Origin of the sequence: Paenibacillus terrae (assembly GCF_005217525.1) — a bacterium.
Taxonomy (GTDB): Bacteria; Bacillota; Bacilli; order Paenibacillales; family Paenibacillaceae; genus Paenibacillus; species Paenibacillus terrae_C.
Window position 1 is genome coordinate 284,400 of sequence record NZ_PNXQ01000012.1, and the last position, 57,671, is coordinate 342,070.

Consider the following 57,671-nt stretch of genomic DNA (forward strand, 5'->3'; position numbering starts at 1 on the left):
TGGATTGAAACTCTTTTCCTGTCTGCTTATTAATGATTCTGATATTGTTGCTCCCTGTATTGAAATGTGAAATTTAAACTCAGCTCGCTATACCCGCATCCGTAAGTGCGTTGCTTCTCACAGGGTGATGTACAGTAAAATAATTTAGACCTTTAATTTGGTGCGAACCCCAAGCGCACATGAAATCCCCGGAACATTCGCACCTCGCGCCAGACAAGGGATTCAATGATTTTGGGGTAAGATTTTTAACATTTATTGGTGAGTTGAAAAGACATTCGCGAAAAAGCGTTTACAAAGCCTTGCTGGGTAAGGCTTTGTAACGCATGCTGTCGCTCCTTATGTAGGAGCGTGGATTGAAATCAGCAATGGCTCTAATTTATCCCAATCAGCAAGAGCAAGTCGCTCCTTATGTAGGAGCGTGGATTGAAATTGCATATGATTGTGCCTTTTTCAATGCGTTTCCTTTCGTCGCTCCTTATGTAGGAGCGTGGATTGAAATTATCATTGAATGCAGATAACCCTCTACAGCATGTTCAGTCGCTCCTTATGTAGGAGCGTGGATTGAAATGTGCATTCTCGACAGTCATAAATTCCTTGGTACTGGTCAAGTCGCTCCTTATGTAGGAGCGTGAATTGAAAGAATGTATTTCTCATACCACACACATAGCACAGCTATCACGTTCCTCATTTTTCATTGAAATACACAAAAAGGTTTGCCCTAGTACTTGGCAAGCCTTCTTGTGCTGGTTGTAAAACGGAAATAGGTTCAATGAACCAACATTTTTATAGATGTGGAACTGTTCGGAACACCACTCTAAAAAGTGGAACACAAAAGAAGCCCGTTTTGAAAACAGACTCCTTAATCTATTCCCACGCTAACATGCACAAACCACGCTATTCTGTTTCTTCAAATTGCATTAGCACGGAAATGTCCTTGATCTCCAAAGCATGGGCGATCTTTTCAAGCATAAGCAAGTTTACTTCTTGTCTTCCATTTTTACAAAGCTGTGAGATTCTTGCTTGATTAACACCTGATTTTTCAGAAAGTTGCATTTGCGTCATATTTCGCTCTTTTAACACTTCTTTAAGCCTTATATTTAATTTTAGCAAGAAAAAGAAACCTCCTAAAAACTCATTGACATTATTCATTTATGCGAATAATATAATGCATATACAATATATTCGCTAATGCGAATATATTGCCGACCCAAAGGGATGTAACGAACATACCCTTAGCTTTGCTATTGCTATTTTACCAGAATTTCAATGGAGGATGATACCTGTGACTGAAAAACGGAAAGCGAATGTGCAAGCGATCAAGGATATTGTACGCATGAATCAGGTGTGGGAGCAGGAAAAGGGAGAGCAGGAAGCAGCAGAGCTACACTATTATCATATTGTAGATGCACTTCATCGGAAATGGCAAACCATCGGTGTCAATGTTTCGGACGCGATTGAGGTTTTTGAAAGAGGGTATAACGATGCATGGACACGGATTATTGAGCCAGCTCCTTGGAACCCTAATTTAACCACTAATGATTTAATTCACCTGCTCAAAATCAGTCCCGAAGCTGTGCAGATTCGTCATGCTATGCAAATCATACTGAATACCGTTGAAAGACGCAATGCGTTCATCCGTCGTATCATCAATGTGAATGAACAGGCAATCCAGCGTTTGCTCTACCTGATGAAAGACGAATACCTGCGTTATGAGCAACTCTCGAATGAAGCCTTTATGGCGATGTATGTTATGAATCCGGTCGAAGCCTTATCTGTATATTTTTTGGAATCCGTAGATGTGCATATGTACTGGGAATGGTGTGATGCTGGCGGTACAGGCGAACAGGCCATTCAGTATAAGCATGAGGACCCTCACATGACGTTGATTCAAGCGATTGAAAGAGTAGAAGAGGAAATGTATGCCGGTACATAACAAACCATAGACATAGTTGCTACGCTGACGACAAAATGGCTTGGGTGGGTAGTTGGCTAGTCTCCTGCAAAGGATGTGAGGGCTGTGGAGGTTAAAGATGCTTTGACATTAATGATGATGTTCGGTACGCTGCTGGTTGCGTTGATCGGATTAATTGTCACCATCGTAATCGCATTGAACCAACACAACAGAAAGTAGACGGCCCACTTATAGCGAATTTCAAACCCGTTTGTTACCATTCAATGAAATGGGTATAGACCAAACATCATAGAGGAGGACATATATATAAGATGGATATTCGACAAAAGAAAAAAGAGTTGATGCCAAAGAGTCCGTAGAAGAACTCATCCGCGATTTTGAGGAAAAGAAATCCAGTGGTTGGGGAGTGAGTTTTCCTGAAGTCAACGGTATATTGGATGATATCGCATTTCAGTCCGAAGAGCCCCAAAGCTATATAAAGGAATATGGTGAATCTATCGAAGAGTTGTTCCAGTTCGAACATACGAACTTGCTTCATGTAGCTAAACGCGCCAATGGCGAGACGTTTACCTATATCGGTTCCTTTACCGGATATTATTTTCAAGCGTTCGGGGCAGATTCCGTCTATTTATTTTACGACAGAGAATTGGGTAAAGCGGTCATTTGCTTCGAGTATTCCTAAGAGATATAGAAAAAGCTCCCCTGATGGGAGCTTTAAAATTTATTTCTTATTCATCTCCACATCATGCTTTTTGGCAAGTGTGTTGACCTGTTCGCCAAAATCTCGGAATAGCTTTCTACCCTCGCTGAGTTTGGAGTTACTTTCATTGACTAAGTTCAGATCCTGTTTATCCAACGCATCAACCATCATAATGAAGGCTTCCTTTTGAGTACTAGCGGCTTTGATGTAGGTTTCGTGGACGGCTCTTACCTCAGGAGTTTCCGTCTTTACAGCTTCTAACTTATCAACGAATTTGGTATATTCGGGGATAATACTGTCTTTTAAAGCATTATATAGTGTTAGATCATCTGTATACTTATCTCCGGTCACGGATTCATACTTATCAGTTACTGCTTTTTCATCTTGTGCCAAGGGAAGCATTCCATCATTCACATAGCTAATTAAATCTTTTTTAATAGGATCGGTTGAGCATGCTGCCAAAATAGAAAAACAACATAATACTAACATAAATACGCTTAACTTCTTCATCTGTATTCCCCTTTTTTATGTATGTTTATGGGTAATTCGATGTGACTTGTAGTCAAAAAGAACTATCCATATCTTTTATTATATCGTATAAATAAGAGAATGGTAGGGTTTTTATGGTAAAATAGTGTCGAAACTAAGTTGGTTGAGCTGCTCATTAAAAATAGGGTATCATATAGAAGCCGATTCGGTGCGAACCCCAAGCGCACATGAAAATCCCGGGTCCTTCGCACCTCGAAATTTGTCGAAAAGTGTTGGAATGGCTATTTAACCTTAAAAGTCAATAGTTTATTCAAGCTTATTTGGCATCAGTTTTTACGATAATGTGTGGAATTGATATCGTTAGGGTATGAATTACTGCATTTTCGCTGTCGCACTCTATATGAGTGCGTGGATTGAAATCACCAGACCTAAGTCCATGCCCCCAGCTCCGCTGGTCGCACTCTATATGAGTGCGTGGATTGAAATCTTGCGTTGGTATCCAGTTAACGACAAGTTAAGGTCGCACTCTATATGAGTGCGTGGATTGAAATCAAACTGAATACTGCAACTGGGTCAGGTGTTCTCACGTCGCACTCTATATGAGTGCGTGGATTGAAATTGTATGCACCATTGACCGTGATGGAGCCGACAGCAACCGTCGCACTCTATATGAGTGCGTGTGGATTGTCAACACTAAACTAGACAACTTTTTTATGGTGCCTCTGCTTGAACTCAGCCGGACTCAAGTACTCCAGAGAACCGTGAATCCGAATATGGTTGAACCAGTGCACATAGTCATGTAATTCTGTGGTTAGCTCAGCTAGACTTTCAAAATGACGTTTCTTCACAAACTCCGTTTTGAAAATTTTAAACGTGGCTTCCGCAACGGCGTTGTCATAGGGGCAGCCTTTCATGCTTAAGGAACGCTCAATCTGAAAAGCCTCCAGCGCATCGTCGATGAGCTTATTCTTGAATTCATTGCCTCGGTCCGTGTGGAAGAGCTGAATGTCATTCAGGTTGCCCTTAATCGAAGCCAAAGCACGGTAAACCAGCTTGGCATCCTTGTGTGCCCCCGCACTGTAACCGATAATTTCGCGGTTAAACAGATCCACAAAGAAGCATACGTAATTCCAATATGAACCTACTCTAACGTACGTCAGATCGCTTACGACGACAGATAACGCCTGCTCTTGCTCAAATTTCCGGTCCAATACATTCGCTTGCTTGGCTTCATGCATTTCGTGGGATGAGGCTTGTACTGAGCGATCGTATACGAGGAAACCAGCCCATATTCTTTCATGATTCGTCCTATTCTCCGCCTGGATACCGTAAAGCCTTGTTGGTGCAACTCTTTTTTTATCTTACGCGTACCATAGTTTTGTCGGCTGCTTTGAAAAATGTCCATAATCAGGGAGGGAAGCTCATCCTCCGATGTAACTTCCACTTTGTTTTCTTCATAATAATAGGTGCTTCTAGGGAGTTTTAGGACGTCGCACATTGCTGATACCGAGTATTTATGTTTATTCTGGCGAATGACATTTACTTTCGTCCCATGATCAGCGCGGCTTGCTTTAAAATGTCATTCTCCATGAGCAGTTGCTTGTTCTGTTTTCGAAGCTCGATCAGTTCTAATTCCTCTGGAGTTCGGTTGTCTTTCTCTTTGAAGGATCCAGATGTGGAACTCTGTTTCACCCATTTATCTAACGATGAAGGATTCAAATCATACTCTTGAATGATATCCTTTCGCGGTTTACCACTCTGATAGAGTTGAACCATTTGTGCTTTAAATTCAGCGCTAAAGGTACGTCTTTCTTTTTTAGTCATCGTCCATTTGCTCCTTCTAGGTTGGTCTGTAGTCTACTATATTAGACCACAATTTTTCTGTCTAGAAGAGTGTAACCGATCCAGTGGATTGAAATATTGTGGGGCACACCGAGCGCAGCGGATGCAGTAGGGTCGCACTCTATATGAGTGCGTGGATTGAAATCGTAAAAACAGGGCTTACAACCTCGACAGGGACCGCGTCGCACTCTATATGAGTGCGAGATTAAAGCATAGCGCTCACAATAACTTTTTACGTGTTTTACGAAAGGTGCATTATGTGCGCTCAAGATATGTATTCAAGTTTTTTAGCTTGAAACTCGAAGGCCCCCTTTTAATTAGGGTAGCCTTCTTCGTCGTGATTTTTAGGATAAAAAAGTAGACAAGGATTTCCAGTGCTCTGTCCACTGCCTCAGGCATAGTTCCAAAAGCGGTGACAAAATTATCACGGATTACAAATAAGAATATTTGAAGAAGTATCTTCCATTAGAACCAGAATTGCTTTATGATAGAGATAGACAGCATAGAAGTTTTCCAGATGTCTCTGGGGAATAGCGGAAATTTAGTAAAACATTCGAGAGGGGATTTCAGTATGAACAGGTTCAGAAAGGCAACTTCGGTGTTGCTAAGCACAGTGCTCCTGCTTTCTTTCGGGATGACTGCGAACGCGAGTCAAAGCACAGAGGGTAAAACGGAACAAGCGATTAAAGCGGAGTCCAATGTTCAGTTAACAACTGAAAAAGAAAGCGTCATTAAAGATTTAACACGGGCAGACAAGCCCGCAAGCATTACAGACTCGGTGTATGCCATTACGGAAAATATCAACTTGCAAACACCACAGAAATCTGTTTTGAAAAAGAAAGTTACCCCTTCGCTGAAAGCAAGTCCAAAGTCAGCATCAGCGAATGCCACAGCTACAGCGTCCTCCGCTACATATTCCGGTACGATTACGGAAGAGGGAGGTACACAGTTTTTATATCCGATCTACTTGCAGTCCGGCGAACTGTTGCAGGCTCAATTGGACGGACCGTTTTCAGCACAGCTTGACTATGACTTGTACTTATATGAGTTTGATATGACGACAGGTGATATTAATTCAAATCCAATAGACGTCTCCAACTACGGGACTTATGTTAACAATTATGAACAAGGAGCTGCGTCCCTTCCCGAAAACGTAGGAGCTCGCAATACAGCCGGTTCTGAAAAGGCTTATGCGATTGCAGTTCATGCCAAGAAGGGGTCAAGTATTAATGATCTTTTCTATCTGACTGTGGCTACAAGCTCCAAATATGATGCATATGAGCCGGATGAGAGCGCCTTTCATGCTTATAATTTTACAATTAGCAACGGAGGTTCTTCAATTAACTCACGCTCCATCCATTCCGGAATAGATAACGATTGGTATCAAATCACGATCCCTGCAGGTCGTAATTATGATGCTGTAAATGTAAGGCTGGATAGTACCTCGGAGAGCTACGGCTATAAAGCGGAAGTTTATGGGGTGCTCACTGGCAACCAAATGGTGCTTCTCCCGCAAACGAATCACAACGTTTCCATGAATACGGGAACCTACTATGTGCGAGTGTACACTACAAGTCAGTATTCAGCCGACCATTTGTATACACTAACCATGAAACCGGTACTCAAGGCTGGTAAAATTGAAATTACCGGCTATAACTCCAATGGCTATTATGACTATCCAACTTACTCATACGGTCGTCATTATCGTATTAATGGAGGCAGCAGCCTGATCGTGAATGGTGTCGTTAAAACGACGGATGGTCAACTGGTTCCCAATGCGCCTGTCACTGTTGCTTGGGTGGATCAGAACTGGAGCGAGGGCAGCGGTAACCGTACCAGAACGGCTTCTACGTATACGAACAATAACGGGGCATTCAGTGTGACACTATCCCTTCCACAATCTACAGGAAGAAATGTAGAATATTTGAGTGACATTGGTTCTACACACTATTATGATCTTACAGGGGTAGCGGCTCAGGTCGACGGCACCTCGATTAGTGCAACGGATATAATTTATCTTTTTGCTTACAGTATTAGAAATTAATCATTTTTTAACGTAGTAGAGTAATATATAAGAGTCGCTTTTTTTCGCAATGGCTTGCTGAGGCTTTCCATTTTCGAAAAAGGCGGCTCTTTATGTTTTTTTGCACAGTATCTTCCATTAGAACCAGAAGTGTTTTATGATAGAGCCATACAGCCTAGAAGTTACCCTGGTTTATCTGGGGAATAGCGGGAATTCCTTAAACCATTTGAGAGGGGATTTCAGTATGAAGAGGTTCAAAAAGGCTATTGCAGTTATGCTAAGCGCGATGCTCCTGTTTGCTTTTGGGTTGACTGCGAATGCGAGTCAAAGCACAGATGGGGTATCGGACCAAGCGATTAAGGCGGAGTCCGATGTTCAGCTAACAACTGCAAATGAAAGCGTCATTAAGCAGCTAACGCGGGCAGACAAGCCTGACAGTATTACTTCTTCGGTATATGCCATGAAGGAAGATCTCAACTTCAAGACACCAGAGACACCCTCATTGAAAAAAGAAACTGTTCCTTCGCTGAAAGCAAGCCCAGCGGCAGCCACAGCTTCTTCTGCTACGTATTCCGGTACGATTACGGAAGAAGGAGGTACACAATTTTTATATCCGATCTATTTGCAGCCTGGCGAATTGTTGCAGGCTCAGCTGGACGGACCATTTTCAGCACAGCTTGACTACGACTTGTACTTATACGAGTTTGATATGACGACAGGTGACATCAACCCCAATCCAATAGACGCTTCTACCTACGGTACTTATTTTAACAATTATGAACAGGGGGCTGCATCACTTCCCGAAAACGTAGGAGCGCGCAATGCTATCGGATCGGAAAAGGCTTATGCGATTGCAGTTCATGCGAAGAAGGGCTCTAGCATTAATGCTCCTTTCTATCTAACTGTCGATACAAGTTCCAGCTACGATGCATATGAGCCGGATGAGAGCGCTTTTCATGCTTATAACTTTACCTTTAGTACGGGTGGATCTTCCCTTAACTCACGTTCCATCCATTCAGGCATTGATAACGACTGGTATCAAATCACGATCCCTGCGAGCCGCAATTATGATGCATTAAATGTAAAGCTGGATAGTACCTCGGAAAGCTACGGTTACAAAGCGGAAGTTTATGGAGCTCTCAGCGGCAACCAGATGGTGCTTCTCCCGCAAACGAATCACAATGTTTCTTTAAATACTGGAACCTACTATGTACGAGTATACACAACCAATCAGTACTCAGCTGACCATTTGTATACACTAACACTTAAACCGGTGCTTCGGGCTGGAAAAATTGTAATTAACGGTTACGACTCTTCTAAAAATGGCCCTAATGATTACCCAACCTATTCTTACGGTCGTCATTACCGTGTTACTGGAACCAGTGATTTTACTGTGAAGGGTGTCGTTACTACAACTGATAATTATCCTGTTGCAAATGCGCCTGTTGATATGACATGGTTGAATCAGAACTGGACTGAAGGCAGCGGCAATCGCACTCGTACAGGCACAGCATATACGGATCAGAATGGGGCCTTTAGTGTTACCGTTTCCCTGCCTCATTCAACTGGAAGTATTGCGGAATACTTGTCCGGAGCAATCAGTTTTACACACTATTTTGATCTCTCAGGGGTAGCTGCTCAGGTTAGAGGAACTTCGATTATAGACACAGATATTGTATATCACTTCGCTTACAGTATTTATGGCGGTTAATTAACTGCTTTAATATTTGTTCATTTTTAGGACAAAGCATGTATTCATTCCATATGTGCTTTGTCCGATATATATAGAAACAGGGTCACATTACATTATACATACGACTTAGAGTGCCTGTTACCCAAGGACAGGAGGAAATCAAATGAATTTTGAGCCCCTTAGAATGCAACGAGCCGTTGTTAATACTAGTAGCTTGCGGATAAATGTGGAAGCTAAGCAAGCCCAATCCCCCCAGCTTTATGAAGGAAAACGCTCCGAATTGGTTATTCAAGACTCCGTAGAGATTAGCGAAACTGGTAGGCAACTGGCTGAAGGAGCTATTGTATCACAGTCTGCTAAGTATTTCGGTACAACCCAGATCAACGATGCATTAAACCGAGTTTTAGAAGGTCAGCCAGAAGAAGTGTCCAATGCGGTGTACAGTATGATTGAATCCAATTTTATCGTCAATGGAACAGTAACAGATGAGAGCCAGCGAACCGTGCTACTGGAGATGGGAGTTTCCCAATCCAAGTATATTGCAGAACACTATATGGAAGGTGACAAGGCCAAAGAGTTTTTGGAAACTATGAACCAAATAGCTGCTATTGCTTTGACACGATCCATTGATCCAGAGACTGGAGATATTAGTTACACGACTCCAATAGACCGTCCGATAGGTGCCCCTGAGGATTACGTCAAAATGTCGGAATTGATGAAGCAGGCTGACCCCCAAAAGTATACTGCATTCATCAATGACATTAAAGGTGGAGGGAATGGACTGAGTCAGTTGATAGATTTTGCACAAAAGGTTCCTCAAAACCCCAAATGGATTGAGAAATATAAGGAACGTACAGGAGAGATTGCGGAGTTGCTAAATAACACGCGAATAGAGAACCGGTTTGACAAGGCTGATACGACTTCAGCTTCCGCTTTTATGAACAGTATGCAAAATATTCTTAAGGAATCTTCCGCTATGCAGGACTCTTACAGTCAGAACTTGCGCGCCTTTTTTCGGAACTTGGGCGTTCACGTTAATTAAGGCTTCGAGGCTGACCCCGAGATGTGGAATAATGTGAAATACAAGCATTTATGAATTTTAAATGATGTCGTGCTGTTTACATTACGTTTAGAACGAAGTATAATAACTTCAAAACATACTCGTTACTTTGAGGAAGCACCTCAAACTTAGGCTTAACCGCCTTCGTTTGGGGTGCTTTTTCTATTTTAGCCGAAACGAGTTTGTACAACTCTTTGAAAATAAAATAAAGCAAGGGAGAAATGTATGTATCCAAAAAATAAGCGAAAGGTAAGGAAATATAGCAAGTGGGTATATGGATTTTTAGCTGTAATGATCATGTTAACCGCCCTCCCTATATTTCCAGAGAGGGTATCAGCTGCTACCCAAGAGATCATCGGTGGACCTTTTTGCCAAAATAATTTACCTGGCGGGGGTGACAGTTGGGGCTTATGGTCAGGAAATGGAATAGGAGCAACTGAAGTTTATAGCGGCATGGGCTCGGCAAGATATAAGTGTGAAGGTGTGGTACAGCCGACAGAACGTTTTGTTGATATTGGAAGATCTATTAAGACATCGGATTATAAGATTTTTGTTTATATCGAAGGGTCTTACCATACTGATATATATGTATCTAATGCAGCAGCGGGTAACAGTTGGCAGCCTAATGGAACGAATTTATATACATGGACCGATGCCACAAAATTTTATGCTAGTAGCTCTTACCAAGGCAAATGGGTAGATATCACAGACTCTATTACGTTAAAAGATATTCGGTATTTTAGAGCTACGGGTACTAACCAGCAGACAAGTAATGAAATATCCAGGTTTGGAGTCCGTGTCATTCCCAAATCAGACTTGATGCCTAAATCACCCCAGATTAATGCAGGGGCTGAGGGCCAAGCGAGTACGGGGTGGACCAAAGGACCTGTAACGGTTTGGATCAATGGAGACGTGGCACCTGAAGGGCTAAAATACTATGAATACAGCCTAAATGGTGGAGCATTTCAACAGTACACAGGACCCTTTACTGTATATGATCATGGTGTAAATACAATCTATGCCCGGACTGTAGACGTGAACAACCAGTACAGTGGTCTTTCTTCCGGGAATGTCAGGATAGACCAAATGCCGCCGACGCCACCGATCATAAGTGCAACGGGCAACAGTAATGACTATACCATTACATTGCAGCCAGGAGCGGACGATTATTCTGGGCTGGCCCATACACAATTTCGCGTGACGGGCGTTGTCAATCAAGGTTGGCAAGACTATGGTGGAGCATTCCATGTTAATCAAGATGGCAAAAGCACGGTTTATGCCCGCTCCATAGACAACGTGGGTAATGTGAGCCAAGAAGTAAGCAAGGAAGTCACTATTGATAAAAAGGGTCCGACTGCTCCTGCTATCCGAGCTAGCGAGGCGGGTCCAACGATCAATCATGTGAATATTGCCATTGATTCAGGAAGTGATCCTGTAAATGGAATCAAGATGACGCAGTATCGTTTGAGTTCAGCAGGGGAGTGGCAGACATACAATGGCGTTTTTACATTAAACGCGGAAGGGCTGTACGAACTATCAGCACGGACGATCAATAATCTGGACGTGTCTAGTTCAATCGTGACTCAATCGGTCATGATTGATCGAACTAGGCCAACGCCCCCGGAAGTTACGTTCTCCGAGGTGACGATGCCCACCCGATACACCAATAAGCCAGTACAATTTGCTATTTCGGGTGGAACGGATATTTCAGCAGTACATTACGAATATCAAATGGGCTCTGGCCATTATGTTCCTGGTTCATCGGGAGTATTAAATAATTCTGGCATCGTCAAAGTGACTGCTCAAGCTGTGGATGCAGCTGGAAATCGGAGTGATCCAGTGTCCGCAACATCTTACATTGATTTGGAACCCCCGACGATCCAGCTCACACCGGATTCGCGTGAATGGAAGGATACGAGCATTCAAGTGGGGATACGATATGCGGACCAACATTCGGGGATCGAACCAGCGACGATGCAGTATAAAATCACGAACAGCCCTGATGTACCCGAACATTGGGATACAGCTGCTGATACAGGAATTCAGATGAGCCTTTCAAATGAAGGTGAATGGTATGTTCATGCCAAGGTTAAAGATCAGGCGGGTAACATTTCTGAAACGGTCAGCAGAGCACTTCGCATTCAGAAGCAACCTCAGCCGGCTGAGCTTTCTGCGTCATCCGTACGAAATACAGAGGTCGATCTGCAATGGACTCTTCCATCGGGCCTTGATGATGGTTACGTCTATACCATCCGAAATTTAACGACGAATGAGATTTGGGATGTTACACATCCGACAAATTCTTTTACAAACAAAGGGCTACAGGGAGGGCGTCCATACGAATATGAAGTGCGTTCCAGTAATCACGTGGGAGGCAATGCTTATTCCAATCGAGTTCGTGTGCTAACGTTACCTGATGCCCCGGATCAGATCCGATTACGAACCATTTCTCGTACTTCAGCACAAATCATGGCTGATTTTACGCCAGTGCTTTCAGCTGACAACTATAAGATTACAGCAACGGATGTTAGTACGGGGGAAGTCATATTTAAGGATACTGTTACACAGGATGTGTATAATCCAATTACGGGAATGAAACCAGGTGAATTTTACGATGTTTCTGTATCAGCTATGAATGCCAGTGGGGAGGGTGCGGCCAAGCATGTGTCTTTTTTAAGCCTACCAGATAGCCCAAGCGGATTCCAAAATGTAACCGTGAAGGACGATGGAATCGACTTGAAATGGAATCGTGTAATCACGGCGACATACTATGCTCTGGAGCGGGACAAAGCATCTGTTTATAAGGATGTGTATACTGAATTCGCTGATTACGGACTTCAGGCAGGAACGGAGTATGATTATTCCATTTCCGCTGAAAATGCAACCGGCTTTGGAGATGATGCTCATTTGAGGGTCATCACATTACCTGATCGGGTAACTACGCTGGCGAGTGTGGAGAATGATGTATATTCTGTCAGTGTAGGTTGGGAAGATGTGCAGGGGGCTGACGGATACATCCTGAATGTTAATGATGAGCCAGATGTGCGGCTTTCCCGGGGAAGCCATGCCTATACTTTTGATGGATTGCCCGCAGGTAGGACTGCAAATATTCGAATCCGAGCCTACAATCGAAGTGGTATAGGCGGAGATACGACTATCAACGAGTTAACACTACCCACATCGGTTGTACGTCTTATAGCGGTAGAGGTTCGGGAACATGATGCCGCGATTGTTTGGGACCCAGTCGATGGGGCGACCAAATATAAAGTATCAATCAATAGCCAGGATTATTACAGCACGGAACCACGTGTAGTCGTATCCGGATTAGAGGGTGGAAAGAAATACGATTTTCAGGTGAGCAGCGGTAATGGTAGTGGGTTCAGCCAGCCCGTACGGGAAGAGCTGCTTACGCTTCCACCTCAAGTGCAAAACGTCAAAGTCACAGAACTAGGGAATGGACAGATTTTGCTGAACTGGGATGAAAGCGAAAATGCTTATCAATATGCTGTAATTCGGAAAGATACTGGTGAAATCGTGAATACCAAGGATACTAGTATCAAGCTTTCAGGTATCCAACCCGGTACGATGTACTCGTTCGGCATTCAAGCTGTCAATACAACGGGCGCAGGTGAGTGGACTCCATTTACGTATCGTGCGCTCCCAGGCCAAATACCAGATCATGAGCTGACATTTAAAGATGTAACAGATACCGATCTGGTAGTGACGTGGAAAGAAGCTCCTGGTGCGGATACCTACCATGTATACCAAAATGGGCTGCTTATCGGTCATACGGTAAACTCTAATTTTAAAGTAGATGGCTTGGATAGCTCTACGGTGTATCGTATTACGGTCAAACCGGTTAACACAAGCGGTGAAGGTAAACAGACAGAAGGCGAGGTAGAAACGTTACCGTCTCCAGAATTTGCGTTTTCGAAAACGGAGACGACGAATAGCGAGTTTATGATCCACTGGGAATCAGAACACAAAAATGATATTTTCGTGCTCACCAGTGAAGGGCAAGCAGAATTATATCGTGGTAAGGATCGAAGCTTTATTTGGAGTCAACTTAAAGAGAAACAATCGTATGCAGTTCAGCTATGGGCAGAAAACAGCCAAGGAAAGCGTACCATTGCAAAACAAGCGAACGGTAAAACAACGGGGAATACTGAAGCCTCAGCCTCAGGCGGTGGAGCAGGAGGTGGGGGGATCGTCAAGCCGATTCAGCCCTATGTAGAGGAGTTGACTGAAACAGCGATCGCTCAAGCACCTTCAGTCGAAACGAAGTCCAATCGTTTTAGTGACATTGAACGGGCATTTAATAAAGATAAGATTAATGCCCTTGCAGATTTGGGGGTAGTGAAGGGTATGACCCAAACCCTTTTTGAGCCGAGCAGACCTGTAACACGTATGGAGTTCACTTCGATGCTCGTCCGTTCCCTGAAATTACCGCTCGAAACGGATATGGCTTTAAGCTTCGAGGATATCAATCCATCAGCGTGGTATGTTGATTTATTGAAAACAGCGATTAAAGATCAGGTCGCTCGTGGATTTAGTAACAAGGTATTTGCTCCAGATCGCGTTATTAACCGAGAGCAGGCGGCTAAAATGGTGAACAACGTTATCAAAGCTACGCCACAACAAGAAAGCAACATCTACTCAGATGCCTCTCAAATTGTGGAATGGGCCAGAGAAGATGTACTGGGTCTAACCGAAATTAATTTAGTACAAGGATATCCAGATGGAAGCTTCCGTGCAAAACAGGAAATCACACGCGCCGAAGCGGCTGAAATGATTTATAACATGATTCAAAAAATTCAATAAAAAGAAGGGGGTGGCATTAGCCAGCCCCTCTTTTGTATATGTGCATATAGGAATTGATGCAGTATGCTCACATTGATTTTTATTCCGCAATAGCGGGATTTAAATTGGAATTTCTGTAGGCTGGAACGCCATTGATTGAAGCGGTTCTTAACTGAATATATCGTACACCATAATAGGTTGTTGTATTATTCAGGCCAGATGAAAGTACAGTTATTTTATAATATTGAAAAGGAATCTCATTGCTAAATTGATAAGTCGTTTTTGCAGTAGTTGGCACTGCTTCTACTGCACCTAATCTAAACCAGTTTTCTCCGTCGTTAGAACCATGAAGAGAAAACGTTAGGATAAAAGCTTTAAAGGTTGGCTGAGCCAAGAGGATATCATTAATCGTTTTGCCTTCATCTAATTTGAATACAATTTCTCCACCTCTACCGCTCAAGCTGCTTTCCCAAGAAAGATTATTATCAACTAAAATATTTTTTGGAAAAGTATTTTTGGAATCACCATTAGTTGAAACATTTTCTTCTGCTATAACGACAGGCTCAATTGAAAAAGAATAATCGTTTGGATTCTGACTAAATTTTGTCATGTTGCATTTCCCCCATTAGTTAAATTATTTAATATTGGAATCAATATCATAATACCCCTCAGTAGCTTTAATAAAGAGTACATATAGATCAAAATGGTTTATTTTGTCTATATGTAGTATACATTTCGTTGGCTTAATCATTTATGAAATGGATTCATTGTTGAAATTATCATTGTATATTCATATGAATCTCTCAATAAATGTATTCCCTTATACTAAAATACATATTGCGACTGACAGAAAAAACACACCAATACTCATCAACAGGTAGAGATTGTCGTCTACATAGCTTCAAATGGACGGAAGTAAACCCGGGTTAGATAAAGCACTGGATTGCCTCAATTCGCAAATGAGCGCAAGGCTGTATATACAGTTATTGCTAGAATGCTGTTGATGACGACACATACAATATAAGCAACCCCCGCGTATTCCTAACATTAAAAAGGAACAATTGTTTACATGGTTTTATGATAGAGTTTAAGCGATATAATTACGAAAAAGGCCCCTATTGGGACCCTAAAGCAGTTCATATATTTGTGCTTAAACGCACGCTTTTCAATGCGAGACACATACGAACGCGTAATCCCCGATGGTAACGAAGGATATGAGGTCCTCCAAATCTTCACCGTTAAGGAAGGCGGAACATGTACTCATCCAATATAACCTGATAAAAACAAGCCGGAGGCGCATGTTGGGCAGCACTCCGGCTTGTTTTTATATGTTGAGGTTCATCCTGCTCGTAAGTAAATTCACTCTTGCTATAAGTCGTAATTTAAGATATATTATTAATTAAATAACTGATCATTTAATTAATTAATGAAAGTTTAGCTTAAAGAGAGGGGAATACATTTGGCAAGACCCATCAATGAAGAAAAAAGAATGGAGCGGCGTAAACGTATCCTAGAAGAAGCTGTTGTCCTGTTCGCAGAAAGTGGCTATTCGAATACCACAACGGCTATCATTGCACAGAGTGTGGGAGTGGCTCCTGGAACCATTTTTCAATATTTCCCTAGCAAAGAAGCTTTATACTACGCAGCTGTCCTTGAGCCGCTTGCTGATATTCAGGCGAAATCGCTTGCTTGTCTACAACAAGAGGGGACGCCGGGCGTATTGATTAAGAACATGGTGGCAGAACAATTCAAACATATCTACTTATATACAAATGAATTGCGGCTTGTTCAATCTGTCTTAGGACAACGAATAAGATTCCCTGAACTTACACAGAAGGTCCTTGAAAGTACAAAGGTAATGACAGATGCGATCGAATGCGTCTATGCCAAGGGACAGTTAATGGGAGAATTCAACAAAAGCTTTTCTCCAGCAATGATCTCTCGTGCCTATATCTCTTTCTTTAATGGAGTCGGCTTAACTCTTGGAGAAAGTATTATTCATCATCCCGAGTGGGAAAATCTGAAGGGGCATGCCTTTTATTTGTTCGCACCCATACAACCTAAAGAAAAACTGGAGGAGTCTGAATGTGTCAAACATCATTACAACCTGATCTGACATTTAACGTTCGTGTGAAAAAACGGAAGAAAATTTTATGGAGCCTAGGGATCGTGCTTTTGCTTGTGATGGCTCTTGTATTTTTTATATCTTATAAAGTAGTAGACACCTTGTTGCACCATCCTAGAGACACTAATGTTAGCTACGAATTGAATATCAATAAAACTCCTTACGAAGAGGTCGAGTTCAAGAGTTTGAAAAATGATAATACGATTAGAGGTTCCTTCTTCCCTGCAAGTGGTCTTTCTGGTAAAGCAAGTAATAAGACGATTATTGTCGTCCATGGATATACGAGCAATCGTTTAGTCAAAGGGCGGACCCCAAAGTTAGTAGAGCATTTCGTTCCGAAGGGCTACAATGTATTGGCATTTGACCTCAGCTCGCAAGGTAAATCCGATGGTGATTTGATTACACTGGGCCTCAATGAAAAATACGATTTGCTAGGAGCTGTAAGCTATTTAAAATCCAGAGAACATACGGGTGATAACATTGGAGTTATCGGCTTTTCAATGGGTGCTGCTACTTCTTTGCTAGCCGCAAGTGAAAGTGATGACATCAAAGCCGTAATTGCGGATAGTCCTTTTCGTAATGCTGGTCTATTTCTGAGAGAGGGTTTGCCCTTCTTTTCAGGTTTACCAGCGTTTCCATTCAGTTATACATCGACATGGATGGCAAATTGGGCCTTTAAGGTTGATCTTGATTCCATATCTCCTATGGATGCGGTAAAAAAGATGCAAGACAAGCCAGTTATGCTCATTCATGGTACTGGAGATCAGCAAATTAGTTATAAAAATACAGAAATTATTTACGAGTCCTTAAAAGATAACCCAAAAGCAGAAGTATGGTACCCGCAAAATACGGAGCACATCGATGCCATCAACCATTACCCCACTGAATATTTCAAAAGAGTAGATCGCTTTTTAGATGAGTATGTAGGAAAATAAATTCAATTTCAGAGAGCCAACTAGTGGAGGAGCTTGTCCTGACGAAGTAAAAATACCCAATAATATCAAGCATTTTTAGCCTGTAGTGTAGAAAACCACTACAGGCTTTTATTGGCGTTTAAAATGAAAATACATAGCAAAATAGTTATTATTGAAGCGGAGCCCATTACCCCTTCTGCTTGTAAAATTCATGGTACAGCTTCATTAACGCACGCTTCTCAATGCGGGATACATACGAACGAGAAATCCCCAACTCTCTGGCAATTTCCCGCTGTGTACGTTCTTCTCCTCCGGCTTCCAGGCCAAATCGACCAATAACCACTTCTTTTTCACGCTCATCCAAAATATCCAGGTTGCGATAGATTTTACTCTTCTCTATTTTGAGCTGTACCTTATCCACAATATCGTCCGCCTCGGTGCCGAGGATATCAATTAAAGTAATTTCGTTGCCCTCTTTGTCTGTCCCAATAGGATCATGGAGAGATACGTCTTTGCGTGTTTTTTTCAGTGAGCGAAGATGCATTAAAATTTCGTTTTCAATACACCGGGCCGCAAACGTTGCTAATTTGGTGCCTTTCCCGGTCTGAAAGCTTTCAATGGCTTTGATCAGTCCGATGGTGCCGATGGATATGAGGTCCTCCAAATCTTCACCGGTGTTATCAAATTTTTTCACAATATGAGCCACCAGCCGCAGATTATGCTCAATTAGTGTGTTGCGGGATTGCGCATTGCCTTCGGCAAACAGCTTTAGGTGTCGGGCTTCCTCTTTCTCAGTCAATGGCTGCGGAAAGGCGTTGTTTTTCACATAAGAGACGAGTAGCGTCAATTCCTTGATGAACAGAGCGATAGCGCTAAATAGTCCGGGCACGGGTGACACCTCCTGAGGTAGTTGCGAACTTGCCGGCCTACGGTACTTACCGGGCTTGTGATCTGTTTATTGTATGTGGGCAGGTGCCCATCCGTGCCTGTACTCCGAAAACTGTTTTGCAACAATTTAGGGCTGTAATTTATTTAACACACCTCTACATTTCAAATCGTATTCTATAGACAAATAACAGAATATGGAGGTGTGCAATGATAAGAGGGCTTATTGTTTTTTTGCTGGCTGCCATTTTATCCATGCAAAGTGCTTATGCAGAACCTGTAGTGAACACGCAGAGGGCAGCAGCAGAGTATACCTTGAACTTCCCAACCTCTCGCTATCCGGAAACCGGGGCGCATATTAAGGATGCAATTGCAACCGGGCATTCTTCGGTTTGTACGATTGACCGAGACGGGGCCGAGGAAAATCGCAGAGAGTCCTTAAAGGGATATCCGACCAAAAAAGGATATGACCGTGACGAGTGGCCGATGGCGATGTGTGCAGAGGGAGGAGCAGGGGCAGACATTCGTTATATAAGCCCTCGTGATAATCGTGGCGCAGGATCATGGGTAAGTCATCAAGTGGAAGATTATCCGGATGGAACGCGGGTTAAATTTATAGTGAATTAGTGAGGTCTAGAAATTAGACGTTCATTATGTTGGTACAGAAAGAACAGTTTTGGCAATCTTAAATCGAGTGAGGTTATCCCTATTTACGGGACGGCCTCGCTTTCTTCATTTTTTATGTCATACGGTAGAAGAAGCGACATTATTGATATGGAAGAAGGAAGTTTTATTTTTCGTACGATGACTATATGAGAAAATATGATTATACTTAAACTACTTGAATCCAGTTCATAAATGATTAAGCCAACGAAATGTATACTGCATATAGACAAATCAAACCATTTTGATCTATATGTACTCTTTATTAAAGCTACTGAGGGTATTATGACATTGATTCACTTAAGTTGTGAAAAGCAATGATATGAGGTGGAAGCAGATGATTTTGGTAAGTTCGTGTTTGGCAGGGATGAAGGTCCGGTATAACGGGACGGATAGCTTGGACGTACATATTCAGAAGTTGGTTGAGGAAAAGAAGGTTGTGACCATCTGTCCTGAGCTGTTGGGAGGCTTTATGACGCCGAGACCGCCTGCTGAAATTGTGGGCGGGACGGGGGAAGATGTACTGAACGGTACAGCCAAGGTGGTTGAGTCCTCGGGCAACGATGTCAGTGAGATGTACATTAAAGGTGCATACGAAGCTTTGAACATAGCTAAAGAGATTAACGCTACGCTCATTATTTTAAAAGAAAACAGTCCGTCTTGCGGATCAGCCGCCATCTATAACGGGTCATTTGAAAACCGGAAAATAGCAGGTAACGGCGTAACCTCGGCTTTGTTGAAAAAGGAAGGCTTTAAGGTGATTTCGGAGGAACAATTGTCGGAAATTTTCTTGCACGGGGATATGTAGTGGGCTGGAAGGCATGCGAGTCGGGATAAAATACGGACTTTGAACTCTTACGATACTCATGAAAGCAAGACTCATGGTAAAATCAAGCGCCTTGGCAGCTTACAGGTTTACATCTGCGAGCTGCCAAGGTGCTTGTTTGTGATGAAGGTCTACACGCTAGATATACGTCACATTATTTAAGCTTCAAAGCAAGGAGCCCCAGATATTCCTTGAGGGCAGTTCCAGTAGTAGCCATGGCTCCGGCAGACGGGGAGAGCTTGGCGGCATATAGTGAAGGATGTTCACTTGCCAGATAGTCCGTCGGATAAGGTACAGCCTGCATGCCTGCACGCTGAAATTCCACCGCCGCACGTGGCATATGGAAGGCAGAGGTCACCAAAATGGGTTTGGTGAGCTGATGCTGCTTCAAAATTTGGGACGTATACACGGCATTTTGCTGCGTGTTCAGGGAACGGTTTTCGATCAGAATATCTTTTGCGGGAATACCGAGTCCCAGAAGCTGTCTTTGGGCAATATTCGCTTCGTTGCCACTGTCGCCAAATACCTGTCCACCGGAAAACAGAATAGGTAAGCCCGTTGCTTCATGTAACCGTGCCGCAGTGAGCAGGCGATTGGCCGCTGACCCAAGCAGATTGCCCTGTCCGTTGATGTCGGGTGTTCCCTCTGTAGCTCCGCCGCCAAGCACGACGATGACATCGCCTTGAACGGTACGAGGCTGCGGATACTGCTTTTCCAGACTGCTGATTAGCAAATCTCCGGCCCAATTGGTAGAGGAACCATACAGCAGCAGTGTGACAACGAGTAGAATGACAGCAGGTTTACGCGCACGCTTCCACAGCCAGATTACAAGCCCTGCCATCACGAGGATAAACAAACCGGGAGGCAGCACGAAGCTGTATAAAAATTTGATGATATAAATCAAGTGCAGACAACCTCCTATCCTTTAATCTCTATTTTTCTTTTTGGTTTGGTATATTGTAACATAGGCAAATGACAGGATTCCTCTGTCTGGAGTTGTGCTTTCCCATGCATATTTTTTGTTTGATAAAGTTGTCCTATAGGTGTAAAATATAAGGTTTAGTCATTTTTTTTATAGAGGAGCGAAAGCAGTATGGGAGAGTTAACGACAGCCAAGCGGATCATGATGATCGCGCTGTTGGTTGTATTGTGGGGCATATCTTGGCCCATTTATAAAGTAGCGTTGCAGTTTACGCCTCCACTTTTGTTTGCAGGGTTGCGCACGTTGCTGGGAGGTCTGCTGTTAGGAGTGATTTTACTGCCGAGATGGAAACGTATCCGTTGGAAAGAGAACTGGCGGGTCTATGCAATTTCGAGTGTTTTTAACGTGGTACTGTTTTATGGTCTGCAAACGGTAGGGCTGATGTACGTACCATCCGGCCTGTTTTCTGTTCTGGTATATCTCCAGCCAGTTTTGGTCGGCATTTTTGCATGGATGTGGCTGGGTGAAGCGATGTCCGGGCTTAAGGTGACTGGATTGGTCATCGGATTTCTGGGTGTGGCGGCTGTAAGTGTCGGAGGATTTTCGGGGCATGTGGCTGTGGCAGGTGTAGTTATCGCTATTATTACAGCCGTGAGTTGGGCATTGGGCACCGTCTACGTGAAAAAGGTAAACCAGCGCGTGGATTCGCTGTGGCTGGTCGCATTTCAATGTACGCTGGGAGGCATCGTGTTGACGGGAGCCGGAACAGTGACGGAAAGCTGGTCAGACATCGTATGGAATTTTCCTTATGTGTCAGGGCTGGTATTCGGCATCGTGTTGGGTATTTCACTGTCTTGGCTGCTGTATTTCACACTGGTTAACTCGGGGGATGCGAGCAAAGTCGCGTCTTATACGTTTTTGGTACCTGTTATCTCGGTGTTTGTCAGCTCCTTGCTGCTGCGCGAAGCGATTACGGCTTTCTTGCTGATCGGTCTGGTATTAATCGGGCTTAGCATTTATTTGGTGAATCGCAGAGCGAGAGTAGTACAGCAAGCTTGAAAATAGGTATGGTACAAGTAAGGACTCTGCGCAGGTAGCAGGGTCCTTTTTTAGAGGATTTTAACACCTGTCCAGCGAATTTTTAGGAAGAATGGAACGGACCGGGGTTGCTACACCCGTGAAGCAAGAACAGGAGACTGCAAGTATCCGTGTTTATTTTAACGGAAATATAATGTCATTTCCCAAAGGAGAGCCATTCATTTATAAGCTTTGTACATAACAAGAAGGTTATTTACACCGTTTCAGCCAGTAACATTCGCGGAACGCTGTATGTCCCTTTGGCATTTATCAGTGATGTGGTCGGAGGCAAGCTGGAATGGAAGAAAAACGAACGAATGGCTAGCATAAGCTATCCTCAGTTGGTTGGGGAATCGGGGGGAAGTAAAGGCTATTTGCTGGATGCAAGCAGCGGAGTATTGTACCGTAAAGAGGATGGCGGCCGTATCCGCGCGCTCAGTCCAACAAATATCAAGCTTTATAATGGTAAAGCAGTCATGAACGATGGACAGACCGTTCGTCTGATTGACGCTAATGGCTCTGTAAAAGAAACATGGAATATGGGGAAGCTTTCTGGCCGTTTGAAGGACAGTTTTGCGGTGGAAGGCATGGGCGAGGAATTTATTCTTGCCAGATCGAATGATGAGGGCTTTTTAATGTTATTTAATCTTAAAACTCATCAGTCGTTTTTGGTGTATGAGTTGCTTCAATTAGCTCCTGAGCAACTGACAGGATTCAGGGAAGATGGCATCAAGTTTATCGGTCAGAACAAAAATGACGGTGAACTGTGCTTCGAGCTACATGATAGTGAAGGGCAACCCCAAACGTTTAATTATGCTTTGTAAGCGGGGCTTGGGCGCCTATCAGGCGCCTTATATCACACAATACTTCACAAATATCCGAATTGTTCACTCCTTAGGACACTCCTTTGTTCATGAAGTACGCAAGGCTTCACTTTTCATTTTGAATGCGCTTACATAAAATAAGGTCATACGACGGCGGACTGCAAAACATGCTGTTGGTAACGCATACAGAGGGGGAGTGACTCACATTGAATCAGCCTGTGCCTAAGAGTTCCGCTATGCTCACGACAGATTCCCGCCTGAACGGGAGGAGGCTGGCGAGCGGCAGGAAAAACGGATTTTTCCATGAATTGATCCGTAATCGGATATTATTTTTAATGCTGCTGCCGACCTTGATCTTTTTCTTCATTAACTCATACATTCCTATGGTGGGGATCTATTATGCATTTACCCAGTTTGACTTCAATACCAGCTTGTTCGATGCCAAGTTTGTCGGACTACAGAATTTTCAATTTCTATGGCAATCCGGCACGTTGACCAAGCTGACCCTGAATACGGTCGGATACAACGCAGCATTTATTTTATTTGGCAATGTGTTAGCGATTGTTCTCGCGATTTTGCTGAATGAGCTGCGGGGGCGTTATTTTAAAAAGATCGCTCAATCTGTGATGTTCCTGCCTTATTTTGTTTCTTTCGTTATTCTAAGCGTTATCGTGTATAACATATTTAATTATGATAACGGCTTTCTGAATACGCTGCTAGTGCAAATCGGCAGTGAACGTGTGGATGTATACAACCAACCGTGGGTATGGATTTTCCTGATTATCCTGTTCTACCTGTGGAAAAACCTCGGCTACAGTATGGTGATTTATCTGGCGGCCATTACAGGCATTAGCGACGAGTATTATGAGGCGGCGAAAATGGACGGGGCCAACATTTTTCAACGGATCTGGTACATTACCGTGCCAATGCTCAAATCGACGTTCGTCGTGCTACTGCTGTTCGCGCTCGGCAGTATTATGAAGGGACAGTTCGATCTCTTCTATCAATTAATCGGCAACAATGGGGTGCTGTACAATACGACGGATATTTTGGACACGTATGTGTACCGTTCACTGAAAGTAACCTTTGATGTCGGTATGGCTTCGGCGGCAGGCGTGTACCAGTCTTTGTTCGGCTTTATACTGATCATGACTGTGAACTATATTATCCGCAAGCTGAACGACGAATATTCTCTGTTCTAGAAAGGAGGACCCAAACGGATGGCGATCAAAGAGGATGTATACACCCGAATTTTTCAAATTCTCTCTTATGCGATAATCATTATTGCTTCTATTGCTTGTTTGCTACCATTTCTACTTATTATTTCGGCATCATTGACCAGTAACGAGTCGATTATCAGAGATGGATATCATTTTATTCCACAGGAATTTTCGCTGGAAGGATACCGGACGGTGTTCACCTTTCCTGAGGAGGTGCTGAGAGCGTACGGGGTGACCATTTTTACAACTGTAGTAGGTACGACGTTGGGCCTGTTCCTAATGACGATGGCGGGATATGTGCTGGCGCGTAAAGATTTTAAATACCGGAACGCGTTTTCGTTCTATATTTACTTTACAACGTTGTTCGGGGGCGGCTTGGTACCCTGGTACATTATGCTGACGAAGTATTTAGGACTGCTCGATACGTATACGGTGCTTATTTTCCCGGGGCTGATGACTCCTTTTCTGATCATTTTGATGAAAAACTTCATTCGTTCGTCCATGCCGGAAGAGCTGTTTGAGTCTGCTAAAATTGACGGTGCGGGTGATTTTAAAATCTACTATCGGATTGTGCTGCCTTTGTCTACCCCGGGCATTGCCACCGTAGGCTTGTTTCTGGCCTTGGCATACTGGAATGACTGGTTCTCGTCCTCACTCTTTATTAATGATCCACATAAATACCAGCTGCAATATTATCTGTATAATGTAATCAACTCGATGCAATTTATCGCGCAAATGGGGGCAGGTACTGGCGTTTCGCTCTCCAACGATATGCCGACCGAATCGACCAAAATGGCAATGGCGATCGTGGTCACCGGGCCGATTTTACTGCTGTACCCGTTCATTCAGCGTTATTTCGTCAAGGGCTTGACCATTGGTGCTGTTAAAGGCTAAAGCAGACGATCATCAGCTAAGATGGCATGGCGTGCTGACGTTGTGCCATTCTGAAAGCATTTTTTGTAAGCGTTTTATTTAAAGGTAGTAATGTTTGTTTCCTACAAATTTTAAAGGCGCGGCTGAGTACAAGCGAATGATTTTCGTCCACTCTCCAGGCTTTTAAAAGATAGATGGCTTTAAACCAGCAACCACTTCAAAAGGAGGATTCACATGACATTTACAAAGAAAAGAAAGCAACGCATGTCCATCCTGATTGCAGTTATGGTCATCATGGGGCTATTAGCCGGGTGTGGAGGCGGTGGCGGAAGCAGTGCACAAAAAGCAGATGGAACGGATGACAAATCCCAGAAGGTACAGCTACAATTTTATATGCTGGGTGATGCTCCGAAGGATATGCCCGCCATTGAAGCAGAGATTAATAAATTGGCGGAAAAAGATCTGAATGCCACCGTCAAATTCAACTACACGACGTGGACGGATTGGGATCAGAAGTATAAGCTGCTGCTCTCTTCAGGCCAGCCGATTGACCTGATCTTCACTGCAGATTGGACGCAGTATCAGGCCTACGCCAAGAAAGGCGCGTTCCTGCCGCTTGACGATCTGCTGCCGAAGGCTGCGCCTGCCCTGCAAAAATTTGTGCCTCAAAGTATGTGGGATAGCGTTAAAATCGGGGGCAAAATTTATACCGTTCCTAGCACGTTTAAAGAATATGTGACCAACGGTTTTGTGTGGCGTGAGGATTTGCGTGAGAAATATAATCTGCCTAAACCTACGGATATAAAGAGCTACGAGGCTTACATGGAAGGTATCCGTCAGCATGAGCCTAATATGAAACCGATCTCGCTGAATAGTGATATTAAAGGAAACCTGCATGATCGCTATTCCGAATTGGTAACCAAGAGTGTAGGGGCTTTGCCTTATGGCATCGGCATTAAATATGAGAAGCCGACAGAGGTTTACAAGTATTGGGGGTCAGATGAGCAAAAAGAAGAGCTGAACACTTACAAACGCTGGGCCGATAAAGGATTCATCCCTAAAAATGTACTGAATGTAAAGGATACGCTACAGGATCAGGTGACTTCGGGTAAAGCAGCGAGTATTTTTGGTGACAATCCAAACCGGTTTAATGATATGGTCATTAAGATCAAATCTGCTCACCCTGATTGGAAGCTGGATTACTATCCTTTCCCGCTGACGACGGGTTATGCGACTCCAGTGCATCCGATTCATAACGGCTTTGCGATTCCAAAAAGTAGTCCTAACCCTGCGCGGGCACTGGCCTTTTATGAAAAGCTTGTGACGGACAAACGTTATAATCTGCTCACACAATACGGGATTGAAGGCAAAAACTATGAAGTCAAAGACGGGTACTATCAAATGGTAGGTACGTCCAGCACGAACGGTTTTCCACGGGAAGGCATGAACGGTTGGGCTTGGCGTAACCCGGAATACATGCTGTTTGATTCAAGCTTTGACCGTGTGAAGCAGATTTTTGCTGATCTGGATAAAATTCAGAAGCCTGACCTGTTCACTGGCTTTGCCGAGGATTATACAACCTATCAGGCTGAAAAGGCGGCTTTGGAGCAGGTTGAGAAGCAATATCTTTATCCGCTCCAAGCTGGACTGATTGATAATGTGGATCAAGGCTTGCAGACCTTCTTGCAAAAAGCAAATCAGGCTGGCCTGGAGAAAATCCAGACGGAATATACCAAGCAATGGGAAACCTACGTGAAGGAGAAAGGTATTAAGTAATTGAGCAAGGCAAAGAGATTTTAACAGTTGGGATAAAAATAAAAGCAGGTCTCCAGGAAGTTGGAGGCTTGCTTTTTTAGTGTCAGTCTATTTTTTGTGGCATCAACGTTCCGTTCTCGGAGCAATCGCATAAGACATCTGACTATAGCCCTGCTTATTGCGCGTTCGCTTTGGAACGACGAAAATCTGTAGGCGTCACGCCCATGCTACGCTTGAACATGCGGTGAAAATAAGAGCTGCTCGCAAATCCGGTTTGTTCTGCCACGTCAGCTACCGACCAGTCGGTTTGCTCCAGCAGCTCGCAGGCTTTGCGAATGCGTAGCTGTTGAATGACATCTACAATGGTAGACATGGTTTGTTGCTTGTATAGCCTGCTGACATAGATCGGTGACATATCCAGCTCTTCAGCGATCTGGTTGAGGCAAAAATCAGGATCAGCATAGGCTTGCTCTATTCGCTCATTAATTTGCCGTACTAGCCGCTCTTGTTTCGTGTTTCGTTTTTCCGATAGGTTGGAGCGGACATGATCAAAGACCAATTGATATTGTTCGATAAGCTCCGGGGCCGTCTCCAACTGATCTGCGGATGGCAATTCAGGGATAGATCCGGCAGCAAATCCATTACGCTCACTCATATGCTGAATGGCATGATTCACACTCATCATCAGCCGGGATATAGCCGCCTGTACGACGGAAAATGAATATTTTTCCATGTGCATCAGCAAGTCCTTGAACATGCCATGAGCTTCCTCCGTATGACCAGATAGCAGCGTGTCGAGCAATTTTTTCTCCTTATCCGACGGATAAACGTAGGCATTTTGAGTATTTGAGTCCATTGTGTTCTGCGCATCAATAATACAGCCGTGCCCTTGAAAAAATCGGTGCATGGACGCTTCCTGAACCTGACGGTACAACAGATGCAGCCGTTCCGGCTGGCTTGCGATGGCACTATAGGTCAGAGATACACTTAACTTCAAGTATTCAAAGCAAGCTTCACGTATCTGGCGCAATAAGGTTTTCAGCAGTACGGTATCCGTATGCTCCGCAGGATCAAGAATGTTGAGCAGCAACAGGACGCTGTCTTCGTCGATATCCACGGCTTCCACCTGGTACGTCTGCCCGCATATTTCAGAAGCAATATTCATCATGGCAAACTTATAGGGCAGCAGGTCCGGACCGCGTTCGCTTTGCCACCGGGCATATTCATCTATACGCAGCAGCACCAGCCGATAGTCTTTGTCGAACTGGAATGTGATTCCAAGCTCACGCAACCGCTCCGGCTCCTCGCCGGCAGGAAGCAATTGAACCCCCCGAATAATATTCTGTAAAATGTTTTGCCGGATCGTATACATGCTGTTTCGTTTCTCTGATTCTAATGAATTCATATGGACAACGATCTGTCCAATGGGGGTATACAGCATTCTGGACAGCAGCCAGGAAGCCACGAACCCTGCTAATGCAATGATGGCGGCAATCAGAAGCATGGCATTACGGATAACACTCGCCATTTTGACAACGCTTTCATACGGGGTGACACTAATATACTGCCAACCCAATCCGTCTTGGGAGGTATAGGAAATGAGTGATCTTTTACTGTGAAAATCTTCTACAAAATATCCTGTTTCCTGTTTTTTGACTCGGGTGTGCAGCCACAGCTGTTCTTTTTCGTTCAATGCTTCGTCTGCCAGTGTCGCGCCGGATAAAAGTCTGCCTTGATCGTCCAAAATATAAGCTGTTCCGCCTGATGCCTTATTCGTCGCCATTTCCTTGTTCATCCAAGTTGCAGATACATTGACGATCACAGCCGAATTCATCGCTTCGTTCGAGTTGATTGCGTCGTAGCATAAATACGTATAGGCGGCAATTTCTGTACTGTCTTGATCTGCTCCGGCCGCGGAGTCTGACGCAGACAGCAGCGGATAGGTGCGTGGGATAGGTGTAAATGGCTTATAATCCTGATAATGATCCAGCACGCGTATAATATCCGTGTCAGCCAGTTCACTTTTGCTATATAACCCGTTTTGCCCCCGTGAGGATGCAATATAGAAGGTGTCGCTTTTCGGATTATACACATAGATGGATTCAATGTACGGCATAGAATTGAGATAATTGTTCAGCTCAGACATGGCAGCGGTTACATCATATACATTGGGTTTGGGATAATACAACAACTTGGACAGGGTGCTGCTGCGGTACATTTGGAAGGCCAACGATTGGGCGATAGATGTCATGTTAATGACCTCTCTGCTTCTCAGTGTCAGGCTGCTGTGATTGGCTTCGAATGCTTGCTCCTTCTCCACCCGAATATAATAAAAATAATACACTGTGGTAGATACCAGCAACGTCAGCGTAATACATAACGTGATACTGATCATCAATTTGCTGTGAAGCTTGTGATGCTTTTTGAAATTGCTCATGTGGGCAGGTCTCCTGTCTATGTGCATATAGCCAAAATACACCCTAATATGTATTCATTATACGTGCCTTTCTGTGAACAGGACAGTGAACAAACTAATTTTTTATGAAAAATAATGACTTTTTCGTAAAAAGGCCAGGAACCCGATACGCAAAATCGCTTGCGTCGGTTCCCAGCCTGGGGATTACATAAAGCCTGTCACGAATTGGACAGCACATAGGTAGGAAGCGCCCATTTGTGCCTGACAGGACTCAAAATGTGAGAAGATATCTGCAATCAGTCAGGGAATTGCACATTACCTTTAACAATATAGGCATCGCCCGTTCCATTTTCTGCTAGAGCCGGGAGGGTATCGTTCAGCACCACACCGCGAATGTCTGTAATCCGGATTTTAAGAGGCTGGTTCCCTAAGTTAGTACCCAGAAAGTGGTTGTAGTCCTGTTTTTCGAGATTGGTCCACTGTCCATTCTGTTGGACTTCCAGTTTTAAGACAGGATATTTATGATTGCGTACCTGAATAGCTGCCCACCACCGGCTGCTGCCTTCTTTAATACGGTAGGAGACGTTTCCAGTAACTGGGGCTTTGACGACTTTCCATGAGATATTGATTTTTCCATCAATTGGGTTGCCAATTTGGTTAAAGGCATTCGGAGACAGGTCGAGCGCACCACTTGGACCTTCAGGATAAAGATCGGTTACATAGACGGTTGTTTTCCCTTTCGGGCCTTGGACTTCCAGATATGCTCCTGCCATTGCGGCTTTGATTCCGCTATAATTCAGTTGTGTGCGGTTAAGAGCCGTAATTTTTGCATCGGAAGGGATTGGATCAAGCAGCAATGCTCCTCCTGAGTAGCCAGATCCGGTATAGGTAGCATAACCTGTGTATGTATCATTCCAAGCAGCAGAAGCGGGGAGAGCGAACAAAACAAGACTTAGCAATGATGCAAGACCAACCGTTTTGAACTTGCGAATCGCAGAGCTTTTTTGCATAATTATTTCCTCCTTGTTCATTTAATAGATTCATATAGTAAATATAAACACTATATTACATAATATTTCAAATAGTACAATAGGCTTTTGAGGCAAAAAGAAAATAATGCATAAGTTTGTCAACATGCTTCTAGGCCTTATTGCGTGTTTTTATGGGAATTGCAGAACTGTGCTTTTTTTCGCAGATGTCTGCTCAATCTGATGGTAGAATCAGGAAGATGCATGATAATAGATAGCAGAGATGACTGGAGAACGATTAACACAGAGGAGGGGTTTATGAATGGGGAGGAATATCTTTTATGTACCGCCAGTGAACTTGATGGGGATTGGATGTCTTAGAGATCTGGGACCGATGTTGCAAGAGAGAGGATTTATGAAAGCGCTTATCGTGACGGATAAATGGCTGCGTCGAAATGGGATCACCGACCGGGTTATTGCTGTTTTGGAGCAGCATGGAGTTCCATATATTGTGTATGATGGTGTGCAACCTAACCCTACCTGTAACAATGTTCACGAAGGAGTCAAGGTGTTTCAGGATAACGGATGTGATGTTCTCGTCTCGGTAGGTGGTGGGTCGCCTCAGGATGCGGCCAAAGCCATTGGCATCATTGTCACCAATGGAGGACATATTTCAGAATATGAAGGCGTTCACAAATCCAAACGACCGTCCGTTCCTATTGTGGCAGTGAATACAACGGCGGGCACCTCCAGCGAGGTCACCATTAACTATGTCATTACGGATGAGAAGCGTAAGGTCAAAATGGTCATGGTTGATAAAAACAGCCTGGCTTCGATCTCTGTAAATGACCCCGAATTAATGGTGGGTAAGCCAGCCGAATTAACTGCTGCGACAGGTATGGATGCGCTTACTCATGCGATTGAGGCGCTGGTTACCCCGGGAGCTTATCCAGTCACCGATGCCACTGCCCTGGCTGCTGTCGAACTGATATTCCGTTATTTGCCTGATGCTGTGGAGAACGGTCAAAATATTGAGGCTCGGGAAAAGCTTGTGTATGCTGTTTTTCTGGGAGGGCTGGCCTTCAACAATGCGGGGTTGGGATATGTGCATGCGATGGCTCATCAGCTTGGAGGTGTGTATGATCTTCCGCATGGGGTGTGTAATGCGATGCTGCTGCCCTATGTACAGGAGGCCAATGCGAAGCATGTTCCTCGTAAATTCAGACCTATCGCTCAAGCGATTGGATTCTCGGTCAGAGGAAGAACTGACGAGGAGTGTGCTGAATTTGTCGTGGATGCCATCCGTGGGCTGGCACAGGAGGTCGGAATCCCGAAACGCTTGTCTGAGCTGGGAGTAACGGACCCGGACCTGAATCTGTTAGCCGACAATGCGATGAAGGATGCCTGTGCGCCCGGTAATCCGTTTCAGCCAACCAAAGAGGAAGTTATCGCTTTGTTCCAAAAAATACTCTAAGGCGAATTTTTGACCAGGACTTTTGACCGATATCCTCTAAATAGAATAAGCGAACTATTGTTCTCTTTTTGTTTGTCGTATACAATCGAATCATGCTGATTCAAATAGAGTGATGTCGAACTCTGTTGTATGCTGCAACGAAAGGATGTTATGCACCATGATGGGAAGAGCCCATTTGATTATTGGAACCGGGGCCTCCCTGTCGGTATTAGCCTTGAACGGATACGAAGTGACTCCGGCTGCCGTGGCTGCCGCTGTAGTCGGTTCACTGCTGCCGGATATTGACGAGCCTAACTCCATGCTCGTGAGTCGTGCGTTGCCTACCAAAATGCTCAGACTCGTACAGCTCCTGATGATTGGGGCTGCGGGCTGGGTATTTTTCACCCGTCTGGCTCCGCCGCCGTGGAATCTTGTTCTGGCTTTGCTGATGATCAGCGCTTCCTTTATGCCTTCACGATCCATGCGAAAGGTTATTATTTTTTTGCTTGGGATTGGCTTGGCCTGGTATGGGGAAGCATATGCGCCGTGGAATTACATTGCCGGATGCCTGCTGATTATCTGTACGCTTGTCCCGCACCGGGGATTGACACATACGGTGTACGGAACAGTCGCATGGGCTGCGTTGCTGTATGGTACAACTCGTCTGCACGGTGACAGCATATGGCTGGCTGGCGGTTTGGCGTATCTGCTGCATTTGTTGGCAGATTCCTTGACGAATAACGGGATTAAACCTTTGCCACCGTTCAAATGGAAGCTGCGATTTAGGCTGATGAGTACCGGAACGCGCAAAGGGAAGCAGGTAGAGAATATCTGCATTGCCTTGACGGCTATACTTGTTATCATTGCCTTGCTTCGTTATAAGCATTTGATATGAAGCGTTCTATGTTGTAACTCTAATAAATCAAAAAAACAGTCAAAACATGTATAACCTGTTTTGACTGTTTTTAATAGATTGTAATTTTCTGAGAAACCTTAAGCTCGTTCAATTATCGTATTTAGCGTCGTGCGATCCAAGTTTTGCACCAGCTTGATGATCAGCTCTTTGGCTGCATCGTAATCGTCAGTGTGAATAATGGACGAGGAAGTGTGGATGTATCGTCCGCAAATGCCAATGACGGTGGATGGCACTCCAGTTCCGCTTAAATGGACCTGACCTGCATCGGTTCCACCTGTGGAGATGAAATACTGATACTTGATCTTGTGCGTTTCCGCCATATCCTGCACGTATTCCACAATCCCGCGATGGGTAATCATACCCGGATCAAAAACCCGCAGCAGCGCGCCTTTACCCAAATGTCCATAAGCGTTCGGATCACCGCCCATATCGTTGGCCGCACTGCAATCCAGTGCAAAGAAAACGTCCGGCTGAATCAGGTTGGCTGCCGTGCGAGCGCCGCGCAGTCCTACTTCCTCCTGAACGGTAGCCCCAGCATACAGCGTATTAGGCAGCTTGTCCTTTTCCTTATGTAACGCTTCAAGCAGCTCAATAGCCAAGCCTACACCATAGCGGTTATCCCACGCTTTAGCCATGATTTTTTTCGGATTTGCCAGAGGAGTAAAATCACAAATCGGCGCAATGGCTGTTCCCGGCACGATGCCCAGATCTTGCGCCTCCTGACGGCTGTCCACGCCGATATCCAGATACATATGCTTGATGTCCATAGGCTTGCTGCGTTGTGATTCATCCAGCAAATGGGGCGAGACTGAGCCAACGACACCGATCACCGGACCATTTGGAGTCAGCACCTGAAGACGCTGTGACATGATGGCCTGACTCCACCAGCCTCCAACCGGCTGAAAACGAATCATGCCATTTTCCGTAATGCCATTAACGATAAATCCGACTTCATCCAGATGGCCTGCTACCATTATACGTGGCCCGTTCTCTTCCCCGCGCAGCACGCCGAAAAGGCTACCCAAACGATCTTGCACGATTTCGTCCGTATAACCGGATATCCGTTCTTTAACCCATGCCCGCAGCTCTCGCTCGTGTCCGGGAATGGAAGGAAACTCCGTTAAGTTTTTAAACAGTTCTAATGTTTTTGATTCCATGATGTACCTCACTCCTTATTAATTAACCAGTGGTCGTCATCCATCCAGTATGAATGGATTTGTACGGAATGTCCACGATATCATTTTCCTGACATAACAATTCCCCATAAAGCTAATAATGATAAGGACACATGAATCCGAACCGCAAAGTGCGGTACTTACGAACAAGGGGTGGTGAATGATGCCAGCTAAATCAGGGCAAAGCGGTTTTCGTACCAATACGCCGCCGCTGTCCATAAATGAGAAGGACTATCAAAGTATTTCCAAAAAGCACGAACCATCCAGAAAAGTTTTTGCCAACTGTGTGCGGGCTTTTCTGGTTGGAGGCGGCATCTGTGTGATTGGTCAGGCAATTCAGGAAGCCTTCATGGCAGGGATGCACATTTCGGCCAAGGAGGCGGCACCGCCGACCTCATCCATGATGATCCTGCTGGCGGTCATATTGACCTGCTTCGGGGTGTACGACAAGTTTGCCCAATGGGCGGGAGCGGGAACCGCTGTACCGATTACAGGCTTTGCCAACTCGATGTGTTCGGCTGCACTGGAGCATCGTTCTGAGGGGCTGGTGCTCGGTGTAGGCGCGAATATGTTCAAGCTGGCAGGGTCGGTTATCGTATTCGGGGTTGTTGCCGCATTCGTTGTGGGTGTCATCTACGCCATTCTTGGAGTGGGAGGCAACCATCTATGAGAAGACAGGGAGGACAAACCTGGAAGTTTGAATCCAGGCCGCGCATCGTGGGAAGTGCAACCGTTGTTGGCCCGGATGAAGGAGAGGGGCCGTTGTCCACGGATTTTGACTATATTTATGACAATCTAGAAATTAACGAAAAAACATGGGAAAAAGCGGAACGCAGATTGTTCGAGCACTCTACAGAGCTGGCGTTAATCAATGCCAATTTGAACAAAGAGGAAGTACAGTTTTTTATCAGTGGTGATCTGATGAATCAAATTATCAGTAGCTCCTTTTCAGCGCGCAAGCTCGCGATTCCTTATTTGGGTGTTTTCGGAGCCTGCTCTACGTCGATGGAAAGTCTGGCCTTAGCCGCGCTTATTGTGGATTCAGAGGCGGGCGACTATGTAATGGCGGGTACGACAAGCCATAACTGTACGGTGGAAAGGCAGTTCCGATATCCTACGGAATATGGATCACAGAAGCCGCCAACGGCTCAGTATACCGTCACAGGCTCCGGCGCCGTAGTTGTGGGACATGCCAAGTCAGGTACGGTGGTGGATTGCGCTACCATTGGGCGTGTAATGGATATGGGTATTAAAGACCCTTTTAACATGGGAGGGGCGATGGCTCCAGCGGCGGCGGACACCTTGTTATCTCATTTTCGAGATACGGGTCGGGACCCTGGCTATTATGACCTCATTGTAACGGGGGACTTGGCCTCGGTAGGGTTGCCGATTACCAAGGAGTTGCTAAAAAAGCAAGGCATTGATATGAGTCAGACCGAATTTAATGATTGTGGTTTACTGATTTACGATCTGAACAAGCAAAAGCAAGTCATTGCAGGGGGCAGTGGTTGCGGATGCTCGGCTGTTGTAACTTATGGACATCTGTTGAAGCGGATCGAAAAGGGAGAACTTCAGAAGGTACTGGTCGTGGCGACCGGAGCATTGTTATCTCCTTTGTCCGCACAGCAGGGGGAAAGTATTCCCTGCATTGCACATGCTGTAGCTTTCGAAGCGGGAGGAACAATATGATATATCTATGGGCTTTTTTAGTCGGCGGTGCCATTTGTGTCGTGGGCCAGTTGATGATGGATGTCATTAAAATGACCCCGGCACATACGATGAGCACGTTGGTGGTGGCAGGTGCGATTGCGGATGCTGTGGGCATATATGATCCGCTAATTAAATTTGCAGGAGCGGGTGCGACCATTCCGATTACAAGTTTTGGTAATTCACTAGTACACGGCGCATTGACTGAGCTGGAAAAGGATGGATGGCTAGGTGTCATTACAGGGATTTTTAGTGTGACAAGTGCAGGGATTTCCTCGGCGATTATTTTCTCCTTTTTGGCGGCCTTGGTCGTGCGTCCAAAAGGATAACCACATAAAAGCAACAAATTATAGATTAAAACATACCTTTGAACAAGCATAAAAAATCAGCCCTTCGGATCTGAATGACCGAAGGGCTTTTTTATATGTCTGCATACAAAATGCTGCCAAACTGTAGCGCTGGCTCGAACATCTGGAAAAGGACTCAAGTGTACTCTATGCCCTCCTTCATGTACAATAATAGGAAACATGTTGCTATCTAGGAGGTTTACAGGCTATGCCCGTGCGTCAAAAATCTGTGCAGATTGTATCTGCAATCCGTTCTAATCTGGAATCATGCATATTAGGTAAATCCTTTGAAATAAAATTACTGCTAACGACTATGCTGGCGGGTGGGCACATTCTGATCGAGGACGTTCCGGGTACGGGAAAAACGCAAATGATCAAGGCTCTTGCCAAATCCATGCGCGGTGATTACCGCCGTGTTCAATGTAATCCTGATATTCTCCCTAGTGATATTACAGGGGTTTCCATATTTCATCCACGGGATGAGCGCTTTTATTTCCGTCCGGGTCCCGTGATGACCCATATTTTACTGGCAGATGAAATTAACCGGGCCACGACGAAAACCCAATCGGCTTTGCTGGAAGTGATGGAGGAGCGCAGTGTAACCGTGGATGGAGAAACGCACATGCTGCCTCATCCTTTTATGCTGTGTGCTACGCAAAATCCGATTGATTTTGAAGGGACTTATATGCTGCCGGAAGCGCAGCTCGATCGTTTTATGCTCAAAATCAGTCTCGGTTATCCCGATATGGAGACTGAGCGAAACATGCTGCTTCGTCATCAGGAGGGTCAGCCGGCAGATCGGCTAGAGGCGGTAGCCCATATGGAACAGATTGCTGCGATCCAGCAGGAAATCAGAGAAATTTATATGGACGAAGCAGTTACGTCCTATTTACTTGATATCGTCCGTGCGACGAGAGAGCATCCTTCGGTACTGCTGGGAGCCAGCCCGCGGGCAGCGCTTGCATTTGTAATGGCCACCAAGGCGTACGCTTTTCTGGAAAATCGTGATTACGTGCTTCCTGATGATGTGAAAATATTGGCGCCTTATGTGCTGGCGCATCGTTTGCTGCTTCGTCCCGAGGTGCGTCTCGACAGCTCCAACGCCCAGTCTGTCCTTCAGGCTGTCCTTCGGCAGGTGAACGTACCCGTGCGAATGGAGCGTCCATAAGGAATGAAGATGGTTAAAAGGAAGCGCAGGCTCCTTCGGCTGTCAGGCCGCATCTGGCTTCTGATGGCTATATGGGTGGTATGTCTGCTATATCTGTTGTTTCAGGGTGGCAAGACGTCAGTTATGCTGTTGTCCATGGTTACGCTGCTGGGCATTTATTTATGGATCGTCGGGCTGAGCGGGGTACGCCGCGTTCAGGGTTCAAGGCAGCTTTCGCAAGGCTCAGAGTTTGGGGAGCTACTGCATGCCGGAGATCAGGTGCATGTAAAGCTGAGCTTGAGCCTTCCCGGCTTTCTGCCGTTACCGTATATCATCGTTCGCGAGGTGCTCAAGCGTCATACAGGCGAATCCTGGTCGTTTGAGGACAGCGTAATCCCCAGCATGAAAGGAAGCGGACAGCTTGCCTTTCAGACTCCTGCGTTAGAGCGGGGAAGCTATTATTTTGCGGAAACCGAGTGTGTGAGTGAGGATATCTTCGGTCTGTTGGAGCATAAAGGCAGATTAAGCGCACCTGGTGAATTTCGGGTACTGCCCCGCACGGTATTCATTCCCTATTGGCAGTTAAATGACCGCCGCTCGCGTATGTCCGGCCCACAGACCGTCCAGACTCGAACACGGCGCGAAACGACGCAAATTAACGGAGTGCGGGACTATGTATACGGGGACCGTTTTTCACGTATCCATTGGAATGCGACCGCACGTACAGGCAGCTGGAAATCTAAGGAATTTGAGCATGAGACGGTTCCGAAAACGATGCTAGTACTGGACATACACACAAAGCATTATGTAAATGCCAATCAGTTTGAACTGGCCGTATCCTCAATCGCTTCATTGCTGGAATATGGTGGAAGGGAGCGGATGGGGGTAGGTCTTTGTACGGCAGGGGAGACAGGCACTGTTTTTCAGCCCAGTGAGCAGATGATGGAACGGCAACGGATGATGCATCATTTGGTAGACATACACACCACTTCCCAAGGCAGTCTTATGACGGCTGTAGAAAGCAGTGTTCGGCAATTTCCACAAGGCTGCTATTTTGTGCTGATTAGTCCGTTGAAGGATCATCAGGCGTTGGAGCTTCTTCGTTGGGCCGATACACGGGGGATGACCCCGTGCCACATTTATATCGGAGAAGAATCAAGTGAGGGACAGGCCCAAGAATGGATGAGCATGCTTCGTACAAGAGGCATTCAGGGTTATCATGTTCCGAGTCTTGAAGAGCTTCCAACTGTAATGGGGGGAGGGACGCTATGAAGAACTGGCTTCAATCGCTGAAGGGCTCCTGGGCGGCGGCTTTTACATTTTTATGGATTATTATTATTGTTATGCAATGGGTGTCCTTTGCTTCAGTCCTGTGGCTTGAAGAGACGAGAACGCTTGTATTGGCGACGGTTACGATGCTGGCTCTGGTGAAAATTTTGCTGCCGCTTCGGCCTTGGATTGAATTTATCGTCAAGGCGGCCACGTTATTTTTAATTTTGTACCGGACGCTCGTGTCCTACTCGATTATTATTCCTTTCGGGGGATTTGCAAACCGTCTGGATCAATTTATATCCAATATGTCTCCGTATATTTGGTTTTCATTGATTGCTTGGCTAGTCATTGAGATGTTACCACTCATCGTTACGACGAAGCAGCGCATTCTGGTGTTTGTAGGCATTAATATTGCCGCGCTGGCAGTGCTTGATTCGTTCACGCCAACCATGCTATGGGAAGAAGTCGCATGGATGGTGTTTGCGGGTATGGGTTGGCTGGTGACTGAGCATTTGCAGTATTTTCGACAGCACTATCCTCAAGGGTGGAAGCACATTCGCCGTTACCCGTACAAAATTGCAGCGAATATTGCGGTCATTTTTGCTTTGATTATTATGGCTGGCGTGAATATGCCAGAGATACAGCCGACCTTAACGGATCCTTATACGGCTTGGACCCAACGAAATAGCTCATCTACCGTTGGTATTAACAATGGAGCCGGGGCTGTGAATCAGCGGATGAGTACAGCATCGGGCTATAGTCGGCAGGATAATCGACTGGGTGGGGGATTTAATTTTGACTACTCTCCCGTAATGACCATCACGACGAACCAGCGAAGCTATTGGCGGGGCGAGACGAAGCGAACGTATTCCGGTACGGGCTGGAGTGATACAGACAATGACGACCAAACGCTGAATGATGTGCCAATGACGGCAGAGCTGGAAAATACACAAGAAACGCGGCATTCCACTGAGCAGGTCGTTCAGACCATTACGATGCAAAATGATCAGAGCTACCCCGTTTTGTTCGGTGCCTATTCGGTACATCGTGTTCAATCGGTGGACAGAGACTCGCGGGCAGACGGATTGCGTTGGAAACCGGAACAGGCAGAACTGCTATGGAGTTCATCCTCCAGAAGAACTACTTATCCCAAAACGTATACTCTGGTGTCACATGTGCCTGTAATCCCGGAGAAAGAACTTCGCACAAAAACGTTTAATGAGCTGTATGGAAAGAATAAGCAGGAAGCCTATTTGCAAATCCCTAATGAGCTGCCGAAGCGAGTGCGTGATTTGGCTCAAAATGTAACATCATCAGCCAAAACGCCTTATGAAAAGGTCGGACTGCTACAGCAATATTTACAGCGAAATTATGCATATACGAACAACCCGGATCTTTCCCGCAAAAAAAGCAAGGATTTTGTGGATGCCTTTCTGTTCGAGATTAGGGAAGGCTATTGCGATTATTATTCCACTTCGCTGGTTATGATGGCTCGTTCCGTCGGTGTTCCGGCGCGTTGGGTCAAAGGATATGCACCAGGTCAGCAGACGTTTTCGGATGATGCAACGACGGGCGATGATAATGAAAATATGTCATCCTACTCCGTTACCAATGCGGATGCACATTCCTGGGCCGAAGTGTATCTGGGTGAATACGGATGGGTTCCTGTAGAAGCTACACCAGGCTTTGATATGCCGTTGCTTACGGAACAGGAGGATTCGAAGACGCCTGATACTCCGGAAGTGAAGGATCAGCCTGAGTCGGAACAGTCTGCACAGACGCCGCAGGCCAATCCAGAGGAAGGGACGAGGATTCATCCGGTAATTATAGTGTCGGCAGTGGCTGTTATCGTACTGTGGGGCGCTTATATCGTATGGCGTAATCGGGCAGATATTCATTTTTATCTGCTGCGTCTGCGTAAAGGAAAGCCGTTGACCCCGGACGAAAAGGTGATCGTCGAAACCGAGCGCTGGCTACGGTACATGCGCAGTAAGGGGTTTGCCCGTACTAGCCACGAGACGCTGAGGGAATCGGTCGGCAGATGGTCAGTTGAATCACCGGAACGCGCTCCAATTCTGCATCTGCTGCTGGAGCTGTTTGAACAAGCGCGCTACAGTCCTTCCTCGGTAACTGCCGAGGATTGGCGCAAGGTCCGCCAGCAAGCGGCCCTGTTGCATAAGAAAGGTTAGTCCAGAAGGCATACCGAATGAAGCGAACGAAAAACCGTGTCGGATTAGAAGGACGAAGGCTAAACCGTTTTTACTCGGCTCGAAAGCTGCCGATTTATAATCTTCATCATATGCTCTGTAAAAAGCTGTCCGTTTGTTGTGGATAGCTTTTTACTAACCCCTATTAATATGGTATAGTTTGTCGTATGAAACTGAGGTGACCGACGTTGTTTGAAATGCTGATGCCCAAATTGCGGGTGAATACCGTCTTTGATATTGATCTTGAAGGATTGCATGCTCAAGGATATCGCGGCATTATTACGGATCTGGATAATACGCTGGTTGGTGCAAAAGCTCCGAATGCGACTCCCGAACTGGTGGCCTGGTTTGAAAAGGTCAAACAGGCGGGTTTTAAGCTTGTCATCGTGTCCAACAATAATATGGCACGTGTATCTGTGTTCGCTACGCCTTTGGACATTGAATTTATACATGCCGCACGGAAGCCCTCCAACTCGTCCTTCCGCAGAGCCATCCGTATGATGGGACTTACCCCGGAAGAGACTATTATGGTCGGGGACCAAATGTTGACGGATGTATTGGGTGGTAACCGACTGGGATTGCACACGGTGCTGGTGCTGCCCATATCCATCCATGATGAAGGAATCATGACCCGCTTTAATCGGCGGTTGGAGCGAATTGCGCTCACAAGGTTACGTAAGAAAGGCTTATGGCTTGAGGAGGAAAAGAAGAATGACTGAAAGACCTGACGGCGGAACTGCCGTCAAATGTAGTGGGTGCGGTATCACGATGCAGACCACTAGCCCGGAGCTTCCGGGATATATTCCTGAAAAATTGCTTACACGCGAGCCTGTCATCTGTCAGCGTTGTTTCCGGATTAAAAATTATAATGAAACGTCTTCGGTAGCTGTGGATCAGGATGAGTTCCTGAAACTGCTCAGCCAAATTGGGGACAAGGACGCACTCGTCATCCACATTGTGGACATTTTCGACTTTGAAGGCAGTCTGATCTCCGGCTTGCAACGTTTCGTAGGATCTAATCCGGTTGTACTGGCTGTGAACAAGACGGATTTGTTGCCTAAGGTAACGAACTGGAACAAGGTCCTCAACTGGGTGCAAAAGCAGGCTAAGGAGCAAGGACTTCGCACGGCAGATATCGTTCTGTGCTCGGCCAAAAAAAATCAAGGCTTTGATCGTCTGCTGGATGTAGTATCCGAGTTGCGCGGCAATCGGGATGTGTATGTGGTCGGTGCAACAAATGTTGGTAAATCCACGCTCATTAACCGCTTGATCCGTGATCATAGCGATATGGAGCAGGAGTTAACAACATCCCGTTACCCGGGAACGACGCTGGATATGGTGAATATTCCGCTTGACGACGGCAAGCATATTATTGATACACCGGGGATTGTGTATCCTTGGCGTTTCAGTGAAATCGTGTCCCGGCAGGATTTGGGCGCTATTATGCCGGACAAGCCGCTGAAACCAGCTGCTTATCAGCTAGATCCTGGACAAACGCTGTTTTTCGGTGGGATGGCACGGTTTGATTTTGTAGAGGGGCAACACCAATCGTTCACATGCTACATCAATGGCGGCCTTAAAATTCATCGCACCAAGCTGGAGCGGGCGGATCAACTGTTCGAAGATCATGCCGGAGAACTGCTGTCACCGCCGACACGTGATCAGTTGGCAGAGATGCCGGAATGGACAAGACATGAGTTCCGCGTTCCCCGTAAATCTCAATCGGATATTTATATCTCTGGTTTGGGATGGATCAGGGTCAATAGTGAGAACGGGGCTTTGGTAGCGGTTCATGCTCCTAAGGGAATCCGTGTCCTTCTACGGCCTTCGTTGATTTAGGGATGTTGAACCATGTGATAGGGCGGCAAGGAACAGATTCAGGTTCCTGCCGCCGTTCATGTATTTGTGAGGCCTAATATTTTGCAATATGGGGGAGAACGACGATGAGCAGCGGGGAGTCTGGAGTGACCGAACAAGGTCTTGTATTATTGGGCGTATTGGGTGATCCGATCAAGCACTCCAAATCGCCTCTCATGCATAAAGTAGCTTTAAAGGCAGCGGGGATAGAGGGGGATTTTGTTCCTCTTCACGTCAAGCCTGATCAGCTGGAGGACGCCATGAAGGGGATTCGTGCTCTGCATTTCCGCGGAGTCAATGTGACGATTCCTCATAAAGTTGAAGTTATGAAATATTTGGATGAGATTGATGAAGGAGCCAGACTCATCGGCGCTGTTAACACGATTGTGAACGACAACGGACGGCTCAAGGGTTACAATACGGACGGGATCGGCTACGTACGCTCGCTCAAAGAAGAGACTTCGGTTAAGTTGAAAGGCACAAAAATTGCAGTCCTCGGAGCTGGTGGTGCTGCCAGAGGTGTGATTCATGCTTTACTGGAGGAACAGCCCGAATCAGTCATTATTCTGAATCGGACACGCGATAAGGCAGAGCAACTGGCATTGGAGTGGACGACGGAAGCAATCCCTGTGACGGGTTATTCTAACGATGAAGCGGAGAGCGTGCTTGCAGCGGTGGATGTGCTGATCAATACGACCTCGGTAGGAATGTCTCCTCTATCCGATGAGCTTCCACTGGAAACGAGTCTGATTCCGCAAGGAATCATTGTGAGTGATTTGATCTACAACCCGCTGGAAACGAGATTTTTACGCGAAAGCCGTGAACAGCGCGGCTGCACAGTGCATGGAGGCTTGGGTATGTTCGTGTATCAGGGAGCGGTGGCTTTTGAGTATTTTATGGGCGTAGCTCCTGCTGTAGACGAAATGAGAGCGGCGGTGCTGAGAAGCCTGTCGTAAGTCGGATTTTACATTAAAATTATGGAATTGCCGCATGGCATATGTGGTTATGAAGGAGTTAATTATACATGTTAACAGGTAAACAAAAAAGGTATTTGCGCTCGATGGCACATCATCTGGACCCGGTTTTTCAAGTAGGAAAAAACGGTACGAACGAGCATCTTATGCGCCACATTAACGATGCGATTGAAAAGCGCGAGCTAATGAAGGTGCAGATTTTGAACAACTGTTTGGATGACAAGCATGAAATTGCGGAAGAGCTGGCTACGGAAACAGGTTCCGAGCTTGTGCAGCTCATCGGGAGCACGATTATTTTGTACAAGGAATCCCGTGATAACAAGCAAATCGAACTGCCTAGAGGATAAGCAAGCGGGGAGAAAACTATGAAAATCGGTATTATGGGCGGTACATTTGACCCGATTCATATTGGACATCTGCTGGCTGGAGAAGCGGCAAGGGATGCCTATGCGCTGGACCATGTATGGTTCATGCCTTCCCATATCCCTCCGCACAAGCATCAGGCGGGGGCGAGCGGCACGGAGCGGCTGGAGATGACGAGTGAAGCGGTGGCGGGCCATCCTGCTTTTGAAGTGTTGGATATTGAAGTGCTTCGCGGCGGGGTATCTTATACTATTGACACGATCAAAAAGCTTCAGGAACTGCATCCTGCTGTTGATTTTTATTTTATCATTGGCGCGGATATGGTGAATTACTTACCTCATTGGCAGGGGATTGAGGAGCTGGCGCAGCGGATTTGTTTTATCGGTGTCCGGCGTCCCGGTTTCCAGCTTTCGCTGAATGAACTGCCGCATTATTTGCATAACAAGGTGCTGCTGGCGGATATGCCGGTGGTGGATATTTCCTCGACGGATATTCGGGAACGTGTTGCGGAAGGGCGCACCATTCGCTATCTTGTGCCTGATCGTGTGCATGATTACATTACAAGGGGCGGTTTGTATGAAGTACAGCCGTGAGCAATTGATGGAGGCCGTATCTGGTCAAATGCCTGAAAAACGCTGGAAGCACACACTAGGTGTCATGCATACCTCCGTGAAGCTTGCCAAGCGGTATGGCGCGGACCCGGATAAGGCCGAATTAGCGGCTATTTTGCATGATGTAGCGAAATATTGGCCCGTTCAGCAGATGGAGGAAGTGATTCGCAGTCATCCCGAATGTGACCAAGAGCTGTTGCAGCATGACAAGCAACTGTGGCATTCTGAGGTAGGATATTGCGTTGCAGCGAGAGACTACGGGGTGGAAGACTCTGAAATACGGAATGCCATTCGCTGGCATACCTCAGGACGTGTAGGCATGAGTTTGCTAGACAAAGTCGTGTGTCTCGCTGATTATATCGAGCCGGGAAGAGATTTCCCTGGGGTAGATCATATCCGCAAACAGGCGAAAAAAAGTTTGGAGCAGGGTCTTGTCGCTGGATTTGATTCCACGATTTCACTGCTGCTGGAGAAGCAAAAGGTTATTTTTCCGTTGACGGTACTGTCGCGAAATGATCTGATCCAACAACTTAAACAAAGAAAATCGGAGGTTCATGAATGACCATAACTAATGAGAAATTAATGCAAATTACGGTTGAGGCCGCTGAAGATAAGAAGGCCATGAATATTGTAGCCCTTGACTTGCGGGGCGTATCCCTTGTCGCGGATTATTTTGTAATCTGCCACGGTAATTCGGATACTCAGGTACAGGCGATTGTGACGGAAATTCGCAAACGCGCTCATGATGAAGGTACAACAATCAAAGGGATCGAAGGAATGGATTCGGGTCGCTGGGTTCTGATGGACTTGGGAGATGTCGTAGTGCATGTCTTCCATCGCGACGAGCGTGAATATTATAACATTGAAAGACTTTGGTCGGACGCTAAGGTTGTGGAGAAGGTATGAATCTGATTGCTGGTACTTATGTCACGATTATGGTAGATCGTGAGGTATCCCCTTTCGGTTATTTTCTCACAGTCGGAGATCAGGATGTGTTGCTTCATTATACCGAGCTGACACGTGAGATCGAGGTTGGAGAACGGCTGGAAGTATTTATTTTTCACGATACAGAGGACCGTTTGGCCGCTACTATGAAAAAGCCGTTCCTCTCGCTGGGTGAACTGGCCAAGCTTCAGGTGGCGGATGTGCATCCGCGTCTGGGTTGTTTTTTGGAAATGGGATTGGGGCGTCAATTGCTGCTGCCGATTCGTGAGTTGCCTGAGAACCGGGATTTGCACCCTCAGGTGGGTGACTACGTCTATGCTATTATGGAGCATGATAAGCAGGGCAGGTTGCGGGCTAAGCTGGCGGGTGAGCAGGAACTGGCTCCATTGTCCTTCCATGCACCTGATTCATGGCTCAATACGTGGGTGCAGGCGACGGTGTACAAGCCGCTCCAGATGGGTACGTTTGTCCTGGTGGACGGTGGCGTGCTTGGTTTTGGCGCGATTGGCATGATTCATTCCTCGGAACGCAACCGGATGCTTCGTTTGGGTGAAGAGGTGAAGGTACGGGTCACGCTGGTTCGTGAAGACGGTCGGGTGAATCTGGCGATGTCGCCGCGCAAGGAAGTGGGCCGTGATGAGGATGCGGATCGACTCATTGCCTTTCTGAAAGAGCGCCCGGGTGGCGGTATGCCATATTCCGACGCAACGCCGCCGGATATTATTAAGCAACGGTTCGGTATCAGTAAATCCGCCTTCAAGCGTGCGATGGGCAAGCTGATGAAGGAAGGACTGGTTACACAAAAGGAAAATTGGACCTACTTGGTGGAGAAAATGCCTGAACCGAAGGACGGGAATGGGGAATAAAAAATGGCTTCTTACCGGAAGTTTGCCTATGTGTATGATGAGCTGATGCAGGACATGCCGTACCCGGACTGGCTGCGTTTTGCTCGGCAGGCCTGGGATCAGCATGGTATGCCGCATACGGTGGCAGAGCTGGGCTGTGGGACGGGCTCCATTACGATTCCACTGGTCAACTCGGGCTTCGAGGTGGCTGGCATCGATTTGTCTTCAGATATGCTGGCGGTAGCCCGTCGCAAAATGGAAACAACTACGCAAGGCCAGCGTTTGTTCCGTGAGGGGAGCATTCGCTGGATAGAGCAGGATATGCGGGAATGGAATTTACCGGAGCCTGTGGATTCTGTCATTTCTTTTTGCGATTGTCTGAATTATTTGCTGGAGGAAGAGGACATTGCTGCTACTTTTCGCAGAACGTATGCCGGTCTTAAGCCTGGCGGAACCTTTCTGTTCGATGTACATCATCCCCAGACGTTTGTGCGTTATGATGAAGAGCAGCCCTTTGTACTGGATGAGCGCTCCATTTCATATATCTGGACTTGTGCGTTGGATGCTCCACGCTCTGAAATTGAGCATCATCTCAGCATTTTTGCGAGAGCAGAAAATGAAGGGCGCGATGTATACCAGCGGTTCGAGGAAATTCATGTGCAACGTGCCTATGACCCGGACTGGATGAAGACGGAACTGTCCAAAGCCGGTTTTCGCGATGTGAAGGTATATGCGGACTTTGAATGGGTGGAAGCAGTAGATGATGCAGCAAGACTATTTTATGTTGCTGTAAAATAATGAAGCTTTATCAGGCTAATATAGGAAAAAGAAAGACGCTTTTCATGATGACATGAAAGGCGTCTTTTTGCATAAGAGATTCAAATTATATATTTACTTTATAGTTCAGTTGAAGTTCATCACCGGGTACACCCCGAATGCCCCAATTCTGTTTCGGTGTCTCGAATATAGTAATTTCAAGATCGTGCGGAGCAATGCCTAAATCGTTAATTTTTTGGAATAGCAGCTGGATGAGGTGCTTTTTAGCCTCTGTTGTTCTGCCTTCAAACACACTAATTTCAATAATGGTGTATGCCTCCGAGCGATCGTGGGCAAATACGAAGTCTTCCTGATTCATAGGGAAAAAACGATGAAACCTTTTGTCGGGGGGATATTGGAACGCATCCACCACAGCGGAATGAATCACATCTGAAAGTTGCTCCTTGATCGGATTCAGGGCTTCTTTTATTCCGTAAATTTTAATTTGTGCCATGTCTCAGCTCACCTTTCTCAACTCATCTCATCTCAATCTGGCTCGGAGCTAATTATAAAACATTTGCCTCCGTGTGTCATGTAGCAAACGAATGATGGTGTTTAGCACCAAATGTAGTCCTTATTTGACTTTTTTCGCGGTTTTCAATATAATAGTGCCATTATTAACGGTTAAACAATCGCTGATGAGGAATAGTAGTTTTGTCTGGACATGTAGAGAGCCGGCGGATGGTGCAAGCCGGTTGACAGTGCAAAGTGAACTCGCCTCGGAGATATGCGCCCAACGCAGGAATGCCCTATACAGGTGCTTGTACCCTGTTATTAACCCGCATCGGATCACCTCCGTTATCAGGTGCAAAGGGAGTAGAAGGCGAAGAACGCTTTCTGCTAACTAGGGTGGTACCACGGGAATATAACCTCTCGTCCCTAGCGCTGACACGCTACGGGATGCAGAGGTTTTTTTGTTGCATACCGTTTGAGGAGGAATTGATAATGACAGACACACAGCCGAAGCACGGCTATCAACCGCAAAGTATTGAACCAAAATGGCAGAAATATTGGGATGAGAACAAAACGTTCCGTACCGGGGAAGAGCCGGGTAAGCCGAAGTTTTATGCTTTGGATATGTTCCCGTACCCGTCAGGAGCTGGTCTGCATGTAGGCCACCCGGAAGGCTACACGGCAACGGATATTGTTTCACGCTATAAAAGAATGCGCGGCTACAACGTACTGCATCCGATGGGTTGGGACGCCTTCGGTCTGCCTGCCGAGCAGCATGCGCTGGATACGGGAGAGCATCCACGTGAAATTACGGTGAAAAATGTGAATAACTTCCGCCGTCAAATCAAATCGCTTGGCTTTTCATACGACTGGGATCGTGAAATCAGCACAACAGACCCCGATTATTACAAATGGACACAGTGGATTTTCATCCAGCTGTACAAGCGCGGTCTTGCTTATGTAGCTGAAGTGCCTGTGAACTGGTGTCCTGCATTGGGAACGGTGCTGGCCAATGAAGAAGTTATTGACGGCAAGAGTGAGCGTGGCGGTCATCCGGTTATCCGCAAACCAATGCGTCAATGGATGCTGAAAATTACGGAATATGCGGATCGTCTGCTGGACGATTTGGAGGAGCTGGATTGGTCCGAAAGCATTAAGGATATGCAGCGGAACTGGATTGGCAAGTCTACCGGGGCAGAGGTTCATTTTCCAATTGAAGGCCATGACAAGCAATTGACGGTATTTACAACCCGCCCGGATACGCTGTTCGGCGCAAGCTACTGTGTGCTGGCTCCTGAGCAGGAATTGGTGGATGTTATCACTACACCTGAGCAAAAGGCTGCCGTAAATCAATACCGTGAACAAGCTGCCCGTAAAAGCGATCTGGAGCGCACGGATTTGGCAAAGGATAAAACGGGTGTCTTCACAGGCGCTTATGCAGTGAATCCAGTGAACGGTGAAAAGCTGCCGATCTGGATCGCCGACTATGTGCTGGCTGGCTACGGAACAGGCGCGATCATGGCTGTACCAGGTCACGACACACGTGACTGGGAATTTGCGAAGCAATTCGGGCTGAATATCATTGAGGTTGTCCAAGGTGGAGACGTGGCTAAAGAGCCATACACCGAGGATGGTCCGCACGTCAATTCAGGTCCGCTGAATGGACTTACGAATGAGGAAGCCATTCCGAAGATGATTGAATGGTTGGAAGCCGAGGGTAAGGGGCAAGGAAAAGTGACGTACCGCTTGCGCGACTGGCTGTTCAGCCGTCAACGCTATTGGGGCGAGCCGATTCCGGTGATTCATCTGGAAGATGGAACGATCAAAACAGTTCCCGAGGATCAGTTGCCGCTCGTACTGCCGGAAATGGATAACATCAAGCCTTCAGGCACAGGGGAGTCCCCGTTGGCGAATGCGACGGATTGGGTAGAAACTATTGATCCCGAGACGGGCTTGAAAGCACGACGCGAGACAAACACCATGCCACAATGGGCGGGAAGCTGCTGGTATTACCTGCGCTATATTGATCCGCACAATGATAAAGAGCCTGTATCCAAGGAGAAGCAGCGTGAATGGTTGCCTGTGGATCTGTACATCGGTGGTGCGGAACATGCGGTTCTTCACTTGCTGTATGCCCGTTTCTGGCACAAGGTGCTGTATGATATCGGCGTTGTAGAAACAAAAGAGCCTTTCTACAAACTGGTCAACCAGGGTATGATTCTAGGCAACAATAATGAAAAAATGAGTAAATCACGCGGTAATGTCATCAACCCTGACGATATTGTGAATACATTTGGCGCTGATACGTTGCGTATTTATGAGATGTTTATGGGGCCACTGGAGGCGACTAAGCCATGGAGCGAAAACGGGGTTGAGGGAGCGCATCGTTTTCTGTCCCGTGTATGGCGTCTGTTCGTTTCCGAGGATGGTAGCCTGAACGATAAAATTACAAATGAAGGCGGCAGTGATGAGCTCAATCGGACCTGGCATAAAACGCTTAAAAAAGTAACCGAGGATCTGGATGCGCTGCGCTTCAATACGGCGATCAGCCAACTGATGATTTTCACCAACGATGCATACAAAGCAGACCGTCTGCCGCGTGCAGCAATGGAAAACTTCGTGCAGATGCTGTCGCCGCTTGCACCGCATTTGGCCGAGGAACTGTGGCAGTTGCTGGGACACAACGAAAGCATTACTTACGCGGCTTGGCCTGCTTATGATGAAGCATGGACGGTGGATGCCGAAGTGGAAATTGTGGTGCAGGTGAACGGTAAAATCGTGCAGCGTGCGACGATAGCCAAGGACCTTGACACCAAAGCGATGGAGGCGTTCGCTCTATCGCTGGACAACGTTCAGCAGGCGCTTGCCGGTAAATCGGTCCGCAAGGTGATTGCAGTACCGGGCAAACTGGTCAATATTGTTGCGGGTTAATCGGCTTTAAGCCAAAGGAGGCATCTATCTTTTTCATGTCCTCCTCGTACTTGTTGTGCGTGGCCTGTATCAGCTCTGGAAAGACGCTGTGCAGGCTGATGTCCAGCAGTGCGAGGGCTTCAGCGGTAATACCTCCGGGAACTGCTACCCTCGCCTGCAACTCGGCTGGTGTCATTCCGCCCTCTGTAAGCAGCTTACCTGTGCCAATAATCATTTCACCAGCAAGGGCACATAGCTCCGTACGGTCTATACCCGTGGCCTGAACCGCAGCATGAATCCACTGATCCATAAAAAAGGCCAGGAAAGCAGGGCCACAGCTGGAAAAATCCGACGTAATACGCGTATGGGATTCCTTAACCCGAATCGGCCTGCTAATGTGGGACATTAGCTCTTCCAGAAGGGAGCGATCCTCCTCTGTAATCCGGCTGCCATGGATGCATAGTGAGGCTCCGCTGCCTACCTGGTGGGTAATGCTAGGAATAATTTTGGACACTTTGGCTTTCAGTGAATGCTCCAAGATGCGTATCTGTACCGGACTTGTAATAGAAACGACGATTTGCTCTTCTGTAATGGCGTTGCGTATTTCATCCGTTACGGCTTTTGATTCCAGCGGCTTCACGCAGATAAACAGGATATCGCTATCCGCTGCCGTCTCACGGTTGCTTTGGGCTGCATTCAATCCTGGATAACGACGGGCCAGCTCGGCTACCTTGGAATACGTTCGATTGCTTGCTGATATTTGCTGTGGTTTAAGTGCGTTGGAATGAATAAAAGATTCAATCAGCAGACTTCCCATGCTGCCAGTCCCGATAAATCCAACTTTCATCGTTCAACGTCCTCCTTTCATACTTTGCGGTATAGACGCTGTCATTCTTCTTAGTGTATGCACCCGGTCTTGGCCGACATGACGAATTTTATGTCTGAGCATGTTAGATTGTGCCCTAGGTCGTACCTCTCTTTGGAAAATGGCTCACAGCGAGACCGTATGGAGGTTGTTTACATCCTCCGGTTAACGGGAATAGGACAGGCTTGCTCTGTTCGATTGAGACGCTGTATTGAGTGGCTCACTTTCCCTAAAATCTATGTGGAGAAGGGGACAAAATGGAAATGAACCGCGTATGGACTGGAACGGCAATAGTGCTTTCCCTAATCGGCAGTGGGCTTATTCTGTTTGCTGGTGGGCAGCGTCCAGAGCCAGAAGAAGAGTGGCAGGTGCTTAATCGTAAGGTGGAGCAGGCTCTAGCGGTAGAGCCGGAGCAAAATGAGTCGCAGATCAATAGCGGCCAGACTCAAGGAAAGCGTGCTGTAACCGAAGCCTCAGGCAAAGCTGAACGTAGCTCGGACGGGAAAGGAACTGGCCATGTGAAGCGTGATGCTATACAGGATTCTGCTGGTGCATCAGTCGATAGGAGCGAAAGCTCCAGTACGATAAAGCAGTCTGAGGTGATGGATTCTAGTCCCGTTTCTGGCGTTGAAAGCTCGAATGCTACGACGAACAGGTCGAATACAGCAGGCGATTCGGTTGCTTCATCCGCTTCCGGTGAAAAAAAGGTGAATATTAATACGGCGACTGCTGCCGAGTTAATGGAACTGCCAGGGGTTGGGGCTAAAAAGGCCGAAGCGATCCTAAACTATCGTAATCAGCACGGGCCGTTCAGACGTGTGAGCGATTTGGATCATGTGAAGGGCATTGGCGCGAAAATGTTAGCGAAAATGAAGCCTTATGTCAGCTTATAATTACATAAGTGGACGATGTGCAGGCTATCAGAATAGCTAAGCGGATATATTTACGTTGTAACTTGTTTTTACGGGAGAGATGGATATGAGTGCAGATGTACGCAAGGACTGGGACACCTATTTTATGGATATCGCTTATATGGTATCCACCCGTTCGCGCTGCTCGCGACGTCATGTTGGAGCCGTACTTGTACAAGGCAAAAAGCTTTTGGGCACAGCCTATAATGGTGCACCATCCGGGGTACCCGACTGCTCTGAGGCAGGCTGTATGATTTCGGAGGAATACGAGGTCGTCCATCGCGAGGGGCGGGAGGAAATGATTAAGAAGCAGCGCTGTATCCGCACGATTCATGCGGAGCAGAACTTGCTGCTGTTCACCGACCGCATTGATCGTGAGGGGTCCTCAGTATATGTGACCGACCAGCCGTGCTGGACGTGTGCCAACATGCTGGCGAACAGCGGCATTGTGGAGATCGTATACCACCGACCTTACCCAAAGGATGCCGACAAGGTTCGTGGCATGATGGAGCAAAAAGGGATTGCCTTCCGTATGCTGGATAACTATCATCCACCGAAAGAAACGCTGATGGATGTTATGAATTAAAATGTATGAATTAAGACTTGATGAATTTAAGAGTAACCGAGGAAGAACCTCTGACGAATGCTATTTTGTCAGGGGTTCTTTTTTGTTTTGCGGTATGGACACAGAGCAATATTCTGCTATCGGGAGGTGGTTGTATTCAAGCCAAACTTGTTTTAAGCAGACCTATCTTGACCCTTACTGTATGCTGGATTACGGGAAGTGCAGGAGCTTGTTTGTATTCCGGACGTATGCTTCTGTTGCTCTGGGCGGGTGTCACGTTGATCTTTCCTCTTATGGCTCTACTGATGAAGATTCCCGTCCGGCATGTGGTGTTATTATGGCTTGCCTTGAGCGGAGGTGGATTCCATTGGGCTTGGCATGATACCCATAATGTGAGCCACATTCCCGATGCCCTTCATGTATCGGTTTCCAAGCTGGAAGATATGCCTGTTCAAGCTTCAGGATTTATCGCTTCCGAGGTGCAGGTAGACGGTGACCGGGCACAGTTTGAGATGAGGGTTACTGCAATAAGCAATATGGGAAGTGATTCTCAAAGTGACACTTTTCAGGGCGGGGTTGGAAAGAGCGAAGCTATTTCTGAACAGGTTATCGTACACATCAAGCTGGCTGTCGAGCAGGAACAGCAACTGGCGGCAGGATGGCATCGTGGAGATGTAATTCAACTGCGTGGCAGCTTAAAGGCTCCTGCAAAAGCGGGGAACTTTGGCGGCTTTGATTACAATGAATACCTGCATACACAGGAGATTCACTGGCTTTTCAAAGGGAATGGGGCCGCTTCGCTACAGAAGCAGCAAGCTTCGCAGTGGAACCGTTACACCTTGTTCAGGTGGAATGATCAGCTTAGGGAGCAATTAGGCCAACGGATGGAATCAGCATTTGGTTCTCTTCATCACGCAGGATACATGAAAGGACTTGTACTAGGAGTTACGGATGAGCTGGACCCGGCAACGTATAACGAATTTACGCAGCTTGGATTAACGCATATTTTAGCGATATCCGGTATGCATGTGGCGGTATATGCAGCTACGCTACTGTATTTACTCAAGCTATTGCGAGTGAGTCGCGAGACGTCTCTTACGGTCGTGATGGTGCTTATTCCGGCTTATGTATTGCTCACAGGTGCTTCTCCCTCTGTTGTGAGGGCTGGAATTATGGCTATGATCGGCCTGTTTGCAGCCAGACGGGGAATGCTCAAGGACGGACTTAGCATTTTAAGTGTGTCTGCGTTATTGATGCTGCTTTGGAATCCTTATTACCTACTTAGTGTCAGTTTTCAGCTTTCTTTTCTGGTAACAGCCGGGCTGCTCATTTATATGCCGCTGATGAAGCCGTTTTTCGCCAAATGGCCTCTTCTGATTGGCGGCGAAATTGCGATTACGATCACAGCACAGCTTGTTTCGTTTCCGATGACAGTCTTCTACTTTAATCAGTTTTCGCTGCTATCGTTTGCGGCTAATTTTGTGCTTGTTCCACTCATTACGTATGTCGTGCTTCCACTGGGTACGGTGGCGATGGGAATCGCCTTTCTATGGGAGGACGGGGGACGTATCCTTGCGTGGCCAGCAGAACAACTGAACGAGCTGACCTTTTGGCTTGTAAAATGGATGAACATGGATGACGCTTATGTGAGTATTTGGCCATCTTCCTCTATTCTGTGGGTCATAGCATATTATGCTGCTTTGTACAGTATTCTGTACTGGCTCAAAACATGGATGATATCTCGAAGGCGAACAGAAGAATTTGCAAGTTTGTGCACATCCGTTCCCATGCCATCACCCATACATACAGGATTAGCGGCATCTGCGGAGTGGGCAGCTATATTGAAGACGGAGCGTGAGCCTGAAGGAGCAGGCAAATTTGCACGTAGACAGTGGAATGGTTATAGTCATTTGGCGCTTGCTTTAAGCGGTATTGCCTGGCTTGGCATTCTGTGTATAGGTTATATAACTCCAGGTGATGGGAATACCGGCATGGTTCAATATCTGGATGTGGGCCAAGGCGACAGCATTTTGATTACAACGCCGAATGGTAAACACATTTTGGTGGATGGTGGGGGCACGATGGATTTTACAACAGGAAAAAATGCTTGGCGTAAGCGAAAAGACCCCTACGAGGTAGGTGAGGATACGATTGTACCCTTGTTGAAGCAGCGCGGTGTACATCGGCTGGATGCTGTCATTTTAACGCATGGAGATCATGACCACGCCGGGGGATTGCAGGCCGTGCTGGACCAGATTCCGGTATCGTCCTTGGTTTTTAACGGCACCCTGACAGACAAGGCACCTTTCCGCAAGCTGTTCAATACGGCAGTAAACAAGCAGGTCAAGCTGTACGGTGCGTATTATGGTATGGAGTGGAGACCGGATCAGGGTACGAAAATCAGCTTTATTCATCCACTTCCGTTACAGGAGGACGAAACCGGTTTGCCCGTTATGAAGGAGCAAAATCATTATTCCGTTGCAATGATTTTGGAGATGGAGGGGGCTTCCTTTTTGTTCACAGGAGATATGGATGATGCAGCAGAATCGTTGTTGCTCTTGGAGTTAGCTCATTCTCCTTCCCATACCGAAGCAAAAGAGGAAACGGTAGCTGTAAGGCGAGTGGTAGACGTCATGAAAATAGCACATCACGGTAGCAAGCATTCCACCTCGGAAGAATGGTTATCCTACTGGCGACCGAAGGTATCCGTCATTTCAGTCGGAGCGAGCAACACGTATGGGCATCCAAATGAAGCGGTATTGGGTCGTTTATCGGCAGTTGATTCTGCTATATATCGGACAGATACGATGGGAGAGGTGCAAATCCGTGCGCACCAAGGCAGATTGAGTGTGCGGCACAAAAAATGAGGAGTTTGAAAAATTCTCAAATACAAGCAAGCAGGCACTGTGGCAGCCTGCTCGCAACTTGAGCACTTTGGATCAGTAAGCTTGAGAGCGATCCAGGAAAAATACTAAAGATATGCTCACTCTAAGGAGTGGGCTTTTTGATTTTAACCCAACCTGCATGGACATAACCTATTGAGCTTTGATAGAATCTAATAAGTATTGAAAATGAGAATCATTATTAATGGGAGGACAATTGTGAACAATTTAAAATTCCGAATTTCGGCTTGCCTGTTGGTTATTTCATTAATGCTGGTACTGAGCGCATGCGCTACGAATGGAGGAGGAATGGCAACGGATAATGGGACAACGGCTGATTCCAAAACTGCGTCTACTGGTGATGCAGCTGCCACACGTACATATGAAAGCGATAAAGGTACAGTCACTATTCCTGAACATCCACAGCGTGTCGTTGTAGCGGTCGATGACTATGTAGGCGATGTTCTTGCACTTGGGATTACACCTGTAGGGGCTCCAGACACTGTATTTGATGCTCCATACTATAAAAAATACTTAAATGGTGTTGAAAATATCGGTAATAGCTCCGCACTGTCCCTTGAAAAGGTGACCACCCTGAATCCGGATCTGATCATTACCTATGATGAGAAAGCTTATGAAAATCTGAAAAAAATAGCTCCTACTGTATTTATTCCATATGGTACATATAATTATAAGGACCGCTTGATGGAATTGGGCAAAGTGTTGAACAAGGAGCAGGAAGCGAAGAAATGCCTGGCTGATTTTGCGTCCAGGATTGCTGAGAAGAAACGGGCTTTGTCTGATGTTATTGAATCAGATAAAAAAATTGCTATTTTTGAGATAACGGGCAAAGAATTATATCTCTATGGCAAGTCCTACGGACGGGGAGGAGCCGTACTTTACGATGAGTTGGGGCTTCATGCCCCGGCGAAGGTAGAAAAGGCGGCGTTCGAACAGGGCTGGGCCAGTATTTCGATGGAGGCTTTACCGGAGATGCTGGGCGATGCCGATTACCTGATGCTGGGGATTAGGGGAGATGGAGTAAATCAGGGGAAAGATATTGAATCTAAAAGTGTGTGGAAAAACCTTCCTGCTGTTAAAGCAGGGAAAGTATATCAGTATTCGATTGACGACTTTTATTTTCAGGACCCGATTGCCCTGAATTACCAGTTAGAACTCATATCGGATTTCCTGATTTCCAAGAAGTAACAATATGCAGGTTCAATTCGACAGATTCCAGCAGATTTATGGGAGTAAGGGCTAAGGGAAGATGACGACCTTCCCTTTTTCTGTTATTCTAAGGGAGGCTATAATGGGGAATATGGGCTTTTTGGTAACATTTTTTACACTATAAAAAATAAAATTATCGTCAGACGTCTATCCTGCAACAATTTGCTAAGGGGAAACGTCTGTAATATTGCAGGGAGAGGGGGATCCTTTGTGGTAGAGCAGGGACTCATTCGAGCCGCTCAATCGGGCGATCGCGACGCTCTCATTACCCTATTAAGAGAGATAGAACAGCATGTGTATCGTACGGCGTATTACATTTTAAACAATGAACAGGACGCCATGGATGCTTCACAAGAAGCTCTCATACGGATTTATTCCAAAATTAACTCTTATGAGGAAAAGGCGCAGTTCAAAACCTGGGTTCAACGTATTGTAACGAACATATGTATCGATAAATTCAGGAGGACGAAGCCCTCGGTTTCCATTGACGAGCACGACATGATATTCAACGATCCCCAAAATGTGGAGGCCGAGGTCCTGACATCTTACTTGGCACAGGATGTTCGTGAGGCTATACAGCAGCTTCCAGAGCACCACCGGACGGTGATCGTATTGAGATATCTACAGGATTTCTCTTATAACGAGATTGCCGACTCTCTGGATTTGCCGCTTAATACGGTCAAGTCATACTTGTATCGTGCAAGACAGCAATTGCAAGGGCTACTTCAGGAATATCAGAAAGGTGGTGTATCAGGATGAAGTGTGGGGAAGAGGTGATGGATTGGATGCAGCGTTATGTGGATCATGAGCTGGGCGAAGAAGAGACGTCCCAATTAATGAACCATATTGCGACTTGCCCGGACTGTGCGGAAAAATTTCATATTCTTCAGACGCTCTCCCGCGAGCTGGAGGAATTGCCTGCGGTTTCCCCGGCGTTCAGCCTGGTGGATTCCATCATGCCTCAGCTAGATGCCATTGACCGCGCACGTGAGGAGCAGGGAAGCGCGCTTCAGGAGATGCAGCCTGTAGCTGCCGATCCTGGACCGGGGCCAAGACAGCGCACCCAGCCTATTCCTTGGTGGAACCGGATGAGCGGGCGGGCCGCGATGGGCGTTGCTGCCGCTGCTGTCGTACTGGGCATTGTGATATTCAATTTTGAACCGAAAACGGTGCAGGATGCGGATGGCTTGCTTAATTCCCAATCGCCTGGAGTGATGAGTCAGCAGGAACAGA

The 57,671-nt window shown here is 46.2% G+C and carries 51 protein-coding genes, 1 pseudogene, 1 CRISPR repeat array and 1 other annotated feature (1 of these 54 only partly in view); of the genes and pseudogenes, 41 read left to right on the plus strand and 11 right to left on the minus strand.

From position 1 onward, the window contains the following. The first annotated feature begins 328 nt into the window (after positions 1 to 328). Positions 329 to 640: direct repeats of the CRISPR family, unit length 32 nt; unit sequence GTCGCTCCTTATGTAGGAGCGTGGATTGAAAT. 254 nt (positions 641 to 894) lie between these two features. Then, a complete protein-coding gene (locus C1I60_RS11355; protein ID WP_014282582.1) occupies positions 895 to 1,110 on the minus strand; it encodes a helix-turn-helix domain-containing protein in 216 nt (71 codons plus the stop codon). Between the two features lie 172 nt (positions 1,111 to 1,282). Between C1I60_RS11355 and C1I60_RS11360 the strand changes: the two genes are divergently transcribed. From C1I60_RS11360 to C1I60_RS11365, 3 genes are all read left to right on the plus strand, one after another. Then, positions 1,283 to 1,933, plus strand: a complete 651-nt coding sequence (locus C1I60_RS11360; RefSeq protein WP_212734465.1) for a hypothetical protein — start codon at positions 1,283 to 1,285, stop codon at positions 1,931 to 1,933. 84 nt (positions 1,934 to 2,017) lie between these two features. Next, complete coding sequence (locus C1I60_RS25575; RefSeq protein ID WP_014282580.1) at positions 2,018 to 2,131, plus strand: putative holin-like toxin; 114 nt, start codon at positions 2,018 to 2,020, stop codon at positions 2,129 to 2,131. A 187-nt stretch (positions 2,132 to 2,318) separates the two neighbouring features. Continuing rightward, positions 2,319 to 2,594, plus strand: a complete 276-nt coding sequence (locus C1I60_RS11365) for a hypothetical protein (protein ID WP_252361680.1) — start codon at positions 2,319 to 2,321, stop codon at positions 2,592 to 2,594. A gap of 39 nt (positions 2,595 to 2,633) precedes the next feature. On the opposite strand, the gene C1I60_RS11370 is transcribed toward C1I60_RS11365, so the two are convergent. Both C1I60_RS11370 and C1I60_RS11375 read right to left on the minus strand, forming a co-directional pair. Further along, entirely contained in the window at positions 2,634 to 3,122 is a 489-nt protein-coding gene (locus C1I60_RS11370; RefSeq protein ID WP_137061813.1) for a hypothetical protein, read from the minus strand. A gap of 677 nt (positions 3,123 to 3,799) precedes the next feature. Next, positions 3,800 to 4,925, minus strand: a pseudogene (locus C1I60_RS11375) (IS3 family transposase). Between the two features lie 589 nt (positions 4,926 to 5,514). On the opposite strand from C1I60_RS11375, the gene C1I60_RS11380 reads away from it, so the two are divergent. The 4 genes from C1I60_RS11380 (at position 5,515) to C1I60_RS11395 (ending at position 14,540) form a co-directional block, all read left to right on the plus strand. Next, on the plus strand, positions 5,515 to 6,987 hold the full coding sequence (locus C1I60_RS11380; RefSeq protein WP_137061814.1) for a hypothetical protein: 1,473 nt from the start codon (positions 5,515 to 5,517) through the stop codon (positions 6,985 to 6,987). Positions 6,988 to 7,210: 223 nt separating this feature from the next. Continuing rightward, positions 7,211 to 8,677, plus strand: coding sequence for a peptidase associated/transthyretin-like domain-containing protein (locus C1I60_RS11385; protein WP_137061815.1), 1,467 nt, complete (start codon positions 7,211 to 7,213; stop codon positions 8,675 to 8,677). Between the two features lie 145 nt (positions 8,678 to 8,822). Continuing rightward, positions 8,823 to 9,701: a hypothetical protein gene (locus C1I60_RS11390; protein ID WP_137061816.1), complete on the plus strand. Its 879-nt coding sequence runs from the start codon at positions 8,823 to 8,825 to the stop codon at positions 9,699 to 9,701. Between the two features lie 243 nt (positions 9,702 to 9,944). Next, complete coding sequence (locus C1I60_RS11395) at positions 9,945 to 14,540, plus strand: fibronectin type III domain-containing protein (RefSeq protein WP_137061817.1); 4,596 nt, start codon at positions 9,945 to 9,947, stop codon at positions 14,538 to 14,540. A gap of 79 nt (positions 14,541 to 14,619) precedes the next feature. On the opposite strand, the gene C1I60_RS11400 is transcribed toward C1I60_RS11395, so the two are convergent. Beyond that, a complete protein-coding gene (locus C1I60_RS11400) occupies positions 14,620 to 15,129 on the minus strand; it encodes a discoidin domain-containing protein (protein WP_137061818.1) in 510 nt (169 codons plus the stop codon). 849 nt (positions 15,130 to 15,978) lie between these two features. Here C1I60_RS11400 and C1I60_RS11405 point away from each other — a divergent pair. Both C1I60_RS11405 and C1I60_RS11410 read left to right on the plus strand, forming a co-directional pair. Further along, positions 15,979 to 16,635, plus strand: coding sequence for a TetR/AcrR family transcriptional regulator (locus tag C1I60_RS11405; RefSeq protein WP_137061819.1), 657 nt, complete (start codon positions 15,979 to 15,981; stop codon positions 16,633 to 16,635). After that, complete coding sequence (locus C1I60_RS11410) at positions 16,605 to 17,579, plus strand: alpha/beta hydrolase (protein WP_137061820.1); 975 nt, start codon at positions 16,605 to 16,607, stop codon at positions 17,577 to 17,579. The genes C1I60_RS11405 and C1I60_RS11410 overlap by 31 nt, the downstream gene beginning before the upstream one ends. Positions 17,580 to 17,745: 166 nt before the next feature. Here the strand turns inward: C1I60_RS11410 and sigK are convergent, their stop codons facing one another. Further along, positions 17,746 to 18,447, minus strand: a complete 702-nt coding sequence (sigK, locus tag C1I60_RS11415) for an RNA polymerase sporulation sigma factor SigK (protein WP_014282571.1) — start codon at positions 18,445 to 18,447, stop codon at positions 17,746 to 17,748. 251 nt (positions 18,448 to 18,698) lie between these two features. Between sigK and C1I60_RS11420 the strand changes: the two genes are divergently transcribed. Continuing rightward, complete coding sequence (locus C1I60_RS11420) at positions 18,699 to 19,070, plus strand: NucA/NucB deoxyribonuclease domain-containing protein (protein ID WP_252361708.1); 372 nt, start codon at positions 18,699 to 18,701, stop codon at positions 19,068 to 19,070. A gap of 373 nt (positions 19,071 to 19,443) precedes the next feature. Beyond that, positions 19,444 to 19,914, plus strand: coding sequence for a 2-thiouracil desulfurase family protein (locus C1I60_RS11425; RefSeq protein ID WP_137061822.1), 471 nt, complete (start codon positions 19,444 to 19,446; stop codon positions 19,912 to 19,914). 172 nt (positions 19,915 to 20,086) lie between these two features. On the opposite strand, the gene C1I60_RS11430 is transcribed toward C1I60_RS11425, so the two are convergent. Beyond that, on the minus strand, positions 20,087 to 20,836 hold the full coding sequence (locus C1I60_RS11430; protein ID WP_137061823.1) for a YdcF family protein: 750 nt from the start codon (positions 20,834 to 20,836) through the stop codon (positions 20,087 to 20,089). 189 nt (positions 20,837 to 21,025) lie between these two features. Between C1I60_RS11430 and C1I60_RS11435 the strand changes: the two genes are divergently transcribed. The 5 genes from C1I60_RS11435 (at position 21,026) to C1I60_RS11455 (ending at position 26,624) form a co-directional block, all read left to right on the plus strand. Next, positions 21,026 to 21,913 (plus strand): DMT family transporter, encoded by an 888-nt coding sequence (locus C1I60_RS11435; RefSeq protein ID WP_137061824.1) that lies wholly within the window; start codon positions 21,026 to 21,028, stop codon positions 21,911 to 21,913. 278 nt (positions 21,914 to 22,191) lie between these two features. Then, on the plus strand, positions 22,192 to 22,755 hold the full coding sequence (locus C1I60_RS11440) for a hypothetical protein (RefSeq protein WP_252361681.1): 564 nt from the start codon (positions 22,192 to 22,194) through the stop codon (positions 22,753 to 22,755). Positions 22,756 to 22,961: 206 nt separating this feature from the next. Continuing rightward, a complete protein-coding gene (locus tag C1I60_RS11445; protein ID WP_137061825.1) occupies positions 22,962 to 23,957 on the plus strand; it encodes an ABC transporter permease in 996 nt (331 codons plus the stop codon). Positions 23,958 to 23,975: 18 nt separating this feature from the next. After that, complete coding sequence (locus C1I60_RS11450) at positions 23,976 to 24,869, plus strand: carbohydrate ABC transporter permease (protein ID WP_044645143.1); 894 nt, start codon at positions 23,976 to 23,978, stop codon at positions 24,867 to 24,869. 213 nt (positions 24,870 to 25,082) lie between these two features. Continuing rightward, entirely contained in the window at positions 25,083 to 26,624 is a 1,542-nt protein-coding gene (locus C1I60_RS11455) for an extracellular solute-binding protein (RefSeq protein ID WP_137061826.1), read from the plus strand. 154 nt (positions 26,625 to 26,778) lie between these two features. Here the strand turns inward: C1I60_RS11455 and C1I60_RS11460 are convergent, their stop codons facing one another. Together C1I60_RS11460 and exlX are read right to left on the minus strand one after the other, a co-directional pair. Next, a complete protein-coding gene (locus C1I60_RS11460) occupies positions 26,779 to 29,040 on the minus strand; it encodes an AraC family transcriptional regulator (RefSeq protein ID WP_137061827.1) in 2,262 nt (753 codons plus the stop codon). A gap of 275 nt (positions 29,041 to 29,315) precedes the next feature. Then, complete coding sequence (gene exlX / locus C1I60_RS11465; RefSeq protein WP_137061828.1) at positions 29,316 to 30,029, minus strand: expansin ExlX; 714 nt, start codon at positions 30,027 to 30,029, stop codon at positions 29,316 to 29,318. 280 nt (positions 30,030 to 30,309) lie between these two features. Between exlX and C1I60_RS11470 the strand changes: the two genes are divergently transcribed. Then, positions 30,310 to 31,461, plus strand: a complete 1,152-nt coding sequence (locus tag C1I60_RS11470; RefSeq protein ID WP_137061829.1) for an iron-containing alcohol dehydrogenase — start codon at positions 30,310 to 30,312, stop codon at positions 31,459 to 31,461. Positions 31,462 to 31,618: 157 nt separating this feature from the next. Beyond that, the gene (locus C1I60_RS11475) at positions 31,619 to 32,335 is read left to right on the plus strand and encodes a metal-dependent hydrolase (RefSeq protein ID WP_137061830.1); all 717 of its coding nucleotides are present in this window, start codon (positions 31,619 to 31,621) and stop codon (positions 32,333 to 32,335) included. Positions 32,336 to 32,433: 98 nt separating this feature from the next. Here the strand turns inward: C1I60_RS11475 and C1I60_RS11480 are convergent, their stop codons facing one another. Continuing rightward, on the minus strand, positions 32,434 to 33,513 hold the full coding sequence (locus tag C1I60_RS11480) for a M42 family metallopeptidase (RefSeq protein WP_137061831.1): 1,080 nt from the start codon (positions 33,511 to 33,513) through the stop codon (positions 32,434 to 32,436). Between the two features lie 181 nt (positions 33,514 to 33,694). On the opposite strand from C1I60_RS11480, the gene spoVAC reads away from it, so the two are divergent. The 16 genes from spoVAC (at position 33,695) to C1I60_RS11555 (ending at position 46,604) form a co-directional block, all read left to right on the plus strand. Then, positions 33,695 to 34,201, plus strand: a complete 507-nt coding sequence (spoVAC, locus tag C1I60_RS11485; RefSeq protein WP_044645136.1) for a stage V sporulation protein AC — start codon at positions 33,695 to 33,697, stop codon at positions 34,199 to 34,201. Further along, positions 34,198 to 35,220: a stage V sporulation protein AD gene (gene spoVAD, locus C1I60_RS11490; RefSeq protein ID WP_137061832.1), complete on the plus strand. Its 1,023-nt coding sequence runs from the start codon at positions 34,198 to 34,200 to the stop codon at positions 35,218 to 35,220. The genes spoVAC and spoVAD overlap by 4 nt, the downstream gene beginning before the upstream one ends. Next, positions 35,217 to 35,567 (plus strand): stage V sporulation protein AE, encoded by a 351-nt coding sequence (spoVAE, locus tag C1I60_RS11495; protein WP_014282555.1) that lies wholly within the window; start codon positions 35,217 to 35,219, stop codon positions 35,565 to 35,567. The genes spoVAD and spoVAE overlap by 4 nt, the downstream gene beginning before the upstream one ends. Before the next feature lie 226 nt (positions 35,568 to 35,793). Further along, entirely contained in the window at positions 35,794 to 36,753 is a 960-nt protein-coding gene (locus tag C1I60_RS11500; RefSeq protein WP_137061833.1) for an AAA family ATPase, read from the plus strand. Positions 36,754 to 36,756: 3 nt separating this feature from the next. Then, positions 36,757 to 38,004, plus strand: a complete 1,248-nt coding sequence (locus C1I60_RS11505; RefSeq protein WP_137061834.1) for a DUF58 domain-containing protein — start codon at positions 36,757 to 36,759, stop codon at positions 38,002 to 38,004. After that, on the plus strand, positions 38,001 to 40,193 hold the full coding sequence (locus tag C1I60_RS11510) for a transglutaminase TgpA family protein (RefSeq protein WP_137061835.1): 2,193 nt from the start codon (positions 38,001 to 38,003) through the stop codon (positions 40,191 to 40,193). The genes C1I60_RS11505 and C1I60_RS11510 overlap by 4 nt, the downstream gene beginning before the upstream one ends. 17 nt (positions 40,194 to 40,210) lie before the next feature. Then, a complete protein-coding gene (locus C1I60_RS26160) occupies positions 40,211 to 40,339 on the plus strand; it encodes a hypothetical protein (protein ID WP_289306516.1) in 129 nt (42 codons plus the stop codon). Between the two features lie 60 nt (positions 40,340 to 40,399). Then, a complete protein-coding gene (locus C1I60_RS11515; RefSeq protein WP_137061836.1) occupies positions 40,400 to 40,930 on the plus strand; it encodes a YqeG family HAD IIIA-type phosphatase in 531 nt (176 codons plus the stop codon). Continuing rightward, a complete protein-coding gene (gene yqeH, locus C1I60_RS11520) occupies positions 40,923 to 42,050 on the plus strand; it encodes a ribosome biogenesis GTPase YqeH (protein ID WP_137061837.1) in 1,128 nt (375 codons plus the stop codon). Before C1I60_RS11515 ends, yqeH begins: the two co-directional genes overlap by 8 nt. Before the next feature lie 104 nt (positions 42,051 to 42,154). Further along, the gene (gene aroE / locus C1I60_RS11525; RefSeq protein ID WP_137061838.1) at positions 42,155 to 43,024 is read left to right on the plus strand and encodes a shikimate dehydrogenase; all 870 of its coding nucleotides are present in this window, start codon (positions 42,155 to 42,157) and stop codon (positions 43,022 to 43,024) included. A gap of 68 nt (positions 43,025 to 43,092) precedes the next feature. Further along, positions 43,093 to 43,389 carry a ribosome assembly RNA-binding protein YhbY gene (gene yhbY, locus C1I60_RS11530; RefSeq protein WP_014282548.1) on the plus strand — a complete coding sequence of 99 codons (297 nt, stop codon included), beginning with the start codon at positions 43,093 to 43,095 and terminating at the stop codon, positions 43,387 to 43,389. 18 nt (positions 43,390 to 43,407) lie between these two features. Continuing rightward, complete coding sequence (nadD, locus tag C1I60_RS11535) at positions 43,408 to 43,998, plus strand: nicotinate-nucleotide adenylyltransferase (RefSeq protein ID WP_137061839.1); 591 nt, start codon at positions 43,408 to 43,410, stop codon at positions 43,996 to 43,998. Then, positions 43,982 to 44,578: a bis(5'-nucleosyl)-tetraphosphatase (symmetrical) YqeK gene (gene yqeK / locus C1I60_RS11540; RefSeq protein WP_137061840.1), complete on the plus strand. Its 597-nt coding sequence runs from the start codon at positions 43,982 to 43,984 to the stop codon at positions 44,576 to 44,578. Before nadD ends, yqeK begins: the two co-directional genes overlap by 17 nt. Beyond that, a complete protein-coding gene (rsfS, locus tag C1I60_RS11545; protein WP_025682016.1) occupies positions 44,575 to 44,922 on the plus strand; it encodes a ribosome silencing factor in 348 nt (115 codons plus the stop codon). The genes yqeK and rsfS overlap by 4 nt, the downstream gene beginning before the upstream one ends. Next, entirely contained in the window at positions 44,919 to 45,827 is a 909-nt protein-coding gene (locus tag C1I60_RS11550) for a CvfB family protein (protein ID WP_014282544.1), read from the plus strand. The genes rsfS and C1I60_RS11550 overlap by 4 nt, the downstream gene beginning before the upstream one ends. A 3-nt stretch (positions 45,828 to 45,830) precedes the next feature. Next, on the plus strand, positions 45,831 to 46,604 hold the full coding sequence (locus C1I60_RS11555; protein ID WP_137061841.1) for a class I SAM-dependent DNA methyltransferase: 774 nt from the start codon (positions 45,831 to 45,833) through the stop codon (positions 46,602 to 46,604). An 85-nt stretch (positions 46,605 to 46,689) separates the two neighbouring features. Here the strand turns inward: C1I60_RS11555 and C1I60_RS11560 are convergent, their stop codons facing one another. Beyond that, complete coding sequence (locus C1I60_RS11560; RefSeq protein ID WP_137061842.1) at positions 46,690 to 47,076, minus strand: tautomerase family protein; 387 nt, start codon at positions 47,074 to 47,076, stop codon at positions 46,690 to 46,692. Positions 47,077 to 47,248: 172 nt separating this feature from the next. Beyond that, positions 47,249 to 47,506: a binding site (T-box leader), on the plus strand. Positions 47,507 to 47,567: 61 nt separating this feature from the next. On the opposite strand from C1I60_RS11560, the gene leuS reads away from it, so the two are divergent. Next, on the plus strand, positions 47,568 to 50,006 hold the full coding sequence (gene leuS / locus C1I60_RS11565) for a leucine--tRNA ligase (protein WP_137061843.1): 2,439 nt from the start codon (positions 47,568 to 47,570) through the stop codon (positions 50,004 to 50,006). Here leuS and comER read toward each other — a convergent pair. Beyond that, positions 49,987 to 50,832, minus strand: a complete 846-nt coding sequence (gene comER / locus C1I60_RS11570; protein WP_137061844.1) for a late competence protein ComER — start codon at positions 50,830 to 50,832, stop codon at positions 49,987 to 49,989. The two genes, leuS and comER, sit on opposite strands and share 20 nt — an antisense overlap. 281 nt (positions 50,833 to 51,113) lie before the next feature. Between comER and C1I60_RS11575 the strand changes: the two genes are divergently transcribed. The 6 genes from C1I60_RS11575 to C1I60_RS11600 all read left to right on the plus strand — a co-directional run. Continuing rightward, complete coding sequence (locus C1I60_RS11575; RefSeq protein WP_137061845.1) at positions 51,114 to 51,743, plus strand: ComEA family DNA-binding protein; 630 nt, start codon at positions 51,114 to 51,116, stop codon at positions 51,741 to 51,743. 85 nt (positions 51,744 to 51,828) lie between these two features. Next, positions 51,829 to 52,347: a deoxycytidylate deaminase gene (locus C1I60_RS11580; protein ID WP_137061846.1), complete on the plus strand. Its 519-nt coding sequence runs from the start codon at positions 51,829 to 51,831 to the stop codon at positions 52,345 to 52,347. A gap of 227 nt (positions 52,348 to 52,574) precedes the next feature. Then, the gene (locus C1I60_RS11585) at positions 52,575 to 55,193 is read left to right on the plus strand and encodes a ComEC/Rec2 family competence protein (RefSeq protein WP_252361710.1); all 2,619 of its coding nucleotides are present in this window, start codon (positions 52,575 to 52,577) and stop codon (positions 55,191 to 55,193) included. 234 nt (positions 55,194 to 55,427) lie between these two features. After that, positions 55,428 to 56,417, plus strand: a complete 990-nt coding sequence (locus C1I60_RS11590) for an iron-hydroxamate ABC transporter substrate-binding protein (RefSeq protein WP_137061847.1) — start codon at positions 55,428 to 55,430, stop codon at positions 56,415 to 56,417. A gap of 231 nt (positions 56,418 to 56,648) precedes the next feature. After that, positions 56,649 to 57,197 carry an RNA polymerase sigma factor gene (locus C1I60_RS11595; RefSeq protein ID WP_014282534.1) on the plus strand — a complete coding sequence of 183 codons (549 nt, stop codon included), beginning with the start codon at positions 56,649 to 56,651 and terminating at the stop codon, positions 57,195 to 57,197. Further along, positions 57,194 to 57,671, plus strand: partial view of an anti-sigma factor gene (locus tag C1I60_RS11600; RefSeq protein WP_137061848.1) — the 5' end (the start) only. The gene runs 968 nt beyond the window's last position; the window shows 478 of its 1,446 coding nt (coding positions 1–478); the start codon lies at positions 57,194 to 57,196; the stop codon falls past the right edge of the window. Before C1I60_RS11595 ends, C1I60_RS11600 begins: the two co-directional genes overlap by 4 nt.

Excerpts from the sequence above, each read along its gene's own strand:
- C1I60_RS11370 (WP_137061813.1), bottom strand. The coding sequence starts at position 3,122 with ATGAAGAAGTTAAGCGTATTTATGTTAGTATTATGTTGTTTTTCTATT.
- C1I60_RS11380 (WP_137061814.1), top strand. The coding sequence starts at position 5,515 with ATGAACAGGTTCAGAAAGGCAACTTCGGTGTTGCTAAGCACAGTGCTC.
- C1I60_RS11385 (WP_137061815.1), top strand. The coding sequence starts at position 7,211 with ATGAAGAGGTTCAAAAAGGCTATTGCAGTTATGCTAAGCGCGATGCTC.
- C1I60_RS11390 (WP_137061816.1), top strand. The coding sequence starts at position 8,823 with ATGAATTTTGAGCCCCTTAGAATGCAACGAGCCGTTGTTAATACTAGT.
- C1I60_RS11395 (WP_137061817.1), top strand. The coding sequence starts at position 9,945 with ATGTATCCAAAAAATAAGCGAAAGGTAAGGAAATATAGCAAGTGGGTA.
- C1I60_RS11400 (WP_137061818.1), bottom strand. The coding sequence starts at position 15,129 with ATGACAAAATTTAGTCAGAATCCAAACGATTATTCTTTTTCAATTGAG.
- C1I60_RS11410 (WP_137061820.1), top strand. The coding sequence starts at position 16,605 with ATGTGTCAAACATCATTACAACCTGATCTGACATTTAACGTTCGTGTG.
- C1I60_RS11420 (WP_252361708.1), top strand. The coding sequence starts at position 18,699 with ATGCAAAGTGCTTATGCAGAACCTGTAGTGAACACGCAGAGGGCAGCA.
- C1I60_RS11425 (WP_137061822.1), top strand. The coding sequence starts at position 19,444 with ATGATTTTGGTAAGTTCGTGTTTGGCAGGGATGAAGGTCCGGTATAAC.
- C1I60_RS11435 (WP_137061824.1), top strand. The coding sequence starts at position 21,026 with ATGGGAGAGTTAACGACAGCCAAGCGGATCATGATGATCGCGCTGTTG.
- C1I60_RS11450 (WP_044645143.1), top strand. The coding sequence starts at position 23,976 with ATGGCGATCAAAGAGGATGTATACACCCGAATTTTTCAAATTCTCTCT.
- C1I60_RS11455 (WP_137061826.1), top strand. The coding sequence starts at position 25,083 with ATGACATTTACAAAGAAAAGAAAGCAACGCATGTCCATCCTGATTGCA.
- C1I60_RS11460 (WP_137061827.1), bottom strand. The coding sequence starts at position 29,040 with ATGAGCAATTTCAAAAAGCATCACAAGCTTCACAGCAAATTGATGATC.
- exlX (WP_137061828.1), bottom strand. The coding sequence starts at position 30,029 with ATGCAAAAAAGCTCTGCGATTCGCAAGTTCAAAACGGTTGGTCTTGCA.
- C1I60_RS11470 (WP_137061829.1), top strand. The coding sequence starts at position 30,310 with ATGGGGAGGAATATCTTTTATGTACCGCCAGTGAACTTGATGGGGATT.
- C1I60_RS11475 (WP_137061830.1), top strand. The coding sequence starts at position 31,619 with ATGATGGGAAGAGCCCATTTGATTATTGGAACCGGGGCCTCCCTGTCG.
- C1I60_RS11480 (WP_137061831.1), bottom strand. The coding sequence starts at position 33,513 with ATGGAATCAAAAACATTAGAACTGTTTAAAAACTTAACGGAGTTTCCT.
- spoVAC (WP_044645136.1), top strand. The coding sequence starts at position 33,695 with ATGCCAGCTAAATCAGGGCAAAGCGGTTTTCGTACCAATACGCCGCCG.
- spoVAD (WP_137061832.1), top strand. The coding sequence starts at position 34,198 with ATGAGAAGACAGGGAGGACAAACCTGGAAGTTTGAATCCAGGCCGCGC.
- spoVAE (WP_014282555.1), top strand. The coding sequence starts at position 35,217 with ATGATATATCTATGGGCTTTTTTAGTCGGCGGTGCCATTTGTGTCGTG.
- C1I60_RS11500 (WP_137061833.1), top strand. The coding sequence starts at position 35,794 with ATGCCCGTGCGTCAAAAATCTGTGCAGATTGTATCTGCAATCCGTTCT.
- C1I60_RS11505 (WP_137061834.1), top strand. The coding sequence starts at position 36,757 with ATGAAGATGGTTAAAAGGAAGCGCAGGCTCCTTCGGCTGTCAGGCCGC.
- C1I60_RS11510 (WP_137061835.1), top strand. The coding sequence starts at position 38,001 with ATGAAGAACTGGCTTCAATCGCTGAAGGGCTCCTGGGCGGCGGCTTTT.
- C1I60_RS26160 (WP_289306516.1), top strand. The coding sequence starts at position 40,211 with ATGAAGCGAACGAAAAACCGTGTCGGATTAGAAGGACGAAGGCTAAAC.
- yqeH (WP_137061837.1), top strand. The coding sequence starts at position 40,923 with ATGACTGAAAGACCTGACGGCGGAACTGCCGTCAAATGTAGTGGGTGC.
- aroE (WP_137061838.1), top strand. The coding sequence starts at position 42,155 with ATGAGCAGCGGGGAGTCTGGAGTGACCGAACAAGGTCTTGTATTATTG.
- yhbY (WP_014282548.1), top strand. The coding sequence starts at position 43,093 with ATGTTAACAGGTAAACAAAAAAGGTATTTGCGCTCGATGGCACATCAT.
- nadD (WP_137061839.1), top strand. The coding sequence starts at position 43,408 with ATGAAAATCGGTATTATGGGCGGTACATTTGACCCGATTCATATTGGA.
- yqeK (WP_137061840.1), top strand. The coding sequence starts at position 43,982 with ATGAAGTACAGCCGTGAGCAATTGATGGAGGCCGTATCTGGTCAAATG.
- rsfS (WP_025682016.1), top strand. The coding sequence starts at position 44,575 with ATGACCATAACTAATGAGAAATTAATGCAAATTACGGTTGAGGCCGCT.
- C1I60_RS11550 (WP_014282544.1), top strand. The coding sequence starts at position 44,919 with ATGAATCTGATTGCTGGTACTTATGTCACGATTATGGTAGATCGTGAG.
- C1I60_RS11555 (WP_137061841.1), top strand. The coding sequence starts at position 45,831 with ATGGCTTCTTACCGGAAGTTTGCCTATGTGTATGATGAGCTGATGCAG.
- C1I60_RS11560 (WP_137061842.1), bottom strand. The coding sequence starts at position 47,076 with ATGGCACAAATTAAAATTTACGGAATAAAAGAAGCCCTGAATCCGATC.
- leuS (WP_137061843.1), top strand. The coding sequence starts at position 47,568 with ATGACAGACACACAGCCGAAGCACGGCTATCAACCGCAAAGTATTGAA.
- comER (WP_137061844.1), bottom strand. The coding sequence starts at position 50,832 with ATGAAAGTTGGATTTATCGGGACTGGCAGCATGGGAAGTCTGCTGATT.
- C1I60_RS11575 (WP_137061845.1), top strand. The coding sequence starts at position 51,114 with ATGAACCGCGTATGGACTGGAACGGCAATAGTGCTTTCCCTAATCGGC.
- C1I60_RS11580 (WP_137061846.1), top strand. The coding sequence starts at position 51,829 with ATGAGTGCAGATGTACGCAAGGACTGGGACACCTATTTTATGGATATC.
- C1I60_RS11585 (WP_252361710.1), top strand. The coding sequence starts at position 52,575 with ATGCTTCTGTTGCTCTGGGCGGGTGTCACGTTGATCTTTCCTCTTATG.